Below are 57,671 nucleotides of genomic sequence, written 5' to 3'. Positions count from 1 at the left end.
TTAACAGATTTTGTGCTATATGGGAAGTTTGGTTTTATTACGAGTTTCCTCTGTTGGTTGTTGGCTTTCTGGCATTCCAGTAATAAGGTGTAATTTATCTTTTGCTGGCAATATAAAATGGCCATTATTTCTAGAAAGGATTAGGTTTTCAATGTTATTTCCTGACTTTAAATGTTGTATAATTTCATCCAGCCCAAAGCCTCGTGATTCATTTAGTGGATGATCAGCTTTATTCACCCAAATATGCAAATGTATCGTAGCTGTTTTGGGTGCTACGGGAAAATGGAAAAACAAACTAACTTTATCACTTTCTTTATCCACCCCGTATGTATCTGCAAGATGCTGGATAATATCCGATTTTAATTTTTCTAACATACCCACATCCTCAACACTTAAGTCTAGGATAGACGTGAGTGACTTAACGTTAGACTGTTCTTCAGCAACTTGCTGGTTTAACTCTTCAGAAAACTTCCTTGGTACTTCTTTGTTGGTAATTTCTTGGATCAAGTTATGAGGAAGTGCCGGATGAATAGCCCAAGCAGTAAGTTGTATTCCTTCTCTCTTCATTCTCAAGTTATCATGACTTCCATTTGTATAGTTGTCCGACATGTAAGGGATATTTGGGTAAATTAAAAATCCATTACCTGCCTCTAATGGCTTTGAATAATAAAATGCATTAGGATTTTTTTTGAACGTTGTGCTATACACATCATCTTCAGGTTGTAATTGATTTCCACGTAACAGATTAACGAGAAACTCTGTTGTATTTTCTTTTTTATAAGTAGATTGTAATGCTTCTAAATCTTCAGAGGTAAAAGCAACTTCAACTAAATTATCAGTTTGATATTTAGTTAGTGTTTTTGGGTTTAACCAATGGAAACTTCCATAAGCATCAACACCTTGTTTTGAAACAAAAGCTCCATATTTAGGATTGATCTCACCTTGTTCATTTTTTTGAATAAGTACATTATGTTTTGCTTGATTTAAGTTGCTGAGATTTTCTCGATTATCATCTATTCCATATGCATCTAGTGTTCGACGGATTCGAGATGACTCACTTTGAAGTTGGGAGTTTTTTACCTGTTTTACTTGAAGTGCTTGACAAGTGTTTTTAGCTGGATCAGCGATGCCAATAGAGTTGGATCGTGTTAATGCGTGAATTGAGTTCATCTCGAAGTTCCCAGTAGCTAGTGACTCTAAAGTGGTAAGTTCAATTTGTTTGGTTGAATTCCTTGGAAAGGAATATTAGGAATGTCTTTAATTGAATCGGATTTAGGCAAATAAAATTCCCCATTATTTCTAGATAATACTAGCTCACTTATTTCTCGGCCTTGTTGAAGATTCTTAATAATCATATCTAAGTCAAAACTCCTTGGCTCATTTAATGGGTGATCGCCTTTATTCACCCAAGTATGCAGATGCAATGTGGCAGTTTTTTCCGCTACTGGAAAGTGGAAGAACATACGAACACTATCATTTTCAGTTGTTTTATATACGTCTGCAAGGTGTTGTAATGTTTCATCTCTTAGCTTTATAAGTTGTGGTACGTGCTCCTTTTTTAAATCAAGAATACTAGCTAAGGAGTGATTGCCAGTTTTATCATTTATAAATTGCTGCGTAGTAGTTTGGTCAACTTTAATTTGACTAATATCAGATCGGTTCTGTTTTTCCCCTAAAAAAGACGACTGGATATATGGATGAATAGCCCAAGTACATAAGGTTATTCCTTCTTTACTATCTTTTAACGACTCAGGATTATTTATATAGACATCCATCATAGTATCACTAATGTAAGGAGAATTTGGTCGAATTAAATATCCATTTTGAGAAGGATCAACTGCTGAGATAAACTTAGCTAATTTTGGGTTTTTTTGATACATCTCAACATCTCGACATTTCTCCGTATTAAGTATTTGAACGAGAAATTTCGGGAGCGGTTTCTCAGCATAAGTACAACTAAGTTGATCTAACTGGTCTTGGTTATGAAATTTGACGACAGCCACATCTTCGGTTTGATATTTAATTAGACCTATTGGGTTCAACCACTTGAAAGCCCCATATTCATCTTCTCCCTTCTTCGAAACATAAACTCCATGGTTGAGAATTGGGCTACCTGACTTATTTTTTTTAATAAGCACATTATAGTTATCTTGGTTTAACTGGCTCAAAGTATCTCGATTATCATCTATCCCATAGGCATCCAGTGTTCTACCTACTTGAGAGGATAATTTTTGTTCTGGATTATTTTGTACTTGCTTTACTTGAAAAGTAGCATCATTTTGATTTAATGAGTAAGTTGTATCGATTGAGTTTGAGCGTTGAAGTGGGTTTATACCGATAGACATAAGTAGGGCTCGCCGTAAATTAAGTTAAAAAATTATTTAGGAGTCTAGATTAGACGCTATCTTTAGTAGATTTATGATATCAAACTGATCAATTTTTTTAGCATGAATATCTATGCTATGAATATCCACTCCTTTTTTAGCTAGTAAAATAAGCAAGTTTTTTAACTGAGGTAAGCTTGGAGTATAATGGCCAGAATCCAAATGAAATGAAGTGGCTTTACCTTGTTCAATTTTAATCATACCAGCTGATAAAACTGGTTGTCCGTTTGTTGTGGATGTATGCTGCCATTTCCCTTTTTCATAAGGGTGTACATATATGCTGCTATCTTTATGAACAACAATAATCGCATGACCTTCCATGCCTTCCTTTCCAGCCAAATGTGTTGTATCTAATATACTATCGTTTTGCATCCATTTTCCATCAGATAGAACTATGGAATAAATGAGTGACTGCTGAGGTGTTAAATAATTAATATTCTGTAGCTTTTCTGATAATACGTATTTTGGATTATCCTTTAGTGTAGAAATTTTACTTTCTGGATGCTGATCGACCCAATCAAAAAGGTTCAGTTTTGTATTTACATCTTGCTTCCAAGCAGCTAATGCACCTGATTGTATGTCAAAACCATTTAATGTAAGTCGATCTCGATGTTTTGGGTCTCTTATTTCCAGCCAATACTGGGGTTTAACCCCTGCCTCACCATTACTCTTATTAGGCATTAAGTTAGTGACAAACTGAGCTGCTTGCCGAAATCGGTCTATTGGTAGTTTGGGTGTAGGTGAGCTGCTTAAACATTTATCTGTATTACTAACATGCCTCACACTTAAACGTTGGCTTGATGAATTGTCTTCATTAGGTGTACTATTTAATGTATTGACACGATGTGATGAAACCTCAAAGGGCATAATAGTTCCTTATTTATAGTGAAAGCAAATAGTTTAGCTGGGCTGCTGTTATTTAACTTTACGCATGGACCACTTAGGGGTATAAACAGGGCAATCGCATATAAATTTACACGGAACAAATCAACTTCATTAAATACTCATGATCCCAACCAGCAGACAGCCTCTTATTTTTTATACCAATTTTATAAGTGTCATCTTGTTTAAGTATATTAAGGGCTATTTGTCTAATCCTGGACATGTTTTCAGCTGAATGGCCTATACGAATTCGACTATCATCTTCCCTAAATGCAACATCCAGACTCCAATGTAGGCTATTCTCAATTTGCCAATGATGCTGAATCATTTCACTGACAGCTTTTGCTGACAAGGGCTGGCTAGAAATATAATAGCGTTGTTCTTTTGCTTTTTTGCCTTGCAAGGTGCGCTCTGTTTCAACCCTAACGACAGCCGCTAAATCGATCCACTCTGTTGCTATAGGTAGTTTAGCCACTGAGTGATAAACCCAGCAGCGCCGTATCTCATGACGGCCATGCTGTTCTTTTTCTGAAGAATGAAAGTCTATAGCGGGACGTTGATACACTTTGGCTTTTTTAGAATACAGTTGTTCTTGAATAGCAGAATATAAACGAGGTTGGTTATTTTTAACTGCCAACAAGTAATGAGCCTCTTTTTCACGAGTTTTTTCAGCAATGGCTTTGTGACATCCCATCGCATCTATTGATACAACAGCACCTTTAACTGCTATTGCTTCTAATAGTTCAGGAATGGCGGTGATTTCATTGGATTTCCTATCAGTTTTAAGTTGGCCTAACACCAGCTTATTTTCTATTGACCATGCGTTAACCAAGTGAATAGCGTTCTTCTTATCAGGTTCAGTAAATGATCGTCTAAGGGTTTTACCATCAATTGCTACCAGCTTGCCAGGTAAGCTATCAGTGATTGACTGAATCCATTGGATGAAGCAGCTTTGAAACGAGATAGGGCAAAGGCGTGAGAAAAAACGACCAAAGGTATCATGAGAGGGTATTCCATTCGGTAGTTCTAGAAAGCTTTTAAACCATGATTCTTTGGCGTTACCAAATCGCTCAATAGCTACCCAGTCATCTGCTCCACATAAAGCGGCACAAATCGTAATAGTAATAATATCAATGAGCTTATGGCGACGATGGCGTTCCATTCGAGGATCATCTAACTGTTCAAAATGATCTAAAACTGTACTATTTTTTACCAATGTTGCACTCTATATCAGTTGCTTTTTATCCTATTATACTGATTTTGTTGTATTTTTATATGCGATTGCCCTGGGGGTATAAAGGTCATTCGCGAAGAGTATATATTCAGGCTTTCATATAATGATGGTTTGGGCTATTATGTTCTGATAGTCCTTTCTTTATTTTTGATAATAAGGAATGAAAGGAAGCAATAATTTCTTTCAACTTATTATTATTTAGTGACTCAAGGTTAATTAATGCCTTTAGTTCGTAGCCATTTTCACACTTTCCAAATACTAACTGCCCTGTTTCTATATACTCAACCGGTTCAGTGATCACTGGAAATATAGTTCTTGCTTCTGATACAAGCTGCTCCTCACTCATAGGAAGTAAGGCCCAAAGCCATAGCCTATCATCCTGAAGAGATATATTAATTGATAAATTATCTTCTAAATCAATTTGTATAGTTGAAAATGCGTTAAAATCTTCTAATTTTTCACTGGGTGTACCCAGCTTAGCGAGAGCCTCACGAACAAAAATACTAAGATCTTGATAGACATTTTGTGAGTATGAAAGGGGCTGGTGAATCATGGTTTTATCCAAGTGATTAACTACACACTTATACATTCTGATATTAGCGCAGTGTAAAATCTATTACTCTTAGCTTGTATTTTTTAGTTCGCATTTGTCGTATAGTATTGCGAAAAGTGAAAAAACTAATTTAGGTATTTATTATGTAGTTTATAATTCGAATTGTAGACTTACTTTAAAAACCATAATAAATAACTTTGAATAACAAAATTGATATGATTAGTAACTTTAGGTTTGTATAGTCAATGTAAATTGTAAATCATACTGATTGTCAGACTTTAACACTCCATTTGTCACTGACAAACTATATTCTAAGAATATATACCATTCACTTTGGCTATATAACAACAAACCTCACTGATTCTCTTATATTGGAGTACCAATATGATGAAATTATCTTAATAATAAAGTAGCTAGTTTTTATCAACATGGGAGGTTTATATGGAGAGCAAACCAATGAATGTGGCTAAAATATATATTCACCAAACAAAATGCCAAAGAAATTAATTCATAATAGGAATTGAAAATATTACCTAATTATCATCATACCTAAGCTATATTTAGTAGCTTACCTGGTAGTGGAGGTGTTCTCAGTGCTACAAATGCTAGCCTAGGAATAAATTCTACTAAGCTAAATCTTCGATTAAATCGATACTGAAATTCAGCAAGATAACGTTGTGCATATTTAGCGCGAATAGCATGATAAGTACTACGTAAAGCACTTTTTAAGTTTCCAAGGATGGTGTTAACCCAATAAAATTCAGGTTCCTCTACTGATGCACGACCACCACCGCATACAATTTTATCATGAAGACAACCTGCTTCTATGACACCATTAAAACAGGCCAGTCCATCGGAGATTACGGTACTGCCCTTGGCCAAATTCTGCCTACTCCAAGCCGTTATCTCTTCTTTATTAAACCCTTTTAAAATGCTTAGTTTAATTCGTGTCGGTTGACCTTGTTTTGTTGTTTCTACGGCTGCTACAAAAGGTATTTTCCCATCTGCTCCCCTACCTCTTTTGCAACCTGTACGCTCACCACCAAGATAGGCATCATCAATTTCAATAAAACCCGACAATTGCTTGGTGCCTTCTCTTTCTTGCATCACTTTCATGAGCTTATGTTTCATTCTCCAGGCAGCTTGATAGGAAATACCTAAATGGCGATGTAATTCTATGGCTGATATACCTTTTTTGTCTTGGGAGATCAAATACATCCCTTGGAACCAAGTCTTTAATGGTAATTTGGTTGATTCAAAGATAGTACCTGCAGTTACAGATGTTTGCTGGTGACATTTATAGCACTGCTGAAGCTTTCTAGTAGTGAGTTGACAGCATTTGTCGTATCCACAATTGGGGCACTGAAAACCTTCTGGCCATCGCAATTTGTATAAGGTATTAAAGCATTGTTCTTCTGTACCATATTGTTTGAGAAACTCGTTTAAACTCAGGCCTTTTTGAAATTGAACTTTGTTGATAGCCATTATTTATACCTTCTCAATTAAGTTTCCATGCTGTTCAAATATACAGCAGTTAATGGCTTAGGTATAGTGATAATTAGGATTGTTTTTGCTCACTTGTTTTGATAGTTTTTTCGATATTCTGAGGGAGATATATCAAATTGTGTATACCAGGCTTTCCTAAAAGTGTGGGTAGACTGAAAACCAATTTCTTCGGCAATTCGATCGATACTTTTATCACTGTTTACAAGTAAATTCTTTGCTTGTTCTAAGCGTAACCCCATTTGATATTGTTTTATTGTAATGCCAGTTGCTTTTACAAAGCGCCTAGAAGTTTGTCGATAACCTAAACAAATAGTCTCTTCCACTTTATTGGCAGACCAATTGTTTTCAGGTTTTTTCATAATAGCATCTTGTAATTGATGTATTCGTTGATCTATATGATTACGGAATTGTCGTTGCGGTGACATATGGGTTGGTTCATCAGCTGTTCGAGTATATACCACTAAGTCACGTGCTATTTGTTGTGCCATACTTTGCCCTATGGTTTGCGATATCCATTCCAATATCATATCTATGCCAGCAGTGACACCTGCTGACGTGAGTATTTGATCATCCCAAACAAATAGGTGGTTTAGTTTGACATCGGCAGTTGGTTCTACGGTCTGTAGAATATCGGTTAGGCTATGATGAGTGGTGCAACTACGTTGTTTAAGCAGTCCCGCTTTTGCCAGAAAAAAAGCACCTGTACATATTGAAGCTACAGTTTGTATTTTTCCCTTCTTAAATTGTTCCGACAACCAAGTAATACCTCGATCACAGCCAGATTGGCTGAACATATCTGTATTAAATTTACTACCATTAACGATTAGCAAGTCATAATTAGTTGCAGCCTGTTTCAGCGTAAGTAGACCAGTGAGTTGAAGGCCTTGATATGAATGTATGATCTCGGTTGGCGCTAAATAATCCATTTGAATGGTATTGGGGAAATACTCATTAATTGTATGTAATGCTTGAGCTGGCCCGGATAAATCAAGTAGATGACTATTCGGAAATAGTAAGATACCCACTTTTCTTGATAACATGACTTAAAAGTTACCTTTGATGTCTCAAAATGAGATTATAAAAACTGCTTCAAAAATTATTCTATACCTGTACATCAATATTAAGAAGGGGGCAGGAGGTATTATGATTAAAAAAATAAAGATTGCTGCTGTGTTGTTTGAAGGGTACGAACTTCTGGATTATTATGGTCCTTTACAAATGTTTGGAATGTTAGGCAATTACTATGATATTTATCAAGTAGCTGAATCAACAGGTCTTGTTATGAGTTCAGCTGGTATTAAAGGAGTTGCTGAATATAGTTTCGATGAGCCTATACAGTATGATTTGGTATTAGTGCCTGGTGGAAATGGGACTCGACAACAGGTAAGGAAAGATGCCCCAGTTCTGAGTTGGCTGCGGTCTCAGCAGGAAAAGGCACAGTATATTACTTCTGTGTGTACAGGCGCTGGTATTTTAGCAGCAACAGGGTTATTGGATAATCGTAATGCCACGACAAATAAAGCAGCGTTCAGTTGGCCACAATCACAGAGCAGTACAACAAATTGGATTGAGCAGGCCCGCTGGGTGGAGGATGGAAAGTTTATTACTGCTGCAGGTGTATCGGCTGGAATGGATATGGCGTTAAGGCTAATTGAGTTGACGATAGGTAAGGATAAAGCGTTGCAAACAGCAAAATATGCTGAATATGAATGGCATAATGACTCGACTTGGGATCCATTCTCTCACGCCTTTGGTTTAGTGAATTAACAGGTTCAAATATGATTGTCATGCAAATAGACTTTAGTCCTGCTTTATTAACGTTGAAAAGCTTGTCTTTATTTATTTAATAGTAATAAGTATACCTTCTCTCAAATGAAGAGAAGGTATATTTACAATTTCTAATTAGGGAATTGAGGGGAGCAGCATACAAAAGCATTAGTGGGTTTGCAACTAGAATATTTTGAACGGTTGGCTTCAAAGTACTTTTCATTTACATATGAAGTATATCCACCACCATAGCTCTTATTGTCTAGACTTGAACAATTTTGATAGAAATAATTGCCCTTTGCTATACCGCCTGCATGCCAGGCGCTATTAATAGAAACATGACACACCGCATCCAAGTCTGCTTTATTATCTGGTAATGGAACCATAATTAGAGATTGGTTTGTGTTCCTACCTGGTAAGGAACTGTAGCATACGGAGCGAGCAGCACTGATTGCAGCATCTGAAGGAACAACAGAGTTTGAAATCATTTTTTTAATTTTGAGAGCCATCTGATAATCAGTTTCACTCTTAGGAGCCATAAGTACACTTTCTATGTTTGATTCTATTGTTCCTAGACCTTCATTTGCTGTAGAAGAAGCTGAAAAAATGAAAGCTACTGGTAGCAATGAAATACCAATTAAATATCTATTCATGATATGAATCTCCATATTCACTATCAGGTTTAGGGTTGTTAGTGATGCCAGAGAATTATAAAGATAACTCACTAGTTTTTCTATAAGTTAAATATGACAATTACACTGTAATCATGCAGAAATAATAATTAATTTTGATATAACAATAAGTGAACTGATTGCCAAACAATAGTTGGTTCCTGATAGTTTGTTATCTAAATTAATTCGAAGTACAAGCCTTGTGTAAGAATACTCGATTGATTTTATAATAAAACCCCTGAGTTCATGATATAATTATTGCAATTATACTTCTAATTAGTTATTAGAATTTTGCTATATAAGAAGCTGCAGTTACATACCCTTCACAATATAATATCAGTTAATTCTTGTGAGTGAGTATAAGAGTAAAGTTACAGTGCCAGAAAGGTAAATATACTAATAGCTTAAGGTATCCCTAAAAATTGTAGTTAGCTTATAAATATAAAGAAAGTAATATTATACCTTCTAGGTGATAAGTAAAATGACCGTAGAAGTAACCGAACAGTAAAGTAGTAATTTTGATTATTTAAAGTTGCTGTAAAGGCAGTAAATATTAATATATGATGGCTCGAGTGGACTTTGATCGTCTACTCTATTAAGTACAAGTTGATTTTTAATAGCTTACTTAGTCTAAGGTATGGTCATGAAAGCTAAAAAAATGAGGCGGATTTGCTTAACTATATTTTTTTACTGTACATTATCTTTTAGTGCATCATGTACTGAGTTCGTTAATATTTTTTTTGTTCAAATTGATGGCTTGCATCAGGCTGATGGTGGTGGGCGATATGATAAAATTATATCTTTAATAAACACGAAAATACCTTTTGAAATAAGGGTATATCCTCCGAAAAGAGCTTTTAGCCTATTTGATAAGTGTTTAGTATGCTGTATTTCACCAGTTAATAAAAATACTGATTTTTATCAATATATAGGAGAAGATTATATACAGAGCAAACCAATGAATGTGGCAAAAATATATATTTTTACTAAACCAAATACCAAAGTAATTAATTCATTAGAGGAGTTGAAAACATTACGTGTTGGTGCTAGAAGTGGTATGCCTTATGGACAAAAAATAGAAAATTCAGGAATTGAATTTAAGTTTCTACCAACAATTAAAAATAATATTATCATGGTTTTAAATAATAGGCTAGATGCATTTATAGCTTATGTTCCAGATGCTTACAAAATATTTGAACAGCTTGAATTAAAGGCTTTTCCCCACGATATTGAAAACCCAGTTTCTGTTCATGAGGATAGTTTGGTATGTAAAAAAAGTAACAGTACAATGGAGCTTATTAATGATGCTAATGTAGTTATATCTAATATAAATTAGGGAACTTATAGAATTTCTAACAACGGATGAAATGATAATATAAGTCTACTCCTGAAATTTTTCAATAAAAATAGCTGTTTTTTTATTCAATATATTTTTTAATAAATATTCTTATTACGAATTGATATTTACAATAGCTATTGAAGTTTTCCGAAATTCTTATTGTTCTTATCATCAACAGAATTGACAGCGTCTACACTTATTACAAGAGTTTATTTTCATGATTGTACAGAAATGAGTAGACATAAAAAAGGCGGAGCATTATTCTCCTATTTATTTATGGGGCTTGCCCTATTATTATATGCAGGATATAGCTTTAATAATGATGAGCTGATTTTTCCAGGCGCTGCTAGAGGAGGCACTGAAAAGTCTCGTGAAGCTTCCTACATTTATGGTGATGCTGTACCAGATATGGCAATGAGCGTGGCTTTTTTTGGTGTTACATTAATTGCCCTATTTAAATATGAATATAATAAGCAGTATAACCAGTCTAGAAATAAATCACTTTATAATATTTTGAGTGGGGTGACATGTATTTTTGGGGCAGCCTTTTTAGTTTCTTCAGGATTGGAAATGAAGAAAATTGCGAGTATAACTGATGAGCCATTAGGACCTGTTGTAGCTAAGGTCTATCAACACTGCAAATATCAAGGGTATGAGGTGAAGTTAAAGCCAGGTTTATATAATCTCAGTCTTTTAACGAAGCTTGGTATGAAGAATGATGACATTTCTTCTTTAAAAGTATCGCCTGGATATGAAGTAGTGCTACACAGAGAAGTTAATTTTAATGGACCTAGGAAAGTATATGATTTAGACGTGTATTGCTTCATTCAACAGGGAATCAATGACAGCATATCTTCTATTGTAGTCCGTCGTCATTAGACATAATTAGGTAACTTTTTAAGTTTGCGAACACTTACATTTTTCTGTTTAGCTGTGCTGATAGAGTTGAAGTGCTTTCCAGTCTAGTGGCTAGTGGTTATTTTGTTGTTTGCTATGAGTCCTGATAAATACTTAAATATTGTTGTATTGTATAACAATATATTGTTATATTGTATTGTTTTCTTCGAGTCGCTCGATATTACAAAATATACTCTTTTGCAAGCAGTTCGTTAATGTCTTAATCTTTTAAGAAATAGGTATCATGAGTGTGAAAGCTTTCATTGTAATGTAGTAGTGGCTGTTTAGTAAACTGAATAATAAGGGTCAAGCTTTTTGTTAATGCACAAGTATCAAGCTGTAACCAATAAGTGCTTAATATTAATGAGTGAATTACTAATAGAGTTAGCATAAAACATTGGATTGTTAAAAGTATGTTGAAATTTTATGAAAAACTATTGATATTTATAGTATTGATGTTTTTTATATTCTCAAAGGTAGTTTGGGCTGAAGAAACTATAAGGCTAACAAACGGGGAATGGCTGCCATTTTCATCGGAAAAGTACAAATATTATGGTGTGTTTTCCCATATTGTAAGTAAGGCCTTTTCTCTTGAAGGTATTCAGGTTAAATATAAGTATTTTCCATGGAAACGTTGCTATGAGCTTGCAAAACGAGATATTTTTGATGGCTCCGTTATTTGGCAAAAGAAACCAGAAAGAGAAATATATTTTTATTTTAGTGATAATGTGCTAAGCCATCGATTTGTTTTCTTTCACCGAAAAGACTTTGACTTTAACTGGGAGTCAGTGAGTGATTTAGCAGGGTTGAATATAGGAGTTACTATTGGTTATGACTATGAAAATCAATTTAAAAAAGCAGCAAAAGAAGGAAAGTTTAACCTACATTATGTTCCTTCTGATGAGATTAACTTTCGAAAATTAATCAATAATAGAATACAGTTGTTCCCGCATGATATTAATGTTGGCAAAGCTATTTTAAATACTCATTTTAGCCAATATGATAGAGATAAAATCACTTATCATCCAAAACTGCTCATTAACGCAAAGATGAGGTTAATGCTAAACAAAAAAAATCAAAATAATATTGAAAGAATGAAAAAATTTAATCGTGGATTAAAAAAATTATACAATCAGGGTATTGTAGAACTATATTTAAAAAAATTAGAAGAAGGATATTATCAAGAAAACTTTCGTTATAAATAATAAATCATTTGATTAAATTGGATACGTTAAGCTAATTTGATATTGTTTATATTATTAACCAAATTAATAGATAGAAGCTGATGATGGCTGATACCTCTTTTCCTATCTCAAGTTCTGTTAGTATCGAGCTGTTCCGAAATGTATTTCTATTCTATCTGCTGGTTGCAATAACAACAACTATTTTTCATGTATACATTGAATTTACTAATACTAGAAAGCACATCGAAACGGAGCTTAATACAATCAGCAATGCTATTGAGTCTGGCCTGGCAACCTCCCTTTGGAATATGCATATTGAGCAAATTAGCACTATTATTGAAGGTACACAAGGTCTTCCAGTGATTACAGGTATACTGTTGGTTGATGAATTTGGTAGTATAGTCATGCAAACTGGATCAGTAGAATCATTAAATCATAACCATAAAATAAATGACTTAAATCCATCAATATCATTTAGTAATGTATATATGCATAGCACGTCACTACAATTTACCCACAAAGAGGGAGAAAAATATGTTGGCAATTTAATACTATATTCAAATTCTGATATTGTTTTTCAACGTGTTAAACTTGGCTTTGCATTAATTGTGCTCAATTCCATAATCAAAACTGCAGCTTTGTGGGGATTGTTTATTACTTTTTCACGAATTTTTATTAGTCAGCCGATTACTGAGCTAACAAACCTAGTAAAAAAAATTGATAGTAACTGTTTAAAGCTTAGCAGCAATATCTCCTTTTCAACGAAGGATAATGAAATATCATTACTGAAAAGAGCTTTTGATACAATGCTAAAAGAGCTTGAAAATTCCCACAAACAACTTCAGTCTTATGCATCAGAATTAGAAGTGAAAGTCGCTGAGCGAACTAAGGAGCTAAGTGAAAAAGAGAAAAAACTACGTATTGCTTATCGAGAACTTGAGGATACTCGGGAAATTGAACTAGATATTAATAGCAATAAAGAAAAACTAGTGGCCGATATTTCCCATGAGTTGCGTACTCCGCTCTCAATCTTGAAGTTGCAGTTTGAAGCTCTTCAGGTAGGCTTGGTTGATGAAAAGCTAACTTTTGAGGTTTTCCAAAGGAAACTTCAGCAAATGGAGCGTGTAGTTGAGGACTTATCATTGGTCTCTGATGGAGATGCTGATTTGCTGAAGCTTAAATATGAAAAATTTAATGGGGAAAAATTTATTCAAGAAGTTATTGAACCTTATGAGGTATTGGCCCATCAAAATCAACAGCAACTGATTTATGACAATAAACCATTTGAAAATGTAACGATAAATGCAGATCGAATACGCTTGTCACAAGTACTGACAAATCTACTTAATAATTCATTAAAGTATACTAATGCTGGTGGCTCGATAAAAATAACAACACAGAAAGTATACCAAAAAATTATCATAAAAGTTGAAGATTCAGCTCCAGGGGTAAATGATAAAGATATTAAACAATTATTTACTCGTTTATATAGAGTAGAAATGTCAAGAAATAGAAAAACTGGTGGGTCAGGATTAGGCCTCACCTTATGCAAGTCGTTTATTGATGCTCATAAAGGAATGATTACTTTGAAACATTCAAACCTGGGTGGACTTTTGGTAGAAATATCTCTACCTCATGGTTAAATTTAATAATATAGTTTTGAGAATGAATGATGATACAAGTACTTATTGTTGAAGACGAAGCAGAGATGGCGCAATTACTGGCTGTAATGTTACGTGCTTCAGGAATGAATGCATATATTATTAATAGTGGAAAAAATGCGATAGAATGGGTTAAAAAAAATACTCCCGATATTATCATACTGGATATTATGTTGCCTGAAAAATCAGGGATTGATATCTGCAAAGAGGTGAGGTCATTTTCTGATGTGCCTGTAATTATGACTACAGCTAAGACAGAAGAGGTTCATCGGTTAGCTGGTTTTGAAGTAGGAGCAAATGATTATGTTTGTAAACCGTATAGTGCTAAAGAAGTCATTGCAAGAATTAAAAATGTGCATACACTTTACAATCGCAGAAACCACTCTTCTGAAGATATTGTATTGGAAAGGAAATATTTTCGTGTATCCTTAAATGATAAATCAGTTGATCTTACACAAGTTGAATTTAACATATTATCTCTACTTTACATGCATCCTAATCGAATTTATTCTAGAGAAAACATCATTGCTTTAGTTTATTCAGATAGTCGTATTGTTAGTGATCGCACTATCGATAGTCATATTAAAAATTTAAGAAAAAAATTAACTATACTCAATGATAAGCATAACTATGTACGGTCAATATATGGGACTGGCTATAAATTTGACCCCACACCAATAGTTGAATCCATAGTAAATTTTTAATAATGTAAACTGAAGTGTTACATATTTATTCGCTTTATTCGTTAAGTACAGGCAGACATAATAAAGTGTATGTCTTATACCATATTAGTCTGCCTTTCCTAATCATTGACAACTAAACTATTTTCTGTATTACCAATAAGTTGCTTTTAAACTTACTCCTTGATAAGGCTGATAAGTTTTTAGCATAATTTGGTACTTACCAGAAGGTTGTGAAAAATAACAAGCTTCATTATTTCCCCAATAATATGAACGACAGTGATATTGCCACTCAGTGGGTCTATCTCCTTTTAATACATATAAGTCAACATTACCGGTACCTCCAGAGGTAGTTATTTCAAGATATGAGGCTTTGGAAGGAACATCGATATAATAGTATTCTGCTTTGTTGTAATCACCTTGCAGCCCAGATTTTGCCTTACCATTTGTCAGCTCATTTCCGGGAATTTCATCATCGCATGCATCTACCCCTACTGAAGCAAATGCATCTACTACATCAGCGTCGCTGTATTCTAAATCAGCAGCAGCTTTTTTAACTCCGCAGGCTCCCGCATCAAAGGTAGAGTCTTGGGTCCAATAGGTTTTGTTAGCGACTAAAAAAGCACTGAATGCTTTTTTAACATTCCATCCAGGCTTATTGGATAGAACATAAAATGCTCGGTTGAATACTCCTGAGCTGTGGTGTACATCCATGTTATTATAATAGTCTTTTGCATGCTTGATAGAGCGTCCATCTTCTGTAGGGTCTTTGAAATAACGCAGGGATTTACCTCTAGGGCCTTTAAATATGTGTTCCCCAACAAGCCAATCATTTCTAAGTTCATCAGGTTTATCTGTATTCATAAAATACTCAGCAGCTTCACCAGCCATATCAGAAAAAGACTCATTCATCCCTCCAGATTGTCCTGAATAAGTTAAATAAGAATTTTGTTCAGTAAAGCCATGGGCAATTTCGTGGGCAACTACGTCTAAACTTACTAGAGGGTAGAATGTAGATGCACCGTCGCCTAAGTATACCTTACCGCCACTCCAATAGGCATTTTCAATGCTTCTACCATAATGTACCCATAATTTTACTTTATCGTTCAAAGGTGGTATACCGAACCAATTAGTAAACATATCCACCACAACGTTGCCAAAATAGTGTGCATCGTTTAATGGAGAGTAAGCACCATTTACTTCTTTATGGGTATTTTCGATACAGTTAAATGTGTGAATATTACCACCTGAAGTTCGATGATTTAAATTATAAGTTCCCAATTTAGCATTACTCATGCTACAGGTGTTACCATTGACTGTAATATCTAGTCTTTCATAATCTTTTCCATATTGATATTTTCCAATTTTTTCATTACCACCTGGGCCGGTTCCAACTTTTTCTTTAGTTAAACCTTCCCATTGCCTAAGAATACTTCCAGTAGTGGCATCAATAACTATATAAGGTCTGCTTATTTTATTTCCTTCATTTATTAGTAGAGAAATTTGGTATACTAAACGAGCTACACCCTCTTTGTCTTGCATAATATATAATTTAACTTGTTCATTACGGGGTTTGTTATTAGAGGTTACATTTAATAATATTTTTGCTTTTTCTAAAGCCTCGCTTTCATTAAAAGCTGCTTGAGAGCTAACGTTATCATTGATAATATTGTCAAGCATGGTACCTGTAATATTACTGTATATCCCCATAACTGAACGATCAGCTGCAATGGATACATCCCATACAGGTATGTTTTTATAATATTGTTGGAATTTCTCCTTTATGATGCCATTTGGTAAAGTCAATGAACTGACCGGGGAAAAGTGATATTCTGAGTCTAATGCGAACATCGCATTTACGTCATCACTACCTGCTAAAATACTTTGTTTGTTTTCTATGTTTATTCTATCTGCCGCATTGGATGAAAAGCTGAATAAGCTAGAAATAATGATGGCAAGCGGCTTAAGGTTATAGTTTTTCATTGTATATCCCTATTAGAGTAAGTTAGATCCTTTTCTCTTTCAATTGTAAAGAGCGGAAATTAACAAGAGCGGCCGCAATCTTGTTAATTTTAAAGATGAACAAGACATACAAATATTGCAAAAATAAAGTGTGTAAAGATTTTAAAAATTAATTAAGTTAAACTATTTGGATAGCTGGAAGTGTTGGTGGGAACTGCTTTAAAGCTAAACTTTGCTACTTTAGTATAATATTAATTATATAGCTCAAAGTTGGCTTAATTTGATAATGGTTTGATATATAAATACATTAATAAATAGTGAGTGCATATAAGCTTGTATAGTTATTTTTTTGTTTGTGTTGTAAATATTTAAAAAGTGAAGCAGTTAAAGTATTTGATTATAAATTTGTGATGTTGGATGTAATCCCACTTTGCAGCTTGGCTTAAAAATCCATATTTACTGCACATTTGTAATGCATACTGTTCAACATGGGTAAATTAATCAGGGGTTGTATATAGGGGTTGGTTTGATAACTTAAACTGTATTAGATCTGAAGCAAGTTTAGACCAATGTAACTTGATAGATGGAGCGATGAGAATTGTTCTTCCAATCGACTTGCTCTCAAACGATTAACATTAAGTATAAGCTGGTAAAACTTATCCTTAAAAGTTTACCAGCTTTCACTTCGCTTAATACTTAAAAATAGTTAGTAAAATTTTGATTATGAGTTTAATAATTTTCTACGGCTGACAAAGCTTATTAACTGCTTCTCTAAGCTTTGGAATAAATATTTCGGTAAAAAAGTTAAATGGTCCTTTTGGGGTGTGTTCGTGAGTATAAATTGCCCATGGATCGAGGATAACCGAACGTATGCATGGGATAGAGTCCACTTGTTCGGCATTTTCAAAGAGTTGATCACCAAGGGCATTCATAAACTCATCGCCATAATCTTCCCGGTTAAATGTGGTCATGGATACGAATATTTGGTCCTTGGCAACAGGTTCACCGGGTGGGACACTCAGTTCTTCAAACAGATCGTTATTGAGTTGAAGGGTGCGTTCTGGTGAACGGTTTTGCTTGTCGACGAAAACATAGTCCACAATATTTTGATCACCTGCAATATTGCGTAAAAATGAGATAACTTCGCGTTGATTGATTAAATCATGTTTGGATGCTTTACGTTTCCAAAGCATTTCCATGATAGTTTTACGTTGTTTGGTTTGTTCTTTGGTAAGTGGACTGAGTAAAACAAGATCAAAGTAGTCATCTGGAAAAGCCAAGTCTAAAGTAGCTAGATATAAGTAAAATATTTTTGAATTCAGCATACTTTGATTGATGATGTTCCCATAGCCGCGTTTGTCTGGCCGTATAGCTTGGTGACTTAAATAGACGGCAGTTGCAGCAGCACCAGGTTTTGATCCTTCTATACCAGACTCACCAATATTACGTGTGTTAATGCTTTCACTATCGGCCTCTGAGCTAATATAGGGCGCACTAAAGCTTAGCAAGTTAATTATTTTTTCATTACGATAGGTCAAGCTACCAGCAGGGTAGGGAATGTAGCCCATTTTGTGTGGATCAATGGTAACGCTATCGCATAAATGAATTTGCGACATACTTTCATAAACTGAACCCCTAAACCAGGTGTCTCTATTGTCAAATAAAGCTTCTTGTGACTTTTTATTGGATTGTGGGTCTTCGCCCATTTCAAATGGGTTACGAATACACGCAAGAAAATAACCACCCCAAGCAGCATCAGTATGAATGGTGTATTCGAATGAGTCAGGTTGTTTACGATAATTTTCCCGAATTGCAAGCAGTTTTTCAACAGGGTCTACCGCTCCTTCTTCGGTTGAACCAACCACAGCAACATTCATAATGACAGGCTTCTTATGTTGCTTACAGGTATCTAACACTTTTTGCAGTAAATGGGTTTTTACTTTTCCTTCAGCATCAACATAAACATTCAGTACAGCATCATCTTGAATAATATTAATATCTGTTAGTTGTTTTTCTGTTAAGCCTTTTTGTCCTCCCCCCATACCTAGAAGGGATGTCGATTTAACCCAGGAATAATGTTTAGTGGAAGGTACAACAATTGCAGGAGCTTTAATATGCTCTGCAGCCAGGAATTTTTGATGGAAAAAGCTCATCCCTTTCGCATTAAGTGAGTAGGTATTACCCAGGGTTTTCCAAACATCGGCTTCATCAATGTTCAGTAGCTCAGCCATTTTAGCAGGAAGAGCTAAGGCATCATCTTGATTTAAATTCAGTAGCTCCCAAGCACTTGCTTGCTTGAGAAGTTTTCCATTAGGCAAGGTAAGATTATCAGCAATTGCTGTGTATTGTTGGTCATTTTCCATTGAGTGTTTAATGCTTAAGGGCATATATTTTAGCTCTCGGGCTGCCCATACACTTTCGATGTTGGCCACTGTACCGCCACAAGTAAGATGGGACCAAGAGAATATCTCATCAGAGTCAATATTGTCTTCTAATGGACGAACATTAAACCCAGCCATTTGTGATATATCATTAGCGGCAATAATCTCTAGTAAAGTAGTTGCGGGGGACGCTTGTGGGGTAACATTATTTTGGTCTTGTAGCATTCCAGCTAGGTAGCCAATAATTGAAGGCAAGGTGATATCCCAAACCATGTGGCCTTGATAGCGTAAGCTGGAAAAAGGCACGGAGTATCGTGTTAGCAGATTTAGCAGCTGATCACTTTTAGTTTCGACATCTTGAGTTGCTTGTAAATAAGGTTCTGAAGCTTTGACTTGATCGGTAATATACTCAGGGTCTTCTGGAAAAAGGGATGCTCGTCCATCTAGAGTGCGCTCAATAACGGTGTTTATTAGTTTTTTTATAAGCTCACGATTAGCACCTTGGGTGCCCATGAACCAACCGGCAATTGATGTATCATCAACCAACGGTGCGCTAACAAATCCTTGTTTTAGGTGTGATTTAACTTGATGTAGAACTTTACGTGAAACAAACTTCCTTTTGCTAGACATTTCCATGACAGATCTCCATTTTTTGTTTTTATACCTTTCCCTAAGTAAGAACATTGAGGCAGACTTAATTTGACACATACTGTAGTATTAGAGCAACCTGATTTTAAAGTCTCAAGTCTATCTAAAAAACAAGAAGGGTATAAATCTTTCAAAAAACAGCAGCATTAAATTCATCTTTATCATGTCATTATTAGTAATAATATTTAAAAGACAGTTTGTTATTTATTTTCAGAAAAGTTACCAAGAAAATGAAGCTCTTTACCTGTAATTGTTGTGGTAATTTCCTCTATTTTGAAAATGTCACCTGTCTTGGTTGTGGGGCATCCTTGGGCTTTTTGCCCAATGCCACAACTCTGGTGGCATTAGAGGATATTGGTAATGGTCTATGGCAACCTGTTGCTGGTGAAGGTCATTATCGTATGTGTGTCCATTATACAGATCAAGCCGTATGTAACTGGATGGTGGATGCAGATGATGAAGAGGGTTTTTGTATAGCCTGTCGCCTTAATCAAACTATTCCAGACTTAAGTATTGAAATTAACAAAACCCTTTGGCAACGGCTGGAAACAGAAAAGCGCCGATTAATTTATGGGTTATTACAGCTGGGGTTGCCAGTATTACCACGTAGCGATTATCCAGAAGGAATAGCATTTGAATTTCTTGCAGATACGCCAACCTTCAGTGAACGAGATCGAGTAATGACAGGCCATAACCAAGGACTTATTACCCTAAATATTGCTGAGGCGGACCCTATTGAGCGGGAACGAATGAGAGATCAGATGGATGAGCCTTATCGCACTATTCTTGGTCATTTTCGTCATGAATCGGGTCACTATTATTGGGACCGTTTGATTCGTGATACAAAGTGGCTTAAAGCGTTTCGTCAGCTATTTGGTGATGATTCTCTGGATTACTCCGCAGCATTAGAACAACACTACACATGTGGTCCACCTGTAGGTTGGGCAGATAACTATGTAAGTGCTTATGCAAGCAGCCATGCCTGGGAAGATTGGGCAGAAACCTGGGCTCATTATTTACATATTGTGGATACCCTTGAAACAGCTCATCACTTTGGGGTTAGGGTTAACCCTCGCGTCAGCAAAGGAGATAGCTGGCAAATGGATGCAACCTTTGATGCTTACAATCAACTTGAATTTAAAGCTATTATTGACCACTGGCTACCACTGACCTGTGCACTTAATAGCCTCAATCGTAGTATGGGGCATGGCCATGTTTATCCTTTTGTATTAGCCCCAAAAGTTGTGGAAAAGCTTGCTTTTGTGCATCGAATAGTGCGTCATATTTCCGAGCCATATCCTGGTTAACAGCAGTTTGAAAAGGTTAAGTACGGCAACTATCGTAAAAAATTATATACGCAAGGATGAGTGTTTATGACGATCACGGTAGGACTAACCCATCACACGGAATACCATTATGATAAAGCTATTAGCATGTCGCCACATGTTTTCAGGTTACGTCCAGCCCCTCATACCCGTACACCTATAAAAAGCTACTCACTAAAAATTTATCCCGAAAATCATTTTATTAACTGGCAACAAGACCCATTTGGAAATTATCTGGCGCGGGTGGTGTTTCCCGAACAAACCAGGAAATTCTGGTTTACCGTAGATGTTATTGCTGATATGACGGTAATTAACCCGTTTGATTTTTTCCTGGAGTCCTATGCAGAAAAGTTTCCGTTCGAATATGAATCTCAGGTTAAGCATGATCTGTTGCCTTACCTAAAAGCAGAGCCCGCATCAAAGGCCTTTCAAGAGTTGATTAATGCCGTCAAGCCAACAGCAAAGCAAAATACGGCTGATTTTTTGGTCGCAGTTAACCAGGCAATATTTAAATCCATTGGTTACAACATACGGTTGGAGCCAGGTATTCAAACGGTTGATGAAACCTTAGAAAAAAAGATCGGCTCCTGTCGGGATTCTGCCTGGTTACTGGTGCAGCTATTTCGTCAAATGGGGCTGGCTGCTCGATTTGTTTCTGGTTATTTGGTGCAGCTAACAGCAGATGAAAAGTCCTTGGATGGTCCCAGTGGCCCAGAGCAGGACTTTACTGACCTACATGCTTGGGCAGAGGTGTATGTTCCTGGGGCTGGTTGGATTGGGCTTGATCCTACCTCTGGGTTATTTGCTAGCGAAGGACATATTCCTTTGGCTTGTACTCCAGAGCCAGCCTCAGCAGCACCAGTAACGGGTGCGATTGATGCCTGCGAGTCGGAGCTAACTTTTTACAATAAAGTGACTCGAATTCGTGAAACTCCGCGAGTCACCAAGCCTTATTCAGACCAGCAGTGGACTGATATTAATGACCTAGGCGACATAGTTGATGCACAACTAAGTGAGCTAGGGGTTGAGCTAACAATGGGGGGGGAGCCGACTTTCATTTCCATTGATGATATGGAAAGCCCTCAGTGGAACACCGCAGCTGATGGTAAAGAAAAGCGGCAGTTGGCGCATAACTTATTTATAAAATTAGAGCAAACGTTTGCCGAAGGTGGCTTTCGTCACTATGGCCAGGGCAAATGGTATCCGGGAGAGCAATTACCCCGCTGGCAATATGCTTGTTACTGGCGTAAGGATGGTGAGTCTATTTGGCATAACCCCAAGCTGTTGGCAGACTTAAACCAGTCGAGTGAATATACCACTATTGATGCAGAAACCTTTGCCCAGGCATTAGTACTTCAGCTTGGGCTAACGGAGCAAGTGTTGGTTACTGCCTACGAAGATGTGTTGTATCACCTATGGCAGGAAGGCTGTTTGCCTGATGTTATTTCCCCTAAGCAACCAGAGTTGCTTCATGCGATGTCTCGCAAGGGCTTTCTAAAAAAAATGGAGCGGGGGTTGGATACTCCAGCTGGCTATGCCATTCCTCTGCAATGGGATAATCAGTTTGGTGGTTGGCAAAGTTGTGTCTGGCAGTTTAAACGAGATGATTGTTTTCTGTTACCAGGTGATTCCCCTGCCGGCTATCGGCTGCCATTGGCAAGTTTGGGGGAAGCGCCAAGCCTAATTGACAGAGACCCTACTGATATTCCGGCAGTTTATGAGCAGTCCCCTATTGAGCAAAAGGGCTACATTGGCAAACAGCTGCTTAAAACGGCGCTTACTATTGAATGTCGGGATGGAAAATTGTATGTGTTTATGCCGCCAGTCAGCCATTCAGAATATTATTTGTTGCTATTGCAGGCTATCGAAAAAGCCGCTCAAATCTGCCAACAACCGGTTTTGTTGGAAGGGTACGCACCACCACCAGATAGCCGGTTGGAAAAATTTGCCATTACCCCAGATCCAGGTGTAATAGAGGTGAACATCCACCCAGCCTATAACTGGCGAGAGCTGGTGAGCAATACAGAAACACTGTATGCGCTAGCTAAGCAGTCTCGATTGGGTACGGATAAATTTATGTTGGATGGTCGGCACACGGGTACAGGGGGGGGCAACCACGTTACCTTAGGCGGGCCAACTCCATTACAAAGTCCATTTTTACGTAGGCCCGATGTGTTGCGCAGCTTTATTACCTATTGGCAACATCATCCGGGTTTGTCCTATCTTTTTTCCAGCCTGTTTATTGGTCCTACTAGCCAGGCACCAAGGGTGGATGAAGCTCGTGATGAGCTACTTTATGAGCTGGAAATTGCGTTTTCTCATATGCCGAAAGGAGAGGTACCAGCCCCTTGGTTGGTTGATCGGCTGTTGCGCCATTTACTGGTGGACCTAACCGGCAACACTCACCGTACTGAGTTCTGTATTGATAAGCTCTATTCGCCAGACTCAGCCAGTGGCCGGTTGGGGTTGGTTGAATTTCGCGGTTTTGAGATGCCTCCTCACCCTAGAATGAGCTTAATGCAAATGCTGCTGCTACGCACTTTGCTAGCCTGGTTCTGGTACCAGCCCTATCACAAGCCTCTGGTTCGTTGGGGTACTGAGCTACATGATAAGTTTTTGCTGCCCCACTTTGTTAAGCAGGATATTGAGGGTATCTGCCGAGATTTACAGCAAGTTGGTTTTAATATTCGACTGGATTGGTTTGCGCCATTTTTTGAGTTTCGCTTTCCCTTATGTGGTACCAGGGAAATTGACCATATTAACCTGGAGCTGCGTACGGCTATTGAACCTTGGCATGTGCTTGGGGAAGAAGCCACCTCACAAGGTACAGCACGGTTTGTAGACTCATCGTTAGAACGGGTACAGCTACGAGTCACTAATATGCCGAAAGGCCGCTATATTATTACCTGCAATCAACGCCGAGTGCCGTTGCATCATACCCAAACTAAAGGAGAGGCAGTGGTAGGCATTCGTTACAAGGCCTGGCAGCCAGCATCAGGTTTGCACCCAACCATTGGGGTACATGCTCCTTTAGTGTTTGATGTGTTTGATAGTTGGTCGGGGCGTTCAGTAGGTGGCTTTACCTATCATGTATCCCATCCTGGCGGTCGTTCCTTTGAGGTATTTCCAGTTAATGCTTTTGAAGCAGAAGGGCGTCGAATTGCCCGTTTTTGGAATCATGGCCATACGCCTTTTTATCATCGTCCCCAACAGGTTGAAGGTAATGGTGCTAAACCTAAACGAGTTTTTAGCGCCCACCCTGCAAGGACTGAGTTTGTGCTGCCGCAGGAAGAAACGGTGAATACAGATTACCCCAACACATTAGATTTACGTCGATCTTCCAATTGAGATAGCAGGCAGAATGGCACATATAACGGAAGAACCATCAGGCTTGCCAGAGTGGCTGTCGCAATACCTGAACCATCATCCTATGCAGCAGAACTTAGCTGTTTTTGGTTATTTAAAACATCTTGATAGCTCGGACCTAAGTCACCGCGCCACTGAAATTAAACGCTTATTGCTTAACAGTGGTTTTGTGGATAGCCGTGGTAAACGGCTTTGGCAACTGGACCCTTTACCTAACCTGCTATCAGAAGATGACTGGCGTCAACTGGAACGGGGCATTACCCAGCGCATTCGCTTGCTTGAGGCGATTCTGCAGGACTTGCAGGGGCCAAGAAATTTATTAACCCAAGGGTTGGTTGCTGCCGAGCAATTATTTTCACATCCTGAGTATTTACGTGAACGATATAGTCTGCCGGGTTGGGAGACCGGGCTATTTTTAGTGGCAATGGATATTGGCCGAGATATCAACGGTCAGTTGTATTTGCTCAATGATCACTGCCAGGTACCTGAAGGGCTGGGGCTGTTGCTAGAGCATCGAATCATTGCCCGGCGGATTATGAGTGAAGAGTTTGCTGATTGCAGCGTAGAACGAATTGCCGATTTTTTTCACCAGTTGCAGCAAGCCATCAGTCAATCAGCCCAAACACTTAAAGACCCTCGAGTAGTCATTCTTTCTTGTGGGCCGGATGATCCTCATTATTCTGAGCATGCATTTTTAGCCACTTACTTAGGGTATACCTTGGTTCGTAGTGCTGATCTTACGGTGCGCAAAGGTAAAGTTTGGCTGAAGTCTCTCGATGGCCTTAAAAAGGTGAATGTCATTGTTCGCTGGATTGACGATCGGTATTTAGATTCGCTTGAGCAGACTGAGTTTTCCCAGTTGGGGATTCCTGGTTTACTTCAGGCGGTTCGCTCACAAACGGTCAAGCTGCTTAATCCGTTTGGTAATAGCCTTTTGAAAACACCGGCGATTAGAACCCGCACTGTGCAGATTGCACAGTATTTGTTGGGGGAGCAGTTGTTATTAGCGGAGCCTGAAATAGTAGCTACAACTGGTTTGGATGAAGGTGCTTGGCCTGAATATGAACTCCATAGTTTTAAGGATTCGACAGTCAAACTCGATGGTGAGCTGGAGCAAGATGAAATCAGAACGTTAGTTACTGGCAGTCCTGAGCAGGTATTTTTTCAGCGCAAGGTTTGTTTAACCAATGCGCCTTTTTGGCAGCATAAACATTTACAGGCAAAACCGATGTTTTTACGCTGTTTTGCATTGGTGAATAAGGGGGAGATCAGTATTTTGCCGTCGGCATTGGGAATGTCACAAACGGCTGACACTAATATTTTTGTTAAAGATACCTGGGTGCAAACCCAAACGCCGATAGAGTTGCCCCCTGTTTTACCCAAAACTTTGCGAAAAACCTCAGACCTGGCATTAGTGGAAGGGTTGATTCCCAGCCGCACGGCAGAAAGTTTGTTCTGGTTGGGCAGCTCCTTGGAACGTTGTGAAGATATTTGCCGGCTGTTAAGGCTGTTTATTGACTTGTTTACTGAGTTAGCCATTTATCCGGATGCTAAAAGCCGGATTGCTATTGCCCAAATTAAAGCAGGAATTGAGCAGCAGATATTGCTTTACCCTTATAAAAGTGATGCATTGCTGGAAACGGATACCTCAACTTCTGCTTGCAAGAAACTAGTTCATGACTGTATCTATGATGAGGAGCTGACTGGCAGTGTGCACAGTACTCTAAGTTCGCTGTTGGACTCTGCTATGCAAGTAAGAGAGTTGTTGTCTTACGACAGTTTACGTACGATCGAAAGCTTAGAAGTGGAAGTACGACGAATGAAAAAGGCCCCGCCTTTTGCTGCTACCCATATGTTGCAGTCGATGCTGGACCGGGTGATTGGTTTACTGATGGCATTTAATGGTTCGGTGGTAGATAGCATTTCGAACAGCAATGGGTGGTTTGTGTTAGATATTGGGCGGCGTTTAGAGCGGAGTACTCAGCTAACAAGTATGGTGGAAGCATTGCTATGCGATGTTTTACCAGAGGCTCAGCAACAAAGGGTGCTAGAGGCGGTGTTGGTTGCACAGGTTAGCTCTATTACCCATCGGCGGCGTTATCGTATGTATCAGGGGGTGGATACGGGAATTGAGCTGTTGTTGCTGGATGCTGAATATCCTCGATCACTTGCATTTCAAGTTAAAAGCTTAACTTCACTTTGCAAATGGTTGCCTAGTAAAAGCAAACCTGGTTTTATGAGTATTACTGAAAAAGCGTTGTTGCGTTTATTTGCCGATTGTAACTTAATTGATCGACACCAGCTTGGACAGGTAGAGGATAATCGGCGCCCACAATTACAACATTTAATGCAGTTGGCTAGGCACCATTTAGAAGCATTTAAAGAAATTCTACAGGTGCAGTATTTCTCTCACACGAAAACAGCTCACAAGGTCAATTGGTCAACCGATACGGTGGGTGTTGTATGAAATACCAAATTAAGCATACTACTACCTACCAATATAATGAGAAGGTTAGCCTTAGCCAAAACCATGCTCGGCTTACTCCACAAACAAATCAATGCCAAAGTTGTTTAAGCCATCATTTAGAAATTTCCCCAAAAGCAGATTATTTAGTTTGTTTTCAGGATTATTTTAATAATCAGGTATCAGTATTTGAAGTGCCTACCATGCACGATCAAATGGTGGTAACTGCTGTTAGTGAAGTAGAAATCTTTGCAGCACAACAGCAAGTTGATCGGCAGTTAACTTGGGAACAGGTGCGTGACCAACTAAAACAGCCAATTGATATGAATAGCTTACAAGCAGCTGAATTCACTTTACCGACTTTTTCTACTAATCCAGTACCTGAATTAAGAGATTATGCTTGTCAGTCTTTTTTTCCCGGCCAGTCTGTTGTGACTGGTTGTGAAGATTTAATGGCACGGATTTATAAAGAATTTACTTTTGACCCGGAGTTTTCTACCACTAATACGCCAGTGAGTGAGGTGTTTGAGCATAAACGGGGTGTGTGTCAGGACTTTGCTCACTTGGCTTTAACTTGCTTGCGTAGCCTGGGGCTAGCAGCCCGTTATGTTAGTGGCTATATCGAAACCCTACCACCACCAGGCCAGGAAAAGTTGGAAGGTGCCGATGCCACCCATGCCTGGATTGCGTTATATCTGCCCAACTGGGGGTGGCTGGATTTTGATCCCACCAATAACCTGAAACCCACTGAACAACATGTCACTTTAGCGACAGGCCGGGACTTTTGGGATGTAACCCCATTAAAAGGCATTATGTTCGGTGGTGGCAGCCATCACTTAAAAGTAGCCGTGGATATGAAGCGGATAGTGGATGAGTAGCTTTTAGTGTTCTCTATGAAAGCGCAGCAAAATACTCCAAGCCAAACTATTTTCTAAAATTAATTGCAGCAAGCACTATAGAACAACCTGTTATCCCATATCCATTAGCATTATGCCTACCTGATAGTTTTTATTTTGATAGTAAGTATTTATTATTTTGAAGATAAAAAGTGTATCACTAGTTTGGTTAACAAAATCTATACAACAAGTTATATATATTTTCTGTCGTACAATAACTGAATAGCATATAATTGGAGGAATTTTTTGGTGTGAAGTATTTGAGTTGCAGTTGATGAAAAAAAAATTCCCTATCTATTCTTTACTCTTTATCTCATTTAGTAAAGCCTGGGCTATAACTGAAGTTTGTAATTATTATACAAAGCCAGTTCAGTTACCTGACAAAAAACAAACTTTCTTGGTCAACTCAAGGGCTGAATCAATTAGTACTGTACAAGGCCTTTATGATGCAAATATGAAGTCTTGCGATACTAGGGATGACCCTGTTAGTTGTAAGGCTTGTTACTCTATGTCATTTCATTCAGACCACTCAGTTTTACATAGTTGTCATTCTGGTGATTGGAACTACTACTGGCTTCAATCAATAAAATCTTGTAGAAACCTTAATGAGAATAATGGTTATCAGCCATGTTCATCTGGTAATCCTATTGCAATTAGTAATGGAAATAAATTTCAAATTGAATTGGAGTTTACAGGCCCTATCACTTTTAAAAGGTATTACAATAGTAATCTTGAACGATGGACTAACTCATTTAGTTCAAGGGTTATTAAGAGTAATAGTAATTCTCAGCTAATTTATTTGTTTCGACCAGATGGTAGAGCTTATAGTTTTTCAAAAGTAACTGATAAATGGGTATCAAATAGTAAAAGCTATATTGAATTGACTGAAAATGTAAATAGCTTTGGTTGGGTAGTTAAACTAGATGATCAAAGTAAAGAGTATTTTAGTACAGAAGGTCGACTGCTAAAAAAAGACTGGAAAAATGGACGCTATATACAAGTTAGCTATAACAAAGGAGCGACTCTAATTAGGGATGAACTAGGAAATGTGTTAAATCTTTCCTATGTAAAAGATAAACTTGTGGTTGCTGAATTAAATAATATTACTAAATTTTTATACAATTATGATTCACTTGGTCGACTAGAAAGTGTTCATTCTCAATCAAAGGGAGTTCGCCAATACCACTACGAAAACGAAAAGTTTCCCTATCACCTGACCGGCATCACTGACGAAAACGGTGTTCGTTTTGCCACCTGGACTTATGACGACCAAGGCCGTGCTATCACCAGTGAACATGCGGGTGGTAAAGAAAAGGTCACTTTGGAATTTCACGATAATAACTCCACTACTGTCACCAACCCTTTAGGGAAGAAAACCACTTATTATTTCCAGAAATTTAATGGTGTAAATAAAGTGGTTAAGGTAGAAGGGCATCAGTCCCAAAGTTGTGCTGCTGCAAATAAGGAATACAGTTACTACCCTAATGGTTTGCTAAAAACTAAAACTGATTGGAAAGGTAATGTCACTGAGTACAAATATAACGACCAGGGCTTACAAACTGAGAAGACAGAAGCTGTGGGTACATCACAAGCGCGCACTGTTACCACCGAATGGGATGTTGATAAACGCCTACCGATAAAAACCTCTGACGGTCAGTTGAATACTCTTTATCAATACGATGATAAGGGGCAGTTGATTCAGAAAACTCAGCAGAGCTTTGGAAAATAGCTCTATTTGTCATATGTGTTAGTGGATATGGGGTAATAGGTTATTCCATATCATACACCAAGTTTTATTTTCATCCTCTTGCGTGTGTCTTCTATGGTAAGAGGAAATAGTTTTTTAAGAAAATTCAAACAAAATTAAATCTAAAACACGGCACTTAGAAGTATGAAATTTAATCGGATTTTTTCTGGGCTATTAGCGGCTGGATTGGCATTTTCTGTTCAGGCTCAACTCGAACAAGCATGGCATTATCAGTATGATGACCAAGGTAATCTCACCCAAATTGATGGCCCTCGGACGGATGTACAAGATATTACCCGCTATGATTACAATGAGAAAGGCCAACTAATTAAAACCATTAATGCACTTGGTCATACTACTGAATTAAAAGATCATAATTATCTTGGTAGCCCGCAAACTTTAATTAATGCTAATGGTACGGTTACCAAAATTATTTATAATGGTGATGGAGCTGCTGAAACGGTAACGGTTAAAAGCCGTGTTGGTGATATCACCACTCGCTTTACTTATGACAATGTTGGGCAGTTGACTAAAATTGATTTACCCAACGGTAGCTTTATTAAGTATGAATATAGCCCTGCTCGCTATTTAATGGCGATTGAAAATAGTTTGAGTGAACGTATTGAGTATGAATACGATAATGCCGGTAATAAAACCAAGCAAACGGTTAAATCAGCCACCGGTGAAATTGTTGGTCAGCAAAGTTGGGTTTTCGATGAGTTAAGCCGGTTATTGCGTAGTGTAGGGGCTAATGAGCAAACGACTCAGCATGACTATGATTTTAACAGTAATTTAACTGGTTTTACTGATCCTAACGAAAACCAAACCACTTACGGCTTTGATGCATTAAATCGGTTAACTCAAACTACTAATGCGTTACAAGGTGTTACCCATCTGGAATATAACCAGCATGATCAGGTCACCAAGGTGGTTGACCCTAAGGGCACTACTACAGAATATGAATACGATGCGTTTGGGCGTTTAACCAAGCAAATCAGCGCTGACACAGGTTATACAAATTACGAGTATGATGCGACGGATAATATTATTAAGCGCATTGATGCTCGAGGTAAAGTCACTGAGTATACTTATGATGCTTTAAACCGATTAACCAGAAAAGATTATCCAAGTACGCCTGAATTAACTATTGAATATTTATACGATGATACCAGTGATGGTCATCCTGGGGTTGGTAAGCTCACTGGGATTAAAGATGCTAAAGGTGTGATTGCTTACCAATATGACGACCGTGGCAATATCGTTAATTTAAGTCGCACTATTGAAACAGGTAGTCAGAGCATCCAGCAAAGTGTTGGCTATCAATACAATATCAGTAATCAGCTCACACAAGTAACTTATCCTAGTAATTTGAAAATTAGTTACCAACGCAATAATGAAGGGCAAGTTATTAGTGTTACTGTCCAATGGGGAGCAGGGGAAAATGCTCAAACACAGACTATCCAAGCTATTGAATTAGCTAAAGACATCAGCTATCAAGCATTTGGTCTATTGAGTTCACTCACTTGGGGTAATGGTTTGATGTTAACTCGCCAGTTTAATTTAGATGGCCAGCTTACTCAGCAAACCATTGCAGGATTACAACAGCTGAATTATCAGTATGATCCTAATGGTAATATCACCGAAATAGCTAAAAGTGAATCAGATAAAAGGGCGTTTGAATATGATGCTTTAGATCGTCTTTTAAAGGAAATTAATGACTTAAAAACCACGCAATATAGTTATGATACAGTAGGAAATCGCCTTACCAAAAAAAAATTGCTGCAAGACCAAATAGGCTTACAGGAGTTTTCTTACGCAAAAGACAGTAACCGTCTGGCTACAACTTTTATGGGGCCTGTTCGGATAGACGAAGCAGGCAATAGCACTGGCATTGGCCCATTAAACTTTGAATATGCAGCTAATAACCGTTTAAGCAAAGTTAAAGAAATGGACTTTTTACTAGCCAGTTATCAATACAACGCTATTGGTGAACGGATTCATAAAACTATTCATTATGGCGAAGATCAACCTACCCACTGGATTTACACCTATAATGAGTCTGGCCAAATCCTTGCGGAAACCAAGTACAACAAAAACTGGCAACAACAGTTAACACGTCAATATGTGTGGCTAGGCAGCCTGCCATTGGCAATGATGGAACAAACCACTAATGGTGCTGGCTTAAGTGCACCACAAGTCACGTATCTACACAGTGATCATCTAAATACCCCAAGACTGGCTACAAACCAACAGCAGCAAACCACCTGGGTATGGGAATCTGATGCATTTGGTGTAGGTGAAGCCAATGAAGATGTTGATGGTAATGGCCAGAAGACAGTTGTCACCTTACGTTTCCCAGGGCAATTAGCTGATCAAGAGAGTGGTTTGTTTTACAACTATTATCGTGATTATGACCCAACCCTAGGGCGTTATATTGAAAGTGATCCTATTGGCTTAAAAGGTGGGTTAAATACTTATGGGTATGTCTCTTCAAACCCTTTAATTTATAAAGATCCTTTAGGTTTAGCCGAGATATGCTGGAGACATAATGGTAACTTCACTCACAAGTTTATATGTGCTCAAGATAAATGTGTAGGGAATTGGCCTTGGCAGAAAGACAACCCTAATAGAAGTTGTTCTCTAGGTGGGATTACACTTCTCGATGAGAAAGAAGATACATTATTTTGCACAGAGGATGAAGGTGGGAATCGCGAGTGCGAAAAGAAAGCTTTTGATCAATGTGCTTTGGAGTACATAGGAACTGCAGGCCAGTGGTCTCCGTATAATACGATTACAAATAACTGTACTCATTGGACAAATAATCTTAGGCCGGTATGCAACAAAGTAGCACAACGACAGTGTACAAAAAATAGCTTGAGGTAAAAAATGAAAAAAACAGTTATTAGAGTATGTACGTTTCTTGTTGCTCTAATTATTGTTGGGTTGGCTACTAAAATAGTAGTTAGCCCGAGTAAAAAAGAACTTGCAAAAGTTAAGGTTGCTGAGAGTGATGTAAAAATTATTAGTGAAAAGTTGCTTCAATATAAAAGGTTGGTAAATAATTTTCCAAATGAAGATGGGTGGTATTTAGCCTTAAAAAGTAAAAAAGGACTTGGTGATTTTTCCACAGGTATTGGTTTAGTTAATAATATTCCTGTAGATCCTTGGGGAAATAAATACATATATCGACGTTTGAAAAGTGGAATAACTTTTGAGGTTATTAGTTATGGAGCTGATGGAAAAGCTGGCGGAACTGGTACTGCTGAGGACATAAAAATAGTGATTGATAAGTGATTTAAGAAGCTGTAACAAAGGCCTGATGATATGGAGTAATAGAATATTAGTAGACAGGCATAGAAACCTTTTTAGCTCTTGACGCGCCATGGAGGGCACTTCAGTAGTGGCAGAGGAATATTCTAGTGCTTGATATCAAACAAGAAATTTAACGCAGAGGAAGCAGAGTATGAGCTAAAAGCCTTGAGTAGCGGCTGGGGAGACAATTACCCCACAGTATACTAATAATGGCAATTACATTGAGTTAATCTCATTCTTTTCCGATAAATGAGCCATTAAACAGTTTATTTAGCTACACAAAGTGCAGCTAAAAGGTGATTTCTACCAATTAGAAGCTTGGGACTGACTTTTTTTTGCCCCAAGTCTACGTTAAGTGATGTATTACCTTAATCCCTTTTTTTTGCAACAATTAGTTTAGCAATATACAGCTCGTTATCAGTATTGCTCGAAATTGCCAACCGTAAGGTTGTAATATGTTCTGGAACATGAATATCATTATCCAGCCATACGAAACCTTGGTCATTGATATTACGCTCTGACAACTTCAACCAGCGCTTAACTTGCTTACCTGTATCTGGATTAATAGCGGCTAATTCATAATACAACCATAATGTAACTTTGCCTGGTTTTGCTACTCTTACTTGAGATGCAACCTTATAGACTTGCTGGGCTTCAATAGCACAGCTTAAGTCAAGCCCTACTGTTGGAAAATATTGATTATCTGTTACTTTTAGAAGATTTAAAGTAGACAACTTTGTATCTGTATTTTCTATTATTGACAACTCACTACTGTCATTCCATCCAAAAAGGCCATTAAAGTTGTCAGGATCACTATCAAAATCGTCTTTTCCGTAGCCTGTACTTCTGTTGTATAGAGACCATATGTTGTCCAAAGATCCTGAGTTAGGAAACTTTTCATGTGCCATAGTTGTTAGTGGAGTATAATGAAGGGCTAGTTCAGAGATGCTTCGTTTGCTGGGAGAACAAAGATTAGCTATTTTTGCTGCCATTTGGTTTAGGGATCTAGATGCATTTTCTACAGATGAACCACATCGTAAGTACAAACGACTACCAGACTCATTCATACAATCAATGTTTGGATTAGAGAAATAAGGAAGTGTTTTACCTCCGAGTTGTTGTGCATAAGACATGATCGTGCCATATGGTTTTTCTGATTGCCAATCCATATAGCCATAAGAGTAATCAAAAGGAACATCATCTTTTTTATGGCCATAGTTTTCTACATCGATGGCCTCATTCAAGTAGTCATCAAGGGATAAAAGCCCATTCTCTTTCAAATAATTTTGATAAAGACTTTCTTTTTTCTTTTTATTGATGAAATCATTTTTCTGCTGTTGTACAAACTCATCGAAGCTCAACAAAGGATAAGGCTGCAAGTTGTCTTCATCATCAATGGAATTAGCATAGTAAGAGTAATACTCACGGGTAATAATTGATATGTCTGATGTAAGACCGTGGTGTAAACCCATAAGATGACCTAACTCATGTAAAAACACATATTTTGGATTAATCTTTAAACTGTTGGTAGCACTTGATGTGTTGATACTTAATCCAACTGAAGCGAAAGAGTTTAGATTATCAGCAATGCTATATAGTTGTTGGTTTATGCTAGAATTTTTGACTGATGATGAGGCTATGCCTTCCGAACCAGCATAAAGAACTACTCCTAAGTCTGCCCCATAATAACTACGTAATTGATGCGTACGCTGGTTAGAAATCAATTCATTAAGAATTTCTTCATAGGTAAGCTGCTTTTTATCTTTTGTTTCTTTTAACCAGGGAGCATAAGCTTGGTATACCAAATTAAATCGAATATTCACTTTACTATTAATAAATACTTGATTTGAAAAATCAATATAGCCAAGTATTTCATCTTCTATAGAAGATGATTGTTGATCAAAATGGCTTTTTATACTTTTTGGGTAAAGCACCATGATGTCAACGGTATGTAAAGGTTCTGCAGATAATATCTCTGAAAATAGTGTAAAAAACAATAAGTATATTATTGTGGCAGATTTATTTCTTCTTCTTTTCTTCATTTAAAGTTTACCTTAATAATAAATATAGATTATCCAGATAAGTAACTTAGTAATAGACTTTCTAAAGCGGTAGTAACAGAGAAATAGTCATCTTGTATCATCATTATTTTGGTGGATTAGATATGTAAATATTAGTACTGGCGAATGACTAAAAGTTTTTCTGACGGAAGTTGTAACTCTCTCATGACCGACTAGTATTTCTATTTAAAATCCACCGGAACACCCGCTATTACGGTTAGACTTATCTTTTATTCTAACATCATCTTTTGTAGATGACTTTTTACTTGAGTTACTACTAGAGCAATTACCCATCAATAATGCCATGACTACAACTACTGTATTAAATGCAGCATCTGCAACAATAGTAAAAGGCACAGCTGCGTACAATAAAAGTTCTTTGTCAATAGAAACTCCATTTATCTTTTTAACTTTTTTTGGTTTTAGAATTACTACTTTATTTTCATAGATAATAGGATCTGGAGATGTTAAAATTAAATAGTTGTTAACCGGATTTTCTTTATTTACTATGTACAAAGCTGACTTTTTGATACTTTTAGTAAGTTCACTAAATTTTTTAGGTTTTGTTTCTATAACTGGTATTAAATTCTCATCCTTTGCTTTGCTTTGACATCCTAGTGAGAAGCTTAGATTATCCATTTCATGAACTATAAAAAAATCGCTTTTGATGCTTGAGTTTTTGGATATATTTTCAGGACTTAAATCTATAGAATAAGTGTATTCTTTCTGGGTAAAGTCATTACTATTTTTAAGTGTAAAACATACTGAGAGTTGATTGTTATTTTTTAAGCTTGCTATTTTCACATAATTTATTTGAGGTGAAGAGTAAGAATAATTCCACTTTGCTCTAGCTTGATTTGCTACTTCCAATGTTTCGCTTGTAATTATACAACCTGTTAAAGCAGAAGTTAATAAGAATATAAAACAAAAAAGTAAAATTTTCATTATAGTACTACTTGGGTCTAATAATTTAAGTCTAGTTAAGCATATAAACAAAGTTTTAGATAACACTTGTTTAAATAGCAAACCGGAATCTTTTAATATAAAAGTTAGGAAATACCCAGTTTGTTGCTAAGCGCTATTGTAGGAAATTATATTATCTGAGAGTACTCGATCAGAGTTGGGCTATTCAGTATATCTTCTCAGCAAGTATGGTTAGTGATACGGTTAATGACATAACAAGCTCATTTGTTGTATGAACTCATAAAAGACTCAGATTGCAAGCCCGGGATATAGTATACATAATTAAATAGGATGCAATGATATTTACATATTCTTTACAAAGTTTACTGAGTAAAAAATAAGCACTACTAAGAAAAATATAATAATTAGTAGGTTATTATGGTTTTTTATAGCTGAGTTTCTTATTGATAAGTAAATCGATTATTTACATACTATTATTAATCTTAGTTATTGTAAAAATATGAATTGACGTTACTTAATGTTTTACGATAAGATCTTCTCATCGCACAATAATTTTGGTTAAATAGTATGCATTCTCTTAATAAGATTAAAATAACTAGTGCTTTAGCAGTTATATGCTTACTGTATTTTCTCTTACATAATTTTATTATTTATATTTTTGGAGAGCCATTTACTGTCAGTGATAAAGTTTCTAGCAATGAGCTATGGTATATATATTGTTTTATTGGAATAGAATTAGTCTATCAAACAATAGTAGTTTTACTGATAGTTTTATTATTTATTAGATTTTATAAGGGAGAAGCACTTTGCTGTAAAAATATAAATTATATATTCTGTATAGGATGGATATTTTTGCTTTATCCCGTATATTCTCAAGGCTTTGATTATTTACTTAATATAGGACAGTCACTAAATAATGTAGATTTTACGATCGCTATAAATTTAGTTATTTTGCCACTAGCATATAGTCAACATATTATTTTCGGTATAATTTTATTACCTATTGCATATATATTAAGGCATGCTAGTTTAGTCAAGTCAGAGTTAGATAAGTATATATAAAAGGAAATTTATATGCCTATTGAATGCAATATACAAGAATTACTTGCAAAACGTAAGTTGAAGTCAAAAGAACTTGCAGAAAAAATTGGCATAACTCCTCAAAATCTATCAATACTGGCGAATAATAAAGCTAAAGGTATTAGATTTTCTACACTAGAAAAGCTTTGTGAAGTACTTGATTGTACTCCTGGAGAAATTATCAGTTATGTATTAAAAGAAGAATAGTAAGGTATAGTTTGTAGTTAAATATTGGAAATATCAAAAGCAATATTTTAAACTTATTTTATAATTTTGAAAAAAATATGAAGTCTTTTTATATAAGTAGTAACATTCTATCAGGAGAGTTTTTGTGATTAAAAAATCGTATTTAATATTTGTATGCTCATTACTACTTTCAAGTCAAGGGTGTAGTCAAACAAAACCCTCACTTACTTCTCTAGAAAAGCCAAGCATAGAGATTATTGAATTGAAACCAGGGTATAACCCAAAAAGTGGTATCATTATTGAAGAAGAAAAAAATATAGAGAATTATGAAAAACGAACAGAAAAAAAATTTCCTGTAAGTAATGATGATATAAATACATCATATCCATTTGAGGATCAATCCCCAAAAAATGGGGAAGCAAAATTTAGAATATCTTTTTAATTAATATGTGAGTTATAAGATAGATTCTATTTTATTATTGAAAAATATTTGTGATGCTATTTTTTTGTATTGAACATCCTTTGTTTCCATTGTTTTTTGATTGCAGCAAATAACGATTTGTTTTTTTTGGATGATCTAATGGGGGGCCTTTATATACTGCATTTTTTCTTTGCGTAGCATTAGATTCAGATAGACTACTTGAATTAACCTGAATAATAGTAGGTGTTAATAAAAAAGGAACTATTTTGTGTTTCATTAGTAAGCTATACCTAACAAGTTTTATTGGTATTGGATTTTATATAGGTAACTGTACTGGGAATATAGGCTCAATAAAATAGTGTGATATTGTTCTCAATCATTTACAAAGATAATAATACAGTATTATTATACTTTAGTATAAATGCTTGGTGTTAATCTGATAAATAAGTAAATATACTTACAATTTTGCTGTTTAATATATTTTTATAGAAGTGAGGCTTAACAAATTTTCAAACTACACAAAACTAATCCGCGTTGTTAATTTTAATGTAAATAATATTATTAAGAGTTACTTATGTGTAATAGATTTATTGGTTTTGTTTTATTTTTTACTGCTATAGTTGCTTGTGCAGGAAATAATACGCATGTAGTTTTTATTGATCCCGGGCATGGTGGGGAAGATTCAGGGTATATTAGTTCAGGAGGTATGGTTGAAAAGGATATTACTCTTAGTGTTGCTAGAAAAATAAAAGAAAAATTGAGTAGTGGAGATAAATTAAAAGTATTTCTAACAAGAGAAAATAATGGATATGTAGGTTTAAGGAGTAGGGTTAAAACAGTTGATGATTATAAGGCATCATTAATGATCTCGGTTCATACTAGCGAAAAGGCCTGTAAAGGCAATAAGCCATTTTGCATAAATATATACTGCTCTACTAAGAGAAATAAAAAAAGTTGTGAATTAGAGAGTTCTATTTTTGATTCATTAGTTTTTGATGGAAACATTGACAGTGAAAAAATGATGAATGAAAACTTTATAATCTTAAAATCAATGGATGTTCCTTCTGTTATAATTGAATTTGGTGAAATAGATACATTAAAAAAATACAACCTCTTTAAAGATAATTATTTGAGAAAAGCAATTGATAGTATAGGTAATGGAGTAGTTAAGTTTTTAGAAGTAAAAACCTAGTGATGTTAAATTTTAGTTGGTAATGTATAGGGCTTATTATGTTGTTTTAGACAAAAAATGGCCTATAAACTTTTCCTGAAGCCCCTAAATTTGGATAAGGTTCTTAAGAAATATGCAATAAAAAATAAAAAAAAACTAAATATTTGTAAAGTAATTAATTGGATCTTTGTGGGATAATTATTGGTATCTAATCAAAATAGCCTGTAACTATTTACCTTTAACTCAGTACTTTATCAGTATACACTCTCTAGTGAAAACCAGCTAAATCACTGCTATTACTTAATTATCAAGGCTTTAACTTTTCAAGGAGAGGATTTGTTAATGATGATTGACTGGGATGCCTACCAAAATAGTGGTTTTTTTGATGAATTGATTGATGCTGGTGGTCAACCTCGCCAGTCTGGTCAGGCCCTGGTTCGTTTTTTATCAGAATTAACTGTCGAAGAAATGGACGCTGCTCGTGTAGCAGCTGAGCTTGCTGTGAAAGAAATGGGGATTACATTTACAGTTTATGGCGATGGAAGTTCTATTGACCGAGCCTGGCCCATTGATATTATTCCTCGTATTATAAGCAATGAGGAGTGGCAAAAGGTTGAAGCAGGCTTAGTACAACGCGTACAAGCGTTAAACTTGTTCATTGACGATATTTACCATGAACAAAACATCATCAAGGATGGTGTATTTCCACAGGAGTTAATAAAAAAATCTGTTAATTTTCGCCCCCAATGTGTAGGGATTAGCCCCCCAAAAGGAGTTTGGGCTCACATCTGTGGTACTGATTTGGTCAGGGATAAAGATGGTACTTTTTATGTGCTGGAAGATAATTTACGAGTACCTTCTGGGGTTTCCTACATGATTGAAAACCGCTCGGTAATGAAGCGGGTTTTTCCTGAATTATTTGAGCAAATCTCAGTGTTGCCAGTTAATGATTACCCCTCTCAATTATTTGATATGTTGACCGCGATGTCACCAAGGCCATTAAATACACCAGAAGTGGTGGTTTTAACGCCTGGTATGTATAACTCGGCGTATTTTGAGCACTGTTATCTGGCCCAGGAAATGGGCTGCGAATTGGTGGAAGGCCGCGACCTGGTCGTAAATGATGACGACTGTGTGTATATGAAAACTGTTGCTGGATTGAGGCGGGTTGATGTCATTTACCGGCGAATTGATGATTTATTTCTTGACCCAGAAGCTTTTAATCCCGACTCACAGTTGGGAGTTGCCGGCCTGTTAAGAGCCTGGAAAAAGGGTAAAGTATCATTGGTCAATGCACCTGGAGCAGGGGTTGCTGATGATAAAGTGGTATACACTTATGTACCTGAAATGATTCAGTACTATTTAGGTGAGCCAGCAATTTTACCTAATGTAGAGTCTTATCGTTGTTATGAGTCTGATGACTTTAATTATGTTGTAGAAAATATAGATAAACTGGTGGTGAAACCAGCTAATGAGTCGGGAGGCTATGGCTTGTTAATTGGCCCCAAATCCACTCGAGAACAACAGCAGCAGTGTATTGAACGAATAAAGGCTGATCCACGTAATTTTATTGCCCAGCCAACCTTAAGTTTATCAACTGTTCCTACTTTGGACGAAGAGCAAGTGGAAGGACGACATGTGGATTTAAGGCCTTTTATTTTATCTTCTGGAGAGCAAACCTATGTGACAACTGGTGGTTTAACACGGGTTGCGTTGGTAAAAGGTTCTTTGGTAGTGAACTCCTCTCAAGGAGGTGGGAGTAAAGATACCTGGATTGTAGAAGAGGAGGGTGTGTAAATGCTGTCGCGAGTCGCTGAAACTTTGTATTGGATGGCTCGTTATGTTGAGCGCGCCGAAAATATTGCCCGGTTAATTAATGTTAACAATTTACTATTAATGGACTTACCTAAAGGGGTTTCCGCAGGTTGGGAGCCATTGATTGACATTATTGGTAATCGAGAACCTTTTCTTGAATTATATGATGACTTTTCTGAAAATAATGTGCTTGAATACCTGGTTATTGATAAAAATAACCCGTCTTCTATTCTCCGTTCATTATTGGCTGCACGGGATAATACTCGAACTGTAAGAGAAGTAGTGCCTCGTCAGGTGTGGGAGTCAATTAACCGCAGCTATTATTTTGTGAAAGAAAATGCTCAGGGGGCATTAAGCAAGCGTGGTCGTTTTTTCTTTATGAAGCATGTGGTAGAGTTTGCTCATTTAACATTTGGCGCACTAGAAGCAACTTTAAACCACGACTTAGGTTATACATTTATCCGTTTTGGTTCACTATTAGAGCGGGCGGATATGACTTCTCGTATTATAGATGTCCGTACAGCCCGGCTAGTTCATAATCAAACCTCCCGCCCTTTTGAAAATATTCAGTGGATGAGCGTTTTGCGTTCATTAAGTGCTTATCAAATGTACCGCCAGCAAATGGGCGTGAGAGTAAGTCCTAAGGAAGTATTAGAGTTTATGCTACAAGATATAGTTTTTCCTCGTTCAGTTTTATTTTGCTTAAATACTTTGAGACATCTTAGTGAGGATATGCCTAATAATAGAGATATAATAGATAGGGTAGAACATAGTATTCAGGAGTTGCGCGCGCAGGATGCAGCCAAATTAAAGGCAGATGTTTTACATCTTTACATTGATGAACTACAAGTGGATTTGGCTGAAATTCACCAACAATTATCTGAACAGTATTTTCTGCATTGAATAAAATAAAAGGCAATATCATAATTGTTTTATTAGTTATTGGTTGCCTTATTTTATTGATAATTGCTTTGTTGTTTTACAGGTCAGAACGAGAAATCGCAGAAGTAATTTTAACTCGACAATCTTATCAGTGTACTGAAAATAGTTGTCGAGTTAAATACAATATCTTAAGTCGAGCAAATGTAAAAAAGCGTGCTTTGATAGTTATTTCTATTTTTACACCAGAAAATAACGAGAATAGTTTTATAGAAGAACGTCAAAGTAAACTAATCTCTCCTAGAACATATAGCTTTCACTATTATAAATATTCATACCATAAGTATAAACCGGAAAATATTAAAGTTAAGTTAGAAGAAGTAAATAACGTCAAGCATAAGTGAATATATACTTATATTTGGCGAGTTTTTTGAAATGTTTTCCTAAAGTTATACCAATAAACTACAATAAACCAGCCCATCAATATATGGGTGTTTGATTTTTACTCAAAGCTGATAGTAGATATAATTAGCTGTATATAATCAACTATTTTGGAGTAGTTTATTCATGAAGAAAATAATATCAACACTTGCGGTATTAGTAACAGGCGCACTTAGTGTAACTGCTAACGCAACGGAAAACTCCCTGGAAGTCAAATATGTTAATCAATATGACTTGGTTTGGTGGGATAAGAAGTCAGGTGGGAAATACAATGGTAGCTACTATCGTCCTAAGCTTTCTGCCGGCTATTATCGATTAGGACATTATGCTAAATCAGGGTATAGTGCTCCAACTGAATCTGTTGTTGTTGTAAAGGAGTTAAAGGCTGGTTCTTTAGCTAAGCCTGTAGGATATACTCGAATTTGGAAAGACTCTGGTTCTGGAGCAAAGTGGAATGGTTCATTTTGGAAGCCCAATCCACCTACTGGATACAAGTGTCTTGGAGTTGTATCTCAACGTGGGTATCATGAGCCTTCCACGGATGAAGTGAGGTGTGTAAAGTCAAGCCTTGTCGTTGCAGGGAAAGCAGGCAAAATGACCTGGAATGATAAAAAAACAGGCGCTAAAGATAACTTTGGATCATGGAAAATAGTACCAAACCATCCTGATGGTTTGAGCATGAATTTATTTATAGGTTATTCAAGCCATTCAGCTCCATCATCAAGCCCTTTGTTTAATGTTTTAAATAGAAATATTGTGGCTGATCAACAGCTTTCAAAAAATGAAGTTATTAATTTAATTAAAAAGCATGGTCCCATTTTATATCTCCATCCAAAAGAGAAATACAAGTTAGACTCTCCATTTTACTATATGGATAATGCTTGGTTAGTTAATGAAAAAGGAAATAAAATTCAGACATCCTTTGCTACGTTTAAGAATGACTATGATTATATAAAGTCTGCTGGTAATATTAGTGGGCGTGCTGTTAATAGTATTTGGCTTAAGCCCAATAACTCATCTGCAGTAAAGTCAGGTAATATTAATAGAGCTAAAACAATAGTACATGTTAAGAATGTTTTGCCTGGTTATACTGATATCCAGTTTTGGTTTTTTTATTCTTACAATGGACCTGGCACAGCAAAAGTTAGGTTAGGAGAAGTATATAGTAATATGGGTGAGCTGAAACCATTTGGTGAACACACTGCTGATTGGGAGCATGTAACACTTCGATTTGAAAATTCGTCTAAAAAAGTAACCTCAGTTTACTTTGCTCAGCATAATTATGGTGAAGTTAAGCTAGCTAATCAAGTTGATTGGGATGGAAACCATCTGGTTATGTACTCTTCTAAAAATGGGCATGCTAGTTATTCTAGTGAAGGAAAAAATTCCCATCGTGTTCTCCACAAATGTACAGGAAGAATTTTAGGGCAATGCACAGGACATCTAGATGTTGATTTGCTTAATTATACAGATAAAGGTAATCGTTTTAATGCTTATAAAACTGATAACTTTTATGTTGTAAACTACGAACAGGCTGATTGGGCTGAGCTGGAATTTAGATGGGGGCCTACAAAAGAAGCAAGAATGTCTGTTAACCAGGCGAGAAAGGTTGCAGTAGATTTCTTTGGGCCTTTTATTGGTAATTCTTTAGCAGGGATAGTTGGTAGTTCATTATTTTCTTACTTCTACAGTCAAGATCAAAATGCTCCAAGTAATATTGGTACAAAAGGTAGTTGGGATGACAATGAGTTCTAGTATATAAATTCGGTATTTTTATTGACAAAAAGGCTCTGTTAAAGGAGCCTTTTATATTGAGTCCTGTTGGTCATTATCTGATTGTTGGTTATAGAGTATCCAATAAGTGATTTGCATCAAATAGTTATAATTGAGTGGTTTTAAATATGATTGAAGATCAGAAAGTTAGTGAATTTCTTAATGATGTTGCATTAGTTTCCTCTAATCAATTGGATATTATTAAGTCTATTCGAAGACTATTTAATAAAGCTAGCCGGGAACTGACTGATGAAATCAAGTATGGAGGATTAGTTTTTGTTAAATCAGGCTCATTGGTAGGAGGTATTTTCCCTTATAAACAACATATATCGATTGAATTTAGTAATGGTGTAAACTTGGCTGACCCATCAGGGTTGTTAGAAGGTAAAGGCAAAAGAAGAAGACATTTAAAAATATATGACATGAAAGACATCAAAGAAAAAAATGCTGATTTTTACATAAAACAGGCTGTAAACGAATGATGCATTAGAGTATTTGAAGATTTCATTTCAAGTAAATTTCAGTCTAATTACGACAGTAATATTAATCAAACTAATCTCAATTAAGAGAAATGAAATGTTTGAAATTAGCACTACATTAGAAGTAAACCCTATCTCTAAAACGATACTTCTGAGGCAGATTCTATTAGTGTGGCATTGGATAGAGCCAAAATACAAAGAGAAATAGGTGCCATTTCTACTCGCTAAGTGTCTTATAATACTACTATTAGTGAAAGCATTGTAAGAGGGATCACCAATACTATATCTAGTGCTTCTTTAACTGCTGCAACCGTATCATCAACCTTTAACAGGATGAAATTCCATTATTGCTAGTGTCTCTTGATGATAAATAATTAAAAGATACTGTCTTAAAAAAATTATCTGATGACTGTAGTTAGTTTATATTAAAAACAAAAAAAATATATCATATATAGTTGCTTCTCACTGGCTTGAAACCTGCTTTTGAATAAGTGCTATATCAAGCAGTAAATATTAATGAGGAGTAATTATGCGCAGTTTATGGTATACAGCGGTATTTGCCGCCATGTTCTCGGTTGTGGGCTTAAATGCTCATGCAAAAACCCCTGACGGTATGACACCAGCTGAAGAGACGGTTTGTGACGTCTTAATAGATGCTACACCTGGTTTATTTGGCTTATGTAACGCTTATTGTGAGGCTCAGGACTTAGGACCTGATTCTGATAAAAACTCAATGGAGCAGCTGTTGAGTAATTACAATAAGAAAAAAACTGAAAATGATCCTGACATGCCTTGTCTAGATAATAATGAACCTGAGCCTGAACCAGAGTGTCCTTGTTGCCATTTAGCTGAAGGCTTACCAGAGGTATGTACCACTCAGGAAGATGATGAAAACTTTATTATGGTGTCATTTGAAGGGGGGACTGCAACTGCTGATATAGCAAATGGAGTTTGTACATTTACCGATACAGTGACAATGGAAACAGTTATAATGCAATCAGCAGAGGATATTGAGGTATGCTATACCATTTTGCAGCGCTGTCCTCCAGTAGAGCCACCTGAGCCTCCGACTCCACCAACAAGATAAAATTGCTTTAATTAAAGCCCCTTGTTTCTATAATGAGGGGCTTATATGTAGTACCCAATAGATGCAGCTTTTTCTTTTTCCTCCTAGCCTCTTCTTGTTTGTTTTTTGACCTTTCTTTAATGGGAATATTATTTAAAGGAATCATTTAAAATTTTACTTGACTTCTCTCAGTATACCTCAACATAATAAATCAAGTCTTATTTGAATTTATCAAGTTTAACTTGGTCTGATTTAGTGTTGATTTCATTACAGAGAAGGGGTTTTTATGGACAAGATTGCAACAATCGCGCGACGTTGCCGAGTTTTGTTCTCTATTCTTGGTGTGGTAATGTTGGTTTTTACATTATCTACTTGGGCATTCATCACGCCAGACCTGGCCGGAATGTTTGGTGTTACTTATCCAGTAACAATTACTCCTTTAACTAAAGGATTAGGTCTACTTGTTTCATTTATCCCCCTCAGTATTATCTTTTATGGATTGTTTTTATTGATTAAATTGTTTAAAAACTATGAACGTGGAGAAATTTTTACCTTAATGAACGCCATTATCATGCGTAAGATTGGGTTATTATTTTACCTGTGGATTATATGTCAGGTTATTTTTTCAACACTATTTATATTGGTTTTAACTTTTCAAAATTCACCAGGGGAAAAAATACTTCAAGTAACTATTGGCTCTGATAGTATTTTACCCTTTGTTGTTGGTAGTATTATTATTTTGATATCCTGGGTATTGGTTGAAGCTCAGAAAGTATCTGAAGACCAAGCATTAATACCCTAATTGTTTGAGGTAAGCAGGTAGAATGGATAATGGATGAGGTCACTATAAAGCTTGACGTTATGCTCGCAATGCGAAAAATGCGCTTAAAAAAACTTGCTGAACTTACTGGGCTATCTGAACAAAATTTATCCTTGATAAAAACAGGAAAGGCGAGGGGAATTCGTTTTTCAACACTCTATCTAATCTGTAAGCATTTGAATTGTCAGCCAGGTGATTTATTAGAGTGTCATTATGACTATGATACTGACACTAAGTAGAAAGGAAGTTAAGAATGAGAAGATGTATATTATTACTATTGTTAGTATCAGTTAATACAACTGCGGAAGGCTTTTATAAATTATTGGCCAAAGCAGCTGAAGAGCGCACTCAATATAATATCACTTATGATGGCTCATATCATGTAATTGATTACCCCAATGGTGATGTACCTGAGAATATTGGTGTTTGTACTGATGTTGTTATTAGAAGTTATCGAAAGTTTGATATTGATTTACAGCAAGCTGTACATGTAGATATTAAAAAGCAATTTAATGCATACCCATCCAAGCGCATTTGGGGTTTATCTAAACCAGATAAAAATATTGATCACCGAAGAGTACCCAACTTACAAACTTTTTTTACTCGAAATGGTAAAAAATTGTCAGTTTCAGAAAATGGCAATGATTATAAACCAGGTGAATTAGTTACCTGGATGTTGCCTGGAAACTTACCGCATATTGGTATTGTATCTAATCAAAAGTCGGCTGATGGTAAGCGTCCTTTAGTGGTTCATAATATAGGCGCAGGACCTGTGTTAGAAGATATGTTGTTTAGTTATGAAATAACAGGTCATTACCGATACAAACCTATATCCTTCAAGAAAAACTTTTAAGGTTTGTTGTCATCGCCCTTCAAAAATCACTCGTTTCGGCTATAACGCTTACAAATCTATGGATTTAAATAATAAACTAGTTGAAGTAACTACAGGCGTTACGGATTTTACGCTGGCTATTGTTGCTGTAATGGTGGTAATTCAATTGTGGCGACTACATAGTTTAAACCATTGGAAAGTAGCACTATGGTGTTCAGTAGTAGGTTTAATTGCTATTGCAGCTCTATTTGGTGGTTTTGTGCATACTTTTGAATTGTCAGCTGATAGCCGCCAGATGCTGTGGTTGCCTATTAACTTAGCCCTTGGGTTAGCTGTAGCTATCACAGGGTTAGGGGCAATATATGATTTTTATGGAAAAGAATCTGCACAAAAACTATTACTAGTTGCTTTAGGTATTGGGATAGCTTTTTTTCTATTAACCCTCTTGCTGGCTAAAGGCTTTATTGCTTTTGTTGTTTATCAGGCTGTTGTTATGTTTGGTGTGATAACTGCTTATTTAATCCTAGCCATTCGCAAGCAGCTACATGGGGCTGGCATTATAGCATCAGCAGTTGGGTTAAACATGGTTGCTGCTATGATTCAGCAAAGCTCATTATCTATAACACTGGTTGTGCCATTTGATCACAATGGCTTATTTCACCTTATTCAAATGGTGGCGATTTATGTACTTGGGTATGGATTAAAAATAGGACTAAAAAAATGTAACCAATAAAAAGGATGGCAGTTTTGAGAAACTGAGAGATAGAAATAAAGGAGAGATAGTACTGACCTAAACTCTCCTTTATGTTAGTAAGAGAATAATACTTTACTAACCGGTAGCTAAACCAGCAATTGCTCCAGCATCCATAGCAGTATTACCTTCCATATAATTAACTAATAATTATCAAAATAGCACAATATATACCCTTAGCTAATATTTTATTGGTATTGACTAAGTGGCAAGTTCGTTAAAGGTTTGACTGATATCCTTGACGGTAGTCCAAGGTAAAAGCTTAAGTATTTTAATGCCGTTGCTTAGTTTAAGTGGTTTGGCAAGTCCATTTTGTAAATAGACAACCAAGTAAGGGGTACACATCTGTTGAAGGTTTGAATAGAGTTGAGAATGTAGAGTGATTTGATTAATTAGAATACTGTAACAATCAAAGCTCACCTGGTCTGAATCTTTACTGCAAAAAGACAAACTGGTTAAGAAAATATTGTAATGATTACTTGTTTCAATTTCCAGCCTTCTTAAGAATTCATAATCTCTGGCAGAATAACAATGGTTATCACTCATTATGGTTATGGTGAGTTGGTGCATAGGTTACGTGAAGTAAAAAACCTGCTTTACTGATAGGTTCAACATAGCATATTTGCTATGTTACTTTGATGAAATTACTGTGAACTCTAATCAAGATATAAAACATATCAGAAAGTGAAACTGTTTTTTATGTGGTTTAAATGATAATTATTATCATTAATTGTAATTACATAAGGCTATTTTCATATATTAGAATATTATTGTTTCCTAAAATTGGTTAATTACAGAGCATTTTTTAATAATTATAAATTGAATTGCTTAATTGTCTGACTGTTTTTGTAATTTTTTATAATTTGTTTGTGTTAAATTCATCACTTTTTTCAGAAAGTTATAAATTTTCGACTAATTATAAAAATAAGTATTTACCGAAATAGATTAGACTGATTCTGCTCTATTAATAAACAATAACTGAATGAGCAAAAAATAGACGACTTATTTTGTCTATTAGATATAGTCAATACAAATAATTAGTCTGGAGTGCCGATGGGGTTAGCAAACGTCTCAACTTATAGTCCAATTCAATTAAGTAACACAACACACCATACTTTGGCTGCTGATATGAGCAAAGTAGTGGCTGCACTTAATAATCGGATTTTGGCAAATGTCAAGCCAAGTAAGCTTGAGGCAGTGCAAGGTACACTGAAAAAGATCCAGACTACAGTTGATGCTAGGTTAGAAAGCAATGGCGGCGATAATTTACTTTCTATTACTGAAGTAGCAGTAATATCAAAACAATTGTCTAAAGTGGCTAAACAAATTAACAACCCTGATTTACATAAAGTCACAGGTTTGTTAGCGGGCCACTTATTTGCTGATTGGTTATCACAAGCACGTGTAGATATTGAAGCAAGCTTATATAATCAGTTAAAACCCCTTGGTGAAGTAGGCGCTGCCAAAGTCAAGTCGTTAAGAGTTGAAGTAAAAGGTGGTGGTAACGTTTACGGAGCAAATTTAAAGGGCAGCATTGGTGGCGAGTATCAAGATATTCTGGATGCTGATGATGAGGGGTTATTTTTTCGCACCAAAATTAAAACAGTGGATATTGGTTTAAATGCGGGCGCAAATGTTGGTATTGCTAAAGTGGGTGGAGGCGTTAAAGGTGCACACTCTCGATTTACTTTTGAAGAATATAATAACATTAAAGCCTATGTGCATATGGAAGCACATAATTTAACCAGCCTTAATCGTAGTGATTATGAACTTAAACAGACAGCAAAGCACTTTTCTTGGAGAACAATTGGTCGTTTTATTTCTAATCACTTGCCGGGTCAGGTGGGCTCAGAGTTAAAACTTTACCAAAAACAGTTACAAAAGGCTGTGAATAACCAGCATGAACTAAATGATTTGCTAAAAAGTCAACTAGGCTTATCTGCTAAAGTAGTAGCAACTCCACCACAGTTGCCAGAAACACTGAGGGGGTATATCTATAAAAATGCAGGCAGTATTGATGGTACTGCTTCTATTGGTATTCCTTCAACAAACTTTTCGGCAGCTGCAGGATTAACAATAGCTAAAGAGCAAACCGAAATTTTTGAGTTTGTACCCAGCCATTTCTGGCGTGTTATTCAGACGAATGCAGAACGAGTAAAAGAGCTGCCTGAATCGCTAGTAAAATATGGTAAGCAGTTGTTGGCACAAGAGGATACGACATTACCTGCCTTCGACAAAGCATTAGGTGCCCTGGAAAAGCTGAAAACTGAATTTGATGATTATATAACAACTGTCCAAAAATACGATGCAGGTGATACAAGCCTGCATAATTATAAACATCAGATTGAATCCCAGTGGGGTGCAAATGGTCGTCATGAACTGTTAAGAGCAATGCATGGAGCATTTGCTTTATTTGGTGCTGAGCTGAAAAAAAGTGCACAGAGTGAAATAGACCCAGTAGAGGCAAATGCCAAATTAGCAAAAGCGACCACGGAGATGGAGCAATTAGCACCTCAATTGGAGTCACCACCTATTGAGCATTCACGACAAAAACTAGAAAATATAGCCTCATTTAAACAATTAATTCGTCTAAGTATTGCAGATACAAAAGCAGCTTTTAATGTGTCTGCTGGCCCTGCATCTATAGAAACATCTATATTGAAACGACATCGTGTTCATCCAAGTCGGCTACGCCAGGGGGATTACATAGATCTTGAGCTAAAAATACAAGGTACGGCAAGTGTTGGGGATGTTACTGGTTTAATGGATACCGTAACAGCCAAACTAGCTGAGGGATACCCCGGTTTGGTTGATCCAGAAACCTTTAAAGGGGAAGTCAGTACTTTTTTCCAAAATAATGTTGATCTTGCTGGTACAGGGGCATTACGGATGATGGTTCGTTTTTTTAAACCTGGTTATCAACAGGCTATAGGCGACTCCCATTACCATCAACAACTTACCCGATATTTGTTTAGTAAATCTGGTTCTGTTGGTGTAGGTGGAAGTATTCCTGTTGCTTCTGGTGCAGATGTAGGAGGGAAGATAAAAGCCACTCATTATGATACGCGGGTATTAGGAGAGCGTATTGCTGATAACACCTTAAGTTATGTGATGACGCGACATAACCGTTTTTTTCGCAATAATGAAATAAACAGTGGTTGGCAAGATTTTCTTAAGGCTCATGAGGGTGAAATTAAAGATTTATTTCGTAATTTAGGTAATACTTCTTCTGATGTACATAAAGAAGCCCAGCATTGGCTTAGCGAGCTGGTGACAAAAGCAAACTCTTTTGAGGCTAAATCAAAAGCGATAGCATTAAAAGAAAGTTTTAACGAGGCCATGCTTCAAGTCAATAATCACCCAGATAACCCAGAATTTGTAGATAAAGCCAAAGAAGTGTTTAGTCAGTTTTTGACTGATCAAGTAAAACCTTGGTGGGATGAACATCAAAGTAATTGGACTAGCTTACCTTATAGCGATGGCAGCTCATTGACTGACCGCTTGAAAGCGAATTTGAAAAATATTGGTACTAACCTGTTAGCTCAAATTAATCATATAGGTCATGTGTTGCAGGGGCGCTTAGTGAACTTAAAGCCTGCCAATGATAGTGCTAGTAGGCTGTTTAAGCAGGCTGTTGGTATAGATGTAGACAACATTAAGCCAAGTGTGCGGAATGACCCATTAGATCAGCTTCATGCTGCTGCTTGGCAAACTAATCCACTATATCGGCCCCAGGTATTTCATTAAAGTATTCGGGGTAGGTCTTCTAGGGCCAAGTAACTCCATTGGAGCAATCGTATAGGGATCACTACTCGATTCTTGGTAAACCTTAACAGGCTCTTTGACTACAAACACTTTACCTTTGCATAATTTACCTTCCCCCTTTTCTTCACCAATGACTCTTTTTAAGAATTGTTCATCACTGGTTTCAACCAATCCTGATGGTGGTTTAGCTACATGACTTATACAGCTACTGATATTTACAATTGTAGTGGCACTAGTTGTATATTCAGCAATAAGCTTGGTGTTGGTATAGACAGATAAGAGGACTAAACTGATTGGCAATAAGTTGCTTATTCATTAAGTAATTTTTCTTAATTATTCATGAAATTATATTTACTTGTTATGAAATCTAAAAACTATTTTTTATGGAATAAATTTGCAGTTATCTATTGTTTTTCTTTTAGCAAGGGTTTATTAGTTATATTTATGCTTTCTTCAACTAAACTTGTGCCAATATATTAATAATTGTCATAAATAAAAGCACATAGAAAAAGCTGGTTAGATAATGGAGATAACTTGTAATGTAAATATAATCTTTAACTGTACCTTTAAATTAAAAAACTTATCTGTAATATAAAGTAATTACCTTCGCTATGCATACACTTAACCATACTCTATATTCAGAAGAGGACATCAAGTGAGGGGAAGTGGCTTGGTTCTCTAAAAAGTCTTCAAAATGGTGATGTTTCAATAACAGCATAGGCCAATGAGCAAACTGTTACTATTTCTGATTTTATTCCCTATACAGGTTTTTTCTAAACAACTAGACCGATTATTATTGGTCGGTTTAGAAGATAGGGCAAGCTTTCCTTATAACTATACGGCTAATGAACTCAATAGTGCTAATCCTGGCATACTTATTGATATGACAAGAATGATGGCAGCACGCCTTGGGCTAAAGGCTCAATTTATAGCAGAACCCTGGAAGCGAAGTTTAAAATCATTACAAAGGGGACGAATCGACCTACTTTTTAAGGCAAGTTTTAAGGTAGAGCGATTCCAGTATGGGCGTTATCCAATGAGTGGAGATAAACTAGATAAAAGCCGTTATATTACAAAGATCAGCTATTATCTTTACACAATGAAGGGGAGTAAGGTGAGTTGGAACCCTAATACCCAGCGTATTATCAATTTAACTAAACCTGTAGGAGCTCCTTTGGGCTATTCAATTGTAGGTAAATTAAAGCAGTGGGGTGTCAAGCAAGTTGAGGAAAGTAGGGGAACGGAAGTAGATTTGAGAAAACTCATTCAAGGCAAACTTTCTGCTGTTGCAGCTCAAGAATATCCTGCAACTTATTTTTTGAATCAATACCCTATAGAGTTTAAGAAAGTTATCCAGTTGACACCTGCTCTTGTTTCACAAAGCTACTATATGTTGATTTCTTATCAGTTCTATCAGGAGAACCCTGTACTTTCTGAAAAAATATGGGATGAACTAACTGTTATTAGAGAATCGTCTGAATATCAATTTATACTTAAGCGTTATTTACATTCAATCCCATAACCATTTTCTATACTTTAATCAGCTATTCAACAAAATGGTATTTACGTTTTATTTTTTTTAATATTCCATTTTGCTTCATTTTTAAAAGTTCTTCATCATAATTTTTAATAAGCTTATTTAATGATGGGTAAGAAGAGGCCTTGACAAAAAGGTTATAATAAGGTTTAACCTTTAAAGGTTTTTTTAAATATGTTATTTTTTCTGAAATACCTTTTTGATGAGCTTTATATAGTGCTGACATTGTTTCTAATGGTACAACATCCAATCGTTTGTTGACTAACTTGTTTAGTTGTAGGTCATCCCTAGGAATTATTTGTATATAAGGATATGACTTACTAGCTTCCCAAAACTCTTTAGTATAAGACTTACCTGATGAGGCACCTACACGCCATTTTTTTAGGTCACTGTATTTTTGGAAGCTGATTTTACCTATATCTTCCTTTCTAATAAAAAAATTCCATGCAACTGTTACGTGAGATTCTTTAGGATATAAAAGATATTTTGTTCGTTCTTTTTTATATGAGTAAGTCATCAGAATATCCATATCTCCTTTTTTCCACATTATTTCGACTCTTGGAGACGAGTCTATGAGTACAACAACATATTTGTGGCCTAGTTTATTCAAAATATGGTTGAGTACATCAATATCAAACCCTTTAGGTTGGTTGTTTGTGTCAAGATATCTCATTGGAGGGGCAGGAATTCCCACTATAACTAACTTACGTGCTTGTGTAAAAAATGCCATTTGTAGTAGAGCTAACGTTAAGAGAACATGCTTAATATCTAGTTGCACAGCATCTTATCCTTAGGGGTACAGTATATTAGAATATATAGTTGAATATTTAATGTTTTACCCTTTTTATATGTGGAGATGTCTGCTATCCCACTTAGGACTATAGTTGGTTCAGGCTAAACTATTGGACAATTATCGCGAATGAGAGTTAATTTGGGATGGCATATATGCCAATAAAAATAAGATGGTTCTAAATTAGCAGGATGTTACTGTTAATTTATATATACATTTATGCGATAAATCCCAGCTATATCTACAAAATTCTAATTTAAATTTTGCTGACATAATAGATAACCAATCTAACTACTGGACAAAAAAACGTCAATATTTTGTTTTAATTATGTCACACTAAGGCAAAATCTATAAAATTTCGACCAAATATAAAAAATAGTTTTTTGTGAAATACATTACACTCGGTTTAGACCTTACTACATATACCCCAAAAAGAGGGTATAAAAATATAACTATAATTTCTGGAGTCTTAACATTGTTTACTATTAGTACTGTAGTTTGTATTCGTAAAGATGATGGTTTTTTATTCAGTTTAAAGGGTTGGATTCCACTTTAATAGCTGTCTTAACACAGCTATAGAAGACAACCTTTTATTATCTGAAGGGTACCCTGAATAAAAGAGCATTTTAATTATGATCAACCCTAATTCTTTAGAGAATAGTGCAGCTGTTAGTGCTGCTCTGACCTTAAGTAATCAAAAGCATCAAACTCTTGCAACTGATCTCAATACAATACTTGCTGGCTTAGCAGATCGGTTACGCAATTTACAGGCTGGCTTTTCAGCTGTGGGTACAGAAAAAACAAAAATTAAGCGTGGCTATGAACGCGCGATTGATACATTAGAGCAAATAAAAGTTACAGTAGATAATCGACTAAGAGCTGACGGTGATAAAAGTATATTATCAATTGCTGAAACGGCAAGAGTTTCAAAACAGTTAGCTTATATTACAAAAAATGTTGATAACTCTGAAGTTAAAAAATTAAGCCAACTGCTAGCTGATCATGTATTTGCTGATTGGTTATCCCGTGCTCGTACTGATATTGAAAATAAAATTTATGATGAGCTTAAGCCATTAGGTGAAGTTGGGGCATCAAAAGTAAAATCCATTAAGGTAGAAGTAAAAGGTGGAGCCAATGTTTATGGTGCTGATTTACAAGGAAGTGTTGGTGGCGAGTATCAAGATATTTTAGATGCAGATGATGAAGGGTTGTTCTTTCGTACTAAAATAAAAACATTAGCCGCTGGCTTAAATGGTGGACTTAATGCCGGTCTTGCCAAAATAGGTGCTAGACTTAAAGGTTCACACTCCAGATTTACCTTTGAAGAATATAATAATGTGAAAGCATATGTGAATATGGAAGCACATAACTTAACCACATTAAAGCGCAGTGACTATGAATTAAAGAAAGCATCTCGAAAGTTCTCTTGGGGAGCTATTTCCCGGTTTTTATCCAATCATTTTCCTGGTAATGCGGGTTCAGAGTTAAAATTATACCATAAACAGTTGCAAAAAGCGGTGAATAACCAGCACCAGCTCAATGAATTACTTGCTAATCAACTTGGTATTGAAGCTAAAGTTGTTGTTAATCCACCACAGTTACCTGAAACCTTAAGAGGCTACATTTATAGTAACTCTGGTAGTATAGATGGCTCTGCTGTAGTAGGACTGGGGGATACCAATTTATCGGCATCAGCTGGTTTTAAAATATCCAAAACCAAAACAGAAATTTTTGAGTTTGTACCTACCCATTTTTGGCAGGTAGTTAAAGACAATGCCGAACGCCTGAATGAGTTACCAGAAGGGCTTATTGCTCACGGTCGTAATTTATTAAATCGTAATAGTGCTGAGCAACCTGCTTATGAACGAGCTGTTGCTGCTATAGATACATTAAATCAAGATTTTTCAGATTATATCACTGCCGTACAAAAGTATGATGCTGGAGATCAAACTCAACGTCAGGTTAAACATGCAATTGAATCGCGTTGGGGAGTAAGTGGTCGTCATGTGCTCTTAAGGGCTGTGTATGCATCATTTGCATTATTTGGTAATGAAGCTAGACAGGCAGCTACTTCCGATACTGAACTCACTGCAGTTACGGAGCAGATGGAAAAACTTGCAGTACAATTGGAAGCACCGCCTATAAAACATTCGCGCCAACAATTAGAAGATGTCGCGTCATTTCGGCAGCTAATAAGACTGAGTATTTCTGATACTAAAGCATCTTTTACTGTTGCTGTAGGCCCGGTTTCAGCTGAAGTGACAGTGTTAAAACGCCATCGAGTTCACCCTAGTAGACTGCGTGATGGTGATTACATTGATGTTGAGCTGAAACTACAAGGCAATGGCAGTGTAGGTGATATTACTGGCTTAATGGATACGGTTACTGCTAAATTGGCAGACAATTATCCAGGGCTTATTGATGCAAACACATTTAAAAGTGAAGTCAGCAACTTTTTTCAAAATAATATAGAAGCTTCAGGGGCGGGTGCAATACGACGGGTTGATCGTTTTATCAAGCCAAGTTATCAGCAGGCTTATGGTGATAATGAATATCACCATCAGTTTACTCGTTATTTATTGACAGGATCAGCCTCAATTAATGGTGGCACAAGCTTGCCAGTTGGAGCCGGTGGTAATGTTGGTTTTAGCCTAGGTGCTTCATACTCAGATACTCGAGTATTAAAAGAAATACTATATGCTAATACGCTTAGCTATGTCATGACTCGACATAATCGATTTGCCCGTAATAAAGAGTTAAAAGGCGAGTGGCTAGAGTTTCTGGATAAACATAATGGTGGGTTGAAGAATTTATTTAGTAATTTAGGTAATATTAATTCTGATGTATATAAAGAGTCCCAACATTGGCTAAATGAGCTGGTTGATATTGCTAAAACAGATGAAGAGCGTGTAAAAGCAGAAAAGCTCAAGTCTGATTTTAATCAGGTAATGAGTAGAGTGAGTGATCATCCTGATGATGCGGAAGCTTTTGATAATGCAAAAAATATTTTTAATCAGTTTCTTTCTGACCAGGTAAAACCGTGGTGGGATGCACACCAAAGTAAATGGACCAGTTTAACTTTTAGCGACAAGCAACCATTTGCTGAAACATTTAAAAACAGCTTGAAAAGGTTAGGTGATGATTTACAAAATAATGTCACTCGTGCTTTGCAAGATCACTCTATATTACCAAAACCAACTGATGCAGAAATTAACAGCCAGGCACTTAATAAGGCGTTAGGCGTAGAAGACAGTAAACTCGTTGCGGGGTTTTTACAGCTTCTTCATTATCAAGGGGTATCAGCTGCTACAGGTTATGCGCGCAATCAGCTGGCTTTAAGCTATATGCGTTGGTTGCAGCCGGATGCAACTAACCTTCAAGTCAATTCTTTTGCTGAGCTTATTAATGGTTTACCAAATAGTACGTTAACCACCCTGGCAAATGGTCAAGGCGCAACACCGCTTAGGCAGCAGCTACAAAGCGCCAAAGCACAAGGTGTATTTAATTTACAGCTACAAGTGGGTGATCGGCTGTTTGCTATCCATCTTGGTAATGAGACTGTAATACATCTTTATGACTCAATAAGTGGTAATGTACTGGAAATAAACTCAATTAAAGATACAGTTGCCTATTTAAACCAGCTAAAGCTAAAACAGCAAAGCTGGCAGCTCTCTTCACTGGATATTAGTCAGTCCCTCAATGAGAGCCAATTAATTCAATTAAGTCGACGTTATATTACTGACCTTGATTTGTTAATCAGAGCTGATCGTGATCAAGGGTTATTAAATCTCGGTAATCAAAAAATTAGTAGAGCAGAACTTTGGCTGGTAGGTGCTTCTTTACAAGGACAAAAGCTGGATGTTGATCAACTGGTATCATTAAACCAGCTGGACCGTTCTATTCAATTAGATGCTCACCAAATTGATAACTGGCTAAGTGGCTTATCGGGTGATAATGCATATACTGCGTTAGCCAAGTTGCATCGATGGTTGGAAGCACAGCCTAATCTGTTATCGCAAGGT

General features: G+C 36.5%; 45 protein-coding genes (1 of these 45 cut by a window edge). 29 read left to right on the top strand and 16 right to left on the bottom strand.

All coding sequences use genetic code 11. The features are described from left to right. Window positions 1-15: 15 nt before the first annotated feature. The 7 genes from G4Y78_RS25135 to G4Y78_RS25105 form a co-directional block, all read right to left on the bottom strand. Window positions 16-1,170, bottom strand: a complete 1,155-nt coding sequence (locus G4Y78_RS25135) for a m7GpppX diphosphatase (RefSeq protein WP_163835620.1) — start codon at window positions 1,168-1,170, stop codon at window positions 16-18. 26 nt (window positions 1,171-1,196) lie between these two features. Then, window positions 1,197-2,345 (bottom strand): hypothetical protein, encoded by a 1,149-nt coding sequence (locus G4Y78_RS25130; RefSeq protein WP_163835619.1) that lies wholly within the window; start codon window positions 2,343-2,345, stop codon window positions 1,197-1,199. A gap of 36 nt (window positions 2,346-2,381) precedes the next feature. Then, window positions 2,382-3,251 (bottom strand): hypothetical protein, encoded by an 870-nt coding sequence (locus G4Y78_RS25125; RefSeq protein WP_163835618.1) that lies wholly within the window; start codon window positions 3,249-3,251, stop codon window positions 2,382-2,384. A gap of 106 nt (window positions 3,252-3,357) precedes the next feature. Beyond that, window positions 3,358-4,482, bottom strand: coding sequence for an ISAs1 family transposase (locus tag G4Y78_RS25120; protein ID WP_222937513.1), 1,125 nt, complete (start codon window positions 4,480-4,482; stop codon window positions 3,358-3,360). Between the two features lie 106 nt (window positions 4,483-4,588). Next, entirely contained in the window at window positions 4,589-5,053 is a 465-nt protein-coding gene (locus G4Y78_RS25115) for an InvB/SpaK family type III secretion system chaperone (RefSeq protein ID WP_163835617.1), read from the bottom strand. A gap of 549 nt (window positions 5,054-5,602) precedes the next feature. Beyond that, on the bottom strand, window positions 5,603-6,538 hold the full coding sequence (locus tag G4Y78_RS25110) for an IS1595 family transposase (RefSeq protein WP_163830705.1): 936 nt from the start codon (window positions 6,536-6,538) through the stop codon (window positions 5,603-5,605). 89 nt (window positions 6,539-6,627) lie between these two features. Next, on the bottom strand, window positions 6,628-7,599 hold the full coding sequence (locus tag G4Y78_RS25105) for a GlxA family transcriptional regulator (RefSeq protein WP_163835616.1): 972 nt from the start codon (window positions 7,597-7,599) through the stop codon (window positions 6,628-6,630). A gap of 103 nt (window positions 7,600-7,702) precedes the next feature. Between G4Y78_RS25105 and G4Y78_RS25100 the strand changes: the two genes are divergently transcribed. Continuing rightward, complete coding sequence (locus tag G4Y78_RS25100; RefSeq protein WP_163835615.1) at window positions 7,703-8,326, top strand: DJ-1/PfpI family protein; 624 nt, start codon at window positions 7,703-7,705, stop codon at window positions 8,324-8,326. A gap of 131 nt (window positions 8,327-8,457) precedes the next feature. On the opposite strand, the gene G4Y78_RS25095 is transcribed toward G4Y78_RS25100, so the two are convergent. Next, window positions 8,458-8,979, bottom strand: coding sequence for a hypothetical protein (locus G4Y78_RS25095; protein ID WP_163835614.1), 522 nt, complete (start codon window positions 8,977-8,979; stop codon window positions 8,458-8,460). A 661-nt stretch (window positions 8,980-9,640) separates the two neighbouring features. Between G4Y78_RS25095 and G4Y78_RS25090 the strand changes: the two genes are divergently transcribed. The 5 genes from G4Y78_RS25090 to G4Y78_RS25070 all read left to right on the top strand — a co-directional run bounded on the left by G4Y78_RS25090 (window position 9,641) and on the right by G4Y78_RS25070 (window position 14,782). Then, entirely contained in the window at window positions 9,641-10,333 is a 693-nt protein-coding gene (locus G4Y78_RS25090) for a type 2 periplasmic-binding domain-containing protein (RefSeq protein ID WP_163835613.1), read from the top strand. 234 nt (window positions 10,334-10,567) lie between these two features. Next, window positions 10,568-11,215 carry a hypothetical protein gene (locus G4Y78_RS25085; RefSeq protein WP_163835612.1) on the top strand — a complete coding sequence of 216 codons (648 nt, stop codon included), beginning with the start codon at window positions 10,568-10,570 and terminating at the stop codon, window positions 11,213-11,215. 431 nt (window positions 11,216-11,646) lie between these two features. Next, window positions 11,647-12,438 (top strand): substrate-binding periplasmic protein, encoded by a 792-nt coding sequence (locus G4Y78_RS25080; protein WP_163835611.1) that lies wholly within the window; start codon window positions 11,647-11,649, stop codon window positions 12,436-12,438. An 80-nt stretch (window positions 12,439-12,518) separates the two neighbouring features. Beyond that, window positions 12,519-14,060, top strand: coding sequence for a sensor histidine kinase (locus G4Y78_RS25075; protein ID WP_163835610.1), 1,542 nt, complete (start codon window positions 12,519-12,521; stop codon window positions 14,058-14,060). 26 nt (window positions 14,061-14,086) lie between these two features. Further along, the gene (locus G4Y78_RS25070) at window positions 14,087-14,782 is read left to right on the top strand and encodes a response regulator (protein WP_163835609.1); all 696 of its coding nucleotides are present in this window, start codon (window positions 14,087-14,089) and stop codon (window positions 14,780-14,782) included. 129 nt (window positions 14,783-14,911) lie between these two features. Here G4Y78_RS25070 and G4Y78_RS25065 read toward each other — a convergent pair whose 3' ends face one another. Next, window positions 14,912-16,741, bottom strand: coding sequence for a M4 family metallopeptidase (locus tag G4Y78_RS25065; protein ID WP_163835608.1), 1,830 nt, complete (start codon window positions 16,739-16,741; stop codon window positions 14,912-14,914). Window positions 16,742-17,460: 719 nt separating this feature from the next. Next, window positions 17,461-19,737, bottom strand: a complete 2,277-nt coding sequence (locus G4Y78_RS25060; protein WP_163835607.1) for a pyridoxal-dependent decarboxylase — start codon at window positions 19,735-19,737, stop codon at window positions 17,461-17,463. Between the two features lie 242 nt (window positions 19,738-19,979). On the opposite strand from G4Y78_RS25060, the gene G4Y78_RS25055 reads away from it, so the two are divergent. The 7 genes from G4Y78_RS25055 to G4Y78_RS25025 all read left to right on the top strand — a co-directional run bounded on the left by G4Y78_RS25055 (window position 19,980) and on the right by G4Y78_RS25025 (window position 32,841). Then, window positions 19,980-21,056, top strand: a complete 1,077-nt coding sequence (locus G4Y78_RS25055) for a zinc-binding metallopeptidase family protein (protein ID WP_163835606.1) — start codon at window positions 19,980-19,982, stop codon at window positions 21,054-21,056. Between the two features lie 66 nt (window positions 21,057-21,122). Continuing rightward, window positions 21,123-24,422 carry a transglutaminase family protein gene (locus G4Y78_RS25050; RefSeq protein ID WP_163835605.1) on the top strand — a complete coding sequence of 1,100 codons (3,300 nt, stop codon included), beginning with the start codon at window positions 21,123-21,125 and terminating at the stop codon, window positions 24,420-24,422. Window positions 24,423-24,435: 13 nt separating this feature from the next. Then, window positions 24,436-26,907, top strand: a complete 2,472-nt coding sequence (locus G4Y78_RS25045) for a circularly permuted type 2 ATP-grasp protein (RefSeq protein WP_163835604.1) — start codon at window positions 24,436-24,438, stop codon at window positions 26,905-26,907. Further along, window positions 26,904-27,782 (top strand): transglutaminase family protein, encoded by an 879-nt coding sequence (locus G4Y78_RS25040; protein WP_163835603.1) that lies wholly within the window; start codon window positions 26,904-26,906, stop codon window positions 27,780-27,782. Before G4Y78_RS25045 ends, G4Y78_RS25040 begins: the two co-directional genes overlap by 4 nt. A gap of 292 nt (window positions 27,783-28,074) precedes the next feature. Continuing rightward, window positions 28,075-29,529 carry an RHS repeat protein gene (locus tag G4Y78_RS25035; protein WP_163835602.1) on the top strand — a complete coding sequence of 485 codons (1,455 nt, stop codon included), beginning with the start codon at window positions 28,075-28,077 and terminating at the stop codon, window positions 29,527-29,529. A gap of 162 nt (window positions 29,530-29,691) precedes the next feature. Next, window positions 29,692-32,430, top strand: coding sequence for an RHS repeat protein (locus G4Y78_RS25030; protein ID WP_163835601.1), 2,739 nt, complete (start codon window positions 29,692-29,694; stop codon window positions 32,428-32,430). A gap of 3 nt (window positions 32,431-32,433) precedes the next feature. Beyond that, window positions 32,434-32,841 carry a type II secretion system protein GspG gene (locus G4Y78_RS25025; protein ID WP_163835600.1) on the top strand — a complete coding sequence of 136 codons (408 nt, stop codon included), beginning with the start codon at window positions 32,434-32,436 and terminating at the stop codon, window positions 32,839-32,841. A gap of 386 nt (window positions 32,842-33,227) precedes the next feature. On the opposite strand, the gene G4Y78_RS25020 is transcribed toward G4Y78_RS25025, so the two are convergent. After that, window positions 33,228-34,901: a zinc-dependent metalloprotease family protein gene (locus G4Y78_RS25020; protein WP_163835599.1), complete on the bottom strand. Its 1,674-nt coding sequence runs from the start codon at window positions 34,899-34,901 to the stop codon at window positions 33,228-33,230. Between the two features lie 204 nt (window positions 34,902-35,105). Next, entirely contained in the window at window positions 35,106-35,864 is a 759-nt protein-coding gene (locus G4Y78_RS25015; RefSeq protein WP_163835598.1) for a hypothetical protein, read from the bottom strand. A 546-nt stretch (window positions 35,865-36,410) separates the two neighbouring features. Here G4Y78_RS25015 and G4Y78_RS25010 point away from each other — a divergent pair. The 3 genes from G4Y78_RS25010 (at window position 36,411) to G4Y78_RS25000 (ending at window position 37,551) form a co-directional block, all read left to right on the top strand. Next, entirely contained in the window at window positions 36,411-36,905 is a 495-nt protein-coding gene (locus G4Y78_RS25010) for a hypothetical protein (protein ID WP_163835597.1), read from the top strand. A 12-nt stretch (window positions 36,906-36,917) separates the two neighbouring features. Next, on the top strand, window positions 36,918-37,130 hold the full coding sequence (locus G4Y78_RS25005) for a helix-turn-helix domain-containing protein (RefSeq protein WP_163835596.1): 213 nt from the start codon (window positions 36,918-36,920) through the stop codon (window positions 37,128-37,130). Window positions 37,131-37,254: 124 nt separating this feature from the next. Further along, window positions 37,255-37,551, top strand: a complete 297-nt coding sequence (locus tag G4Y78_RS25000) for a hypothetical protein (RefSeq protein ID WP_163835595.1) — start codon at window positions 37,255-37,257, stop codon at window positions 37,549-37,551. Between the two features lie 34 nt (window positions 37,552-37,585). Here G4Y78_RS25000 and G4Y78_RS24995 read toward each other — a convergent pair whose 3' ends face one another. Beyond that, a complete protein-coding gene (locus tag G4Y78_RS24995; protein ID WP_163835594.1) occupies window positions 37,586-37,807 on the bottom strand; it encodes a hypothetical protein in 222 nt (73 codons plus the stop codon). A gap of 297 nt (window positions 37,808-38,104) precedes the next feature. Here G4Y78_RS24995 and G4Y78_RS24990 point away from each other — a divergent pair, with 297 nt between their 5' ends. From G4Y78_RS24990 to G4Y78_RS24945, 10 genes are all read left to right on the top strand, one after another. Continuing rightward, window positions 38,105-38,722 (top strand): N-acetylmuramoyl-L-alanine amidase family protein, encoded by a 618-nt coding sequence (locus G4Y78_RS24990; protein WP_163835593.1) that lies wholly within the window; start codon window positions 38,105-38,107, stop codon window positions 38,720-38,722. A 321-nt stretch (window positions 38,723-39,043) separates the two neighbouring features. Beyond that, on the top strand, window positions 39,044-40,498 hold the full coding sequence (locus tag G4Y78_RS24985) for a circularly permuted type 2 ATP-grasp protein (protein WP_163835592.1): 1,455 nt from the start codon (window positions 39,044-39,046) through the stop codon (window positions 40,496-40,498). After that, a complete protein-coding gene (locus G4Y78_RS24980) occupies window positions 40,499-41,419 on the top strand; it encodes an alpha-E domain-containing protein (protein WP_163835591.1) in 921 nt (306 codons plus the stop codon). Window positions 41,420-41,962: 543 nt separating this feature from the next. Beyond that, window positions 41,963-43,591, top strand: a complete 1,629-nt coding sequence (locus G4Y78_RS24975) for a Vps62-related protein (protein ID WP_163835590.1) — start codon at window positions 41,963-41,965, stop codon at window positions 43,589-43,591. A 146-nt stretch (window positions 43,592-43,737) separates the two neighbouring features. Next, window positions 43,738-44,091 (top strand): DUF1801 domain-containing protein, encoded by a 354-nt coding sequence (locus tag G4Y78_RS24970; RefSeq protein ID WP_163835589.1) that lies wholly within the window; start codon window positions 43,738-43,740, stop codon window positions 44,089-44,091. 526 nt (window positions 44,092-44,617) lie between these two features. Then, window positions 44,618-45,175 (top strand): hypothetical protein, encoded by a 558-nt coding sequence (locus tag G4Y78_RS24965; RefSeq protein WP_163835588.1) that lies wholly within the window; start codon window positions 44,618-44,620, stop codon window positions 45,173-45,175. Window positions 45,176-45,440: 265 nt separating this feature from the next. Continuing rightward, entirely contained in the window at window positions 45,441-45,956 is a 516-nt protein-coding gene (locus tag G4Y78_RS24960) for a DUF2975 domain-containing protein (protein WP_163835587.1), read from the top strand. 29 nt (window positions 45,957-45,985) lie between these two features. Then, entirely contained in the window at window positions 45,986-46,213 is a 228-nt protein-coding gene (locus G4Y78_RS24955) for a helix-turn-helix domain-containing protein (RefSeq protein WP_163835586.1), read from the top strand. A gap of 14 nt (window positions 46,214-46,227) precedes the next feature. Continuing rightward, window positions 46,228-46,827, top strand: coding sequence for a DUF1287 domain-containing protein (locus G4Y78_RS24950; protein ID WP_163835585.1), 600 nt, complete (start codon window positions 46,228-46,230; stop codon window positions 46,825-46,827). A gap of 58 nt (window positions 46,828-46,885) precedes the next feature. After that, a complete protein-coding gene (locus G4Y78_RS24945) occupies window positions 46,886-47,539 on the top strand; it encodes a DUF6962 family protein (protein ID WP_163835584.1) in 654 nt (217 codons plus the stop codon). A 219-nt stretch (window positions 47,540-47,758) separates the two neighbouring features. Here G4Y78_RS24945 and G4Y78_RS24940 read toward each other — a convergent pair whose 3' ends face one another. Next, window positions 47,759-48,103: a hypothetical protein gene (locus G4Y78_RS24940; RefSeq protein ID WP_163835583.1), complete on the bottom strand. Its 345-nt coding sequence runs from the start codon at window positions 48,101-48,103 to the stop codon at window positions 47,759-47,761. Window positions 48,104-48,610: 507 nt separating this feature from the next. Between G4Y78_RS24940 and G4Y78_RS24935 the strand changes: the two genes are divergently transcribed. Then, the gene (locus G4Y78_RS24935; RefSeq protein ID WP_163835582.1) at window positions 48,611-51,304 is read left to right on the top strand and encodes a hypothetical protein; all 2,694 of its coding nucleotides are present in this window, start codon (window positions 48,611-48,613) and stop codon (window positions 51,302-51,304) included. Here the strand turns inward: G4Y78_RS24935 and G4Y78_RS24930 are convergent. After that, the gene (locus G4Y78_RS24930; RefSeq protein WP_163835581.1) at window positions 51,278-51,622 is read right to left on the bottom strand and encodes a hypothetical protein; all 345 of its coding nucleotides are present in this window, start codon (window positions 51,620-51,622) and stop codon (window positions 51,278-51,280) included. The two genes, G4Y78_RS24935 and G4Y78_RS24930, sit on opposite strands and share 27 nt — an antisense overlap. 496 nt (window positions 51,623-52,118) lie before the next feature. Between G4Y78_RS24930 and G4Y78_RS24925 the strand changes: the two genes are divergently transcribed. Further along, window positions 52,119-52,844: a substrate-binding periplasmic protein gene (locus G4Y78_RS24925; RefSeq protein ID WP_163835580.1), complete on the top strand. Its 726-nt coding sequence runs from the start codon at window positions 52,119-52,121 to the stop codon at window positions 52,842-52,844. A gap of 22 nt (window positions 52,845-52,866) precedes the next feature. Here the strand turns inward: G4Y78_RS24925 and G4Y78_RS24920 are convergent, their stop codons facing one another. Further along, on the bottom strand, window positions 52,867-53,637 hold the full coding sequence (locus tag G4Y78_RS24920; RefSeq protein WP_163835579.1) for a substrate-binding periplasmic protein: 771 nt from the start codon (window positions 53,635-53,637) through the stop codon (window positions 52,867-52,869). Between the two features lie 644 nt (window positions 53,638-54,281). Between G4Y78_RS24920 and G4Y78_RS24915 the strand changes: the two genes are divergently transcribed. Beyond that, window positions 54,282-57,671 carry the 5' portion of a calcium-binding protein gene (locus G4Y78_RS24915; RefSeq protein ID WP_163835578.1) on the top strand. Its footprint extends 3,357 nt past the window's final position, so the window shows 3,390 of its 6,747 coding nt (coding positions 1-3,390); its start codon is at window positions 54,282-54,284; its stop codon lies off the right edge, out of view.

This window comes from Spartinivicinus ruber, from assembly GCF_011009015.1.
Classification (GTDB): Bacteria; Pseudomonadota; Gammaproteobacteria; order Pseudomonadales; family Zooshikellaceae; genus Spartinivicinus; species Spartinivicinus ruber.
Note: the sequence above shows the minus strand (reverse complement) of the source record. Positions and strands in the feature narration are given on the sequence as shown.

Excerpts from the sequence above, each read along its gene's own strand:
- G4Y78_RS24965 (WP_163835588.1), top strand. The coding sequence starts at position 44,618 with ATGCGCAGTTTATGGTATACAGCGGTATTTGCCGCCATGTTCTCGGTT.
- G4Y78_RS25095 (WP_163835614.1), bottom strand. The coding sequence starts at position 8,979 with ATGAATAGATATTTAATTGGTATTTCATTGCTACCAGTAGCTTTCATT.
- G4Y78_RS25055 (WP_163835606.1), top strand. The coding sequence starts at position 19,980 with ATGAAGCTCTTTACCTGTAATTGTTGTGGTAATTTCCTCTATTTTGAA.
- G4Y78_RS25065 (WP_163835608.1), bottom strand. The coding sequence starts at position 16,741 with ATGAAAAACTATAACCTTAAGCCGCTTGCCATCATTATTTCTAGCTTA.
- G4Y78_RS25010 (WP_163835597.1), top strand. The coding sequence starts at position 36,411 with ATGCATTCTCTTAATAAGATTAAAATAACTAGTGCTTTAGCAGTTATA.
- G4Y78_RS25110 (WP_163830705.1), bottom strand. The coding sequence starts at position 6,538 with ATGGCTATCAACAAAGTTCAATTTCAAAAAGGCCTGAGTTTAAACGAG.
- G4Y78_RS25135 (WP_163835620.1), bottom strand. The coding sequence starts at position 1,170 with ATGAACTCAATTCACGCATTAACACGATCCAACTCTATTGGCATCGCT.
- G4Y78_RS24995 (WP_163835594.1), bottom strand. The coding sequence starts at position 37,807 with ATGAAACACAAAATAGTTCCTTTTTTATTAACACCTACTATTATTCAG.
- G4Y78_RS24975 (WP_163835590.1), top strand. The coding sequence starts at position 41,963 with ATGAAGAAAATAATATCAACACTTGCGGTATTAGTAACAGGCGCACTT.
- G4Y78_RS25020 (WP_163835599.1), bottom strand. The coding sequence starts at position 34,901 with ATGAAGAAAAGAAGAAGAAATAAATCTGCCACAATAATATACTTATTG.
- G4Y78_RS25050 (WP_163835605.1), top strand. The coding sequence starts at position 21,123 with ATGACGATCACGGTAGGACTAACCCATCACACGGAATACCATTATGAT.
- G4Y78_RS24955 (WP_163835586.1), top strand. The coding sequence starts at position 45,986 with ATGGATGAGGTCACTATAAAGCTTGACGTTATGCTCGCAATGCGAAAA.
- G4Y78_RS25080 (WP_163835611.1), top strand. The coding sequence starts at position 11,647 with ATGTTGAAATTTTATGAAAAACTATTGATATTTATAGTATTGATGTTT.
- G4Y78_RS25015 (WP_163835598.1), bottom strand. The coding sequence starts at position 35,864 with ATGAAAATTTTACTTTTTTGTTTTATATTCTTATTAACTTCTGCTTTA.
- G4Y78_RS25085 (WP_163835612.1), top strand. The coding sequence starts at position 10,568 with ATGAGTAGACATAAAAAAGGCGGAGCATTATTCTCCTATTTATTTATG.
- G4Y78_RS24980 (WP_163835591.1), top strand. The coding sequence starts at position 40,499 with ATGCTGTCGCGAGTCGCTGAAACTTTGTATTGGATGGCTCGTTATGTT.
- G4Y78_RS24950 (WP_163835585.1), top strand. The coding sequence starts at position 46,228 with ATGAGAAGATGTATATTATTACTATTGTTAGTATCAGTTAATACAACT.
- G4Y78_RS24935 (WP_163835582.1), top strand. The coding sequence starts at position 48,611 with ATGGGGTTAGCAAACGTCTCAACTTATAGTCCAATTCAATTAAGTAAC.
- G4Y78_RS24970 (WP_163835589.1), top strand. The coding sequence starts at position 43,738 with ATGATTGAAGATCAGAAAGTTAGTGAATTTCTTAATGATGTTGCATTA.
- G4Y78_RS25115 (WP_163835617.1), bottom strand. The coding sequence starts at position 5,053 with ATGATTCACCAGCCCCTTTCATACTCACAAAATGTCTATCAAGATCTT.
- G4Y78_RS24945 (WP_163835584.1), top strand. The coding sequence starts at position 46,886 with ATGGATTTAAATAATAAACTAGTTGAAGTAACTACAGGCGTTACGGAT.
- G4Y78_RS25035 (WP_163835602.1), top strand. The coding sequence starts at position 28,075 with ATGAAAAAAAAATTCCCTATCTATTCTTTACTCTTTATCTCATTTAGT.
- G4Y78_RS25105 (WP_163835616.1), bottom strand. The coding sequence starts at position 7,599 with ATGTTATCAAGAAAAGTGGGTATCTTACTATTTCCGAATAGTCATCTA.
- G4Y78_RS24990 (WP_163835593.1), top strand. The coding sequence starts at position 38,105 with ATGTGTAATAGATTTATTGGTTTTGTTTTATTTTTTACTGCTATAGTT.
- G4Y78_RS24985 (WP_163835592.1), top strand. The coding sequence starts at position 39,044 with ATGATGATTGACTGGGATGCCTACCAAAATAGTGGTTTTTTTGATGAA.
- G4Y78_RS25030 (WP_163835601.1), top strand. The coding sequence starts at position 29,692 with ATGAAATTTAATCGGATTTTTTCTGGGCTATTAGCGGCTGGATTGGCA.
- G4Y78_RS25070 (WP_163835609.1), top strand. The coding sequence starts at position 14,087 with ATGATGATACAAGTACTTATTGTTGAAGACGAAGCAGAGATGGCGCAA.
- G4Y78_RS25045 (WP_163835604.1), top strand. The coding sequence starts at position 24,436 with ATGGCACATATAACGGAAGAACCATCAGGCTTGCCAGAGTGGCTGTCG.
- G4Y78_RS25090 (WP_163835613.1), top strand. The coding sequence starts at position 9,641 with ATGAAAGCTAAAAAAATGAGGCGGATTTGCTTAACTATATTTTTTTAC.
- G4Y78_RS25060 (WP_163835607.1), bottom strand. The coding sequence starts at position 19,737 with ATGGAAATGTCTAGCAAAAGGAAGTTTGTTTCACGTAAAGTTCTACAT.
- G4Y78_RS25025 (WP_163835600.1), top strand. The coding sequence starts at position 32,434 with ATGAAAAAAACAGTTATTAGAGTATGTACGTTTCTTGTTGCTCTAATT.
- G4Y78_RS24960 (WP_163835587.1), top strand. The coding sequence starts at position 45,441 with ATGGACAAGATTGCAACAATCGCGCGACGTTGCCGAGTTTTGTTCTCT.
- G4Y78_RS25130 (WP_163835619.1), bottom strand. The coding sequence starts at position 2,345 with ATGTCTATCGGTATAAACCCACTTCAACGCTCAAACTCAATCGATACA.
- G4Y78_RS25005 (WP_163835596.1), top strand. The coding sequence starts at position 36,918 with ATGCCTATTGAATGCAATATACAAGAATTACTTGCAAAACGTAAGTTG.
- G4Y78_RS25040 (WP_163835603.1), top strand. The coding sequence starts at position 26,904 with ATGAAATACCAAATTAAGCATACTACTACCTACCAATATAATGAGAAG.
- G4Y78_RS25075 (WP_163835610.1), top strand. The coding sequence starts at position 12,519 with ATGATGGCTGATACCTCTTTTCCTATCTCAAGTTCTGTTAGTATCGAG.
- G4Y78_RS24940 (WP_163835583.1), bottom strand. The coding sequence starts at position 48,103 with ATGAGTGATAACCATTGTTATTCTGCCAGAGATTATGAATTCTTAAGA.
- G4Y78_RS25125 (WP_163835618.1), bottom strand. The coding sequence starts at position 3,251 with ATGCCCTTTGAGGTTTCATCACATCGTGTCAATACATTAAATAGTACA.
- G4Y78_RS25100 (WP_163835615.1), top strand. The coding sequence starts at position 7,703 with ATGATTAAAAAAATAAAGATTGCTGCTGTGTTGTTTGAAGGGTACGAA.